This is a genomic window from Streptomyces sp. NRRL S-455 (assembly GCF_000717875.1).
Classification (GTDB): Bacteria; Actinomycetota; Actinomycetes; order Streptomycetales; family Streptomycetaceae; genus Streptomyces.
In genome coordinates, this window is record NZ_JOCT01000019.1 from 57,672 (window position 1) to 115,342 (window position 57,671).

Sequence of the window (57,671 nt, forward strand, 5' to 3'; positions counted from 1 at the left end):
CGCTGGTCATTCTGGCGATGGTCTCCGTGATCTACGGCTACCTACGGACCGTCAACCGGTGGGAGCCGAAGTCCGTGCCCGCACCGCGGGCGGAACCGCAACCGGAGATGGTCTAGCGACGGCCGGGTGAGCCCGCCCGTCGACCAGAGCGCGCGTATCGCCGCCGGGGATAGCGCGACGGAGGCGGGGTACCCGGCGCGCGGCGGGCGCTCACTCCGGCGTGCGGCCTGTTCCCGCCCCGCATGGTTGCGCTGCCCGCTCTTCGGACACGACGACCGCGCCGACTTTCATACCGCACCCGGCGCTCCACGCCCGCCGGCCCCAGGGGCCACTCACAGCGCCCTGCCCGGTGGGCAGGGCGCGTCGTTATCGCGCCTAATTTGCGAATGTGGGCAGGGCGAGGTGAGCGACGAGACGAGCGGCGGAAGAATACGGATACCTGGCGAGGTTCGCGTGGCAGGCACCGTGGACGAACCGCCCGGACACACTCAGTGGACCGACCCGCTCCCAGGCCAGGGCTCCCCAGTTGCGATCGCATCGTGCATCGCACCGTCTTCAGACCGGCACGCTCGCGCGCCGGAACGGAGGACTGACTCATGGCCACTCCGCTCACCGCCACCCGGCTCGTCGCCGCGCTGAAGGCCGAGGGCTGCGCCGTCCACGAGGTCGGCGGCTGGCGCACCAACAACCGTAACCACAAGGGCCCGTGGGGCCCCGTGCACGGTGTGATGATCCATCACACCGTCACCGGCCCCGGCACGGACGTCGTCGATCTCATCTACCACGGCCACAGCGCCCTGCCCGGTCCGCTCGCCACCGGCTGCATCACCAAGGACGGCGTCGTCCACCTGACCGGGAACGGCCGGGCCAACCACGCCGGCGGCGGCGACGGCGACGTGCTCGACGCGGTCATCGGCGAGTCGTACGGCACGTACCCGCCCCCCACGCACGAACACGACGGCTCGGCCGGCGCGGTCGACGGCAACGCCCGTTTCTACGGCTGGGAGTGCGAGAACAAGGGCGACGGCAGGGACCCGTGGCCGCAGGTCCAGTACGACGCCATCGTCAAGGCCACCGTCGCCGTCTGCCGCGCGCACGGCTGGGGCCACAAGAGCACCATCGGCCACCTGGAGTGGAGCGACTGGAAGCCCGATCCCCGTGGATTCGACATGGCCGGCTTCCGCCGTGACGTCGCCGACGCCCTGGCCCTCCCAGCGGGCCGGTGGAGAGGAGAGGACCCCATGCCCCAGTACGTCAACCTCGGTATCGCCCAGCCGTACCGGCTCGCGCCCGGTGCCTGGAACTCGATCGAGTTCACCTCCGAGTGGGCCGACGAGACCGGCGACCACGCCAGTGGCGGGAGCGTCTTCGCCCGTGGCCCGGCCCGGTTCAGCGGGAGCCTCGGCCTGCGCATCGACGGTCTGCCGGCGGGTGCGGTGGTCCAGGCGCGCATGTCCGAGTACCAGGGCGACCAGCACCGCGCGGAGCACCCGATCCACGAGATCATCGGGACCGGCGGCGGCACCTTCGCGGTCGTCCCCCTGACCAAGCGGCTCCCCTCGGGCCGGAGCATGCGCATCAGGCTGCTGAACCAGTCCGCCGTCCCGGTCACCGTGGCGAGCGCGGTGCTGACCGTGCTGGTCTGGAAGGAGACCTGAGCCGACGTCAGGTGATCAATCGGGCAGACCCGGGCCCGCGCACCGCACGTCCGCCGCGGGAACCGTGCCGCCCACCAGGTAGGCCGCCACGGTCTCGTCCACGCACGCGTTGCCACGGCTCGCGAACACGCCGTGCGAGTAGTCGTCGTCGAGGGTGACCAGGCGTGAGCCGGGCAGCAGACGCCGCAGGCCGCGGGCGCCCTCGACGGGTGTGACGGGGTCGTGCGCGGAGGCGACGAGCAGGACCGGTGGGGCGTCCGGGCTGCCGAGCGCGGTGCGGTGGGCGGGCCGGTGGTGCCAGTAGGCGCAGGTGTTCGCCTCCATGCCCGTCAGCACCGGCCGCGGGTCGAGGCGACGGGTGCGGCGGAGGTCCGTGACGATCTCGCGGGGGCGGGGGGGCCGGACCGTCGGCGCACTTGACGACGCGGTTGGCGGCCTCGTAGTTACGGGAGTCCGGGCTGTCGAAGGGGGTGGCCGGGCGCAGACCGTCCGGGTCGCCGTCGGCCAAGTGGCCGCGCAGGCCGTCGGCGAGGCCCGCCCAGCGTTCGGTGCGGCCCAGGGCGCGGTACACGGCGCGGTCGAACTCCGCCGGGCCGAAGCCCGCCACCGGCCGTGCGGCGAGCTCCCGCCGTACCCGGAGGTACGCGTCCCGTACCGCGGCCGGCGTCCCGCCCAGGCCGAAGCGCCGGGCACGGGCGGCCGTCCAGGCGAAGAAGACGTCGCGCTGGCGCAGCAGGGCCCGGCTCTGCAGCACGTCGAAGTCGTACCAGTCCCACGGGCCGACCACGCTGTCCAGCACCATCCGGCCGACGCGGTGCGGGAAACGGGCGGTGTAGGCCGCGCCGAGGTAACTGCCGTACGAGACACCGAGGAAGCTCGTCCGCGGTTCGCCGAGGGCCGCGCGGATCGCGTCCATGTCGTACGCCGTCTGCTCGGTGGACAGGTACGGCAGCAGACGGCCCGCGTGCCGGGCGCAGTCGCCGGCCATGGCGCGCAGGGAGGCCAGGTACACGCGCTCCGCCCGGGCACCCGTCGGTACCGGGTCGCTTCCCGGGCTGTCGAAGAGGCCGCCCATCGGACCGCAGTCGACGGGAGTGCTCTGTCCGACGCCGCGCGGGTCGAAGCCCACGACGTCGTACGCACGCCGCACGCTCTCGGGGAGTCTGGCGCGCTTGGTGACCGCGTAGGGGAGCCCCGAGCCACCCGGGCCGCCCGGGTTGACCAGGAGGAGGCCGCGCCGTTCGGGGGGTGTGCCCGAGGCGCGTATCCGTGAGACCGCCACCTCGATGCGCGGGCCCGAGGGCCGGTGCCAGTCGAGCGGCACGCTGATCCGCCCGCACTCGACACGCTCCGGCGCGGCCGGCCGGGGGACGGAACCGGGGCAGGTGGCGAAGCGGAGCCGGGAGGACGGCGGGGCCGCCGGGGCCGGAGTCGCGGGGAGCAGGGCGGCGGCGGCCGTCAGGGCGCAGAGCAGCGCGGTGCGGCGTAGGGGAGGGGGCAACAGGTTCTCCGGAAGATCTTTCGCTCAATCAGATGACAATGAAAATGATTATCGATAACGTCGTCGGCGGCAACACCCGGCGCCCTCGCCCCGAGGGATCGCCGGGCTGCCCGCACGCCCCGAACCCACCGCAAGAAAGGGGGAGTTGTGGCTCATCTGTTGGTGGTCGAGAGCTGGGTCGGCTCCATGAGCAGACTGCTGCCGCGGGCGATCCGGGAGAACGGACACGCGTTCACGTTCCTCACCCGCGACCTGCACCACTACCTGCGCTCCGCGCCCGAGGGGACGGCCCACCCCCTGCTCGGGGCCCGCAACGTCATCACCGCCGACACCAACGACGTCGAGGCACTGCTGTCCGAGGCCGAGCGGCTGCACGGGGTGCTCGGCTTCGACGGGGTCGTCACGTCCTGCGACTACTACCTGCCGGCGGTGGCGCGCATCGCGGACCGCCTCGGTCTGCCCGGCCCGGGGGCGGAAGCGGTCCAGAACGCCTGCCGCAAGGACGCCACCCGCCATGTCCTCGCCGACGCCGGGGTGCCGGGACCGCGCTTCGCCGTCCGCGAGGAGTGGGCCGAGATCGCGCGGGCCGCGCGGGAGATCGGCTACCCGCTCGTCGTCAAGCCCGTGGACCTGTGTGCCGGCATGTACGTCCGCCGGGTGGACGACGAAGCCCAGCTCGCCGACGCCTGCCGGGCCCTGGCCGGCTTCCCCGTCAACGCCCGCGGACAGCGACGCACCCCCGTGGTCCTGCTCGAGGAACTGCTGGACGGCCCGGAGGTGAGCGTCGAGACGGTCTCGTACGCGGGCGCGGTCCAGGTGGTCGGCGTGACCGACAAGAGCGTCGGCGGGGCGCCCGCCTTCGTCGAGACCGGCCACATGTTCCCCGCCGCCCTGACCCTCGCCGACACCGAGGCCGCCGAGCAGACCGCCCTGGCCGCGCTCAAGGCCCTCGGCCTGACCGAGGGGGTCGTGGCGCACACGGAGATCAAGCTGACCTCCGCCGGGCCGCGGGTCGTCGAGGTCAACCCCCGGCCCGCCGGGAACCGCATCACCGAGCTCATACGCCACGTCACCGGCATCGACCTCGCCGCCGCGTTCGTCGACGTCGCCCTGGGCCGCGCACCCGACCTGCGGCGCGTCGACACCGGGCTGCGCAGCGCCGCCGTCGGCTTCCTGGTGCCCGGAGCCTCGGGGACCCTTGAGGCGCTGGACGGCGGCGGGCTGCGGGAGCTGTCCGATGTGCTGGAGGTCCAACTCGCCGAGCCCGGAAGGGCGGTGCGGGCGGCGGGCAGCAACAACGAGTACCTGGGGCACGTGATGGCCGGCGACCCCGGCGGACTCGGGGCCCGCGAGCGGGTCGAGAGCCTGCTGGACGGGTTGCGGGCCGGGCTGGTGATCCGGTGAACGCGCTCATCCGCACGGCATCAGGCACCGCGGCCGAGGCGTGGACCACTCCCGCGGCCCTCGCCGCGCCGCCGACGTGCGGCTCGTACGACGACCTCGTGCGCCGCGTACGCGTGGGCGAACTCGGGCCGGACCCGGGCACGTTCCGCGTCGCCGTCGCCTTCACCACCCGGCAGGCCGTCCGGCACGACGGGCGCGGCACCGGCTACCGCAACGAGGTGCTCAGCCTGCGCCTCGCCGAGGCCGTCGGCTCCTGCGCGGTCGAGCCCGGGGCGCTGCCGGACAGCGCGGTCGAGGAATGCGTGGGCGCGGACGTGGCCCGACTGCTGGAGCACCCGCTGCCACCGGTACGCGTGGCGGCCCTGGACGCCTACCTGATGCACGTCCTGCCGCACACCCCGGCCCACGGAGCCGTGCCGGTACCGCTGCCCGCCGGTACGTCCCTCGAGAAGTCCCGCGCCCGGGCCACGGCCGTCGTCGGCCTGCTCGACCTGCCCCCGGGCACCACCGTGCTCGTCGTGGGCGTGGTCAACTCCCTTCTGGAGGAGCTCCGTTCACGCGATCTGCGCTACGTCCCCTGCGATCTCAAGGGAGGCGAGACCGAGTGGGGCGAGCCGGTCGTCGCCGACGCGCTCGCCGCGGCCGGCCGCTGTGACGCGCTGCTCGTCTCCGGCATGACCCTGGGCAACGGCACCTTCGAACCCCTGCGACGGCACGCCCTCACGCACGGCAAGCGGCTGGTGATGTTCGCCCAGACCGGAAGCGCCGTCCTGCCGCGCTTCCTCGGGCAGGGCGTCAGCGCGGTGTGCGCGGAGCCGTACCCGTTCTTCTGGCTCGACGGCGGGCCCGGCGTCGTCCACCGGTACGACGGCTCCGGTCCGGGAGGCGAGCGATGACCGCGACCGCGCTCCGGCCGGCCGCACGACGGGAACTGCTCTCCCTGGTCGGCCGTACCCCACTGGCCCGGATCACCGCGGACCTGCCCGGCCCGCACCCCGGCTTCTGGGCCAAGCTCGAAGGGCTCGCGGCCGGCGGGATGAAGGCCCGGGCCGCCGTGTCCATGCTGCTCGGCGCCCGCGAGCGCGGCGAACTGCTGCCCGGCGCCCCCGTGGTGGAGTCCACCTCCGGCACCCTCGGCATCGGCCTCGCCTTCGCCGGACAGGCCCTCGGCCACCCGATCGTGCTGGTCGGCGACAGCGAACTGGAACCGTCCATGCGGCAGTTGCTGCGCGCGCACGGAGTCAGGCTGGAGATCGTCGACCGGCCGGCCCAGCCCGGTGGCTGGCAGGCCGCCCGCCTCGCCCGGCTGCGGGAGCTGCTCGCCGAACTGCCTGGCGCCTACTGGCCCGACCAGTACAACAACCCCGACAACACCGCCGGTTACGCCTCCCTGGCCGCCGAACTCGCCGTCCAGCTCGACCACCTCGACATCCTGGTGTGCAGCGTCGGCACCGGCGGGCACAGTGCGGGCATCATCGGTCCGCTGCGGCGGCACTGGCCGGCCCTGCGGCTCATCGGCGTCGACGCCACCGGCTCCACCATCTTCGGCCAGCCCGCCCGGCCCCGCCTGATGCGCGGCCTGGGCAGCAGCATCCACCCGCGCAACGTCGCCTACGACGCCTTCGACGAGGTCCACTGGGTCGGCCCCGCGGAGGCCGTGGACAGCTGCCGCGCCCTGGCTCGCGGCGCCTTCGTCAGCGGCGGCTGGAGCACCGGAGCCGCCGCCCGGGTCGCCGCCTGGGCGTCCCGCGTCCATCCCGGAGCGGTCGTCGCCACCGTCTTCCCCGACGGCCCGCACCGCTACCTCGGCACGGTCTACGACGACGACTTCACCACCGCCCACGGCCTCGACCCGTCCACCGCGGCCTCCCGGCCCGTCGAGATACCGCACCCGCACGCGGCGGAAGCCGCCGGCTGGGCCCGCTGCACCCGGGTCGGCGACCCGCTCGCCGCCCCCGCCCCCCAGGAAGAGAGCTCGTGAAGTCCACCCTGCGCACCGTACGACTCGAACTCGCCGAGCCGCTGCGCATCTCCCGTTCCACCATGGCCGCACGCGACGCCGTGTGGCTGACCGTCGAACACGACGGGCTGCGCGGCCACGGCGAAGCCGTCACTAGCGTGTACCAGAAACTCGGCACCGAGACGCTGCTGCGGCTCCTCACCGCCGTCGACCTGGGCCGCTTCGCCGCTCCGGAGAGCGCCCTGGAGGCCCTGCGGGCGGAGGAGAAGCCCTTCGGCGACGTGCCGCCCGCGGTCACCGCCACCGTCGAGGCGGCGCTGCTCGACCTGACCGGCAAGCGCGCGGGCGTCCCCGTGCACCGTCTCCTCGGAGCCACCGTGCCGCCCGTCGCCGCCACCGCCCGCACCATCGGCATCACCGCCCTGAGCCGCGCGGCGGCCGAGGCCCGCCGGCTCGCCGCGAGCGGTTTTCAGGTCATCAAGGTCAAGGCGGGCGCCCCCGACCCCGAGGAGGACGTCGAGCGCGTCCGCGTCATCCGGGACGCCGCCCCCCGCGCCCGGCTCCTCCTCGACCCCAACGGCGCCTGGACCCCGGCTCAGGCGGACGCCCTGCTGCCGCGTTTCGCCGGCCTCGGCGTGGAAGCCGTCGAGCAGCCCGTCGCCCCCGGGGACCCGGAGGCGCTGGCCGCCCTCGCGGAGCGCGCACCGCTGCCCGTCATCGCCGACGAGGACGCCGTCGGGCTGGACGACGTCCGCCGCCTCGCCGGACGCGTCCACGGCGTCAACGTCAAGCTCGCCAAGTGCGGCGGAGTGCACGCCGCCCTGCGCATCGCCGAGTCCGTCGAGGGCAGCGGCACCGAGCTGATGCTCGGCTGCCTGACCGCCAGCAGCCTCGGACTCGCCCCCGCCGTCCACCTGGCCGACCGGGCCCGCTGGACCGACCTCGACGGGCACCTGCTGCTCGCCCACGACCCGTGGACCGGGATCGGCGGCACCGACGGCGTCGTACGGACGACCGGCCGTCCCGGCCTGGGTGTCGAGGAGGTGGTGGTCCGTGAGGACGTGGCATGAGATGCGGCGCTTCCCGCTCGCCGTGCGGCTGCTGCTGGTCAACCAGCTCGGGGTCAACACCGGCTTTTACCTGCTCATCCCCTACCTCGCCACCCACCTCACCGAGAACCTGGGCCTCTCGGCCGCGGTCGTCGGCATCGTGCTCGGCGTCCGCAACCTCAGCCAGCAGGGCCTGTTCATCATCGGCGGCTCCGCCTCCGACCGGCTCGGCGCGCGGGGCGTCATCATCGCCGGATGCGCCCTGCGCACCCTCGGCTTCGCGCTGTTCGCGCTCGGCGACGGACTGGCGGTGCTGCTCGCGGCCTCCGTGCTCAGCGGCGTGGCCGGGGCCCTGTTCAACCCGGCCGTGCGGGCGTACCTCGCCCAGGAGGCGGGGGAGAACAGGGCCGAGGCGTTCGCCCTGTTCAACGTGTTCGCCACGACCGGCGCGCTGCTCGGACCGCTGCTCGGCAGCGTTCTGCTCCTCGTCGACTTCCGTACGTCCGCGCTGACCGCCGCCGGGATCTTCGCGGTGCTCACCGTGGCGCAGGCCCTCGTCCTGCCCGCGCGGAAGGCCGCGCCGAGCGGCGGAGGCGTCCTCGGGGACTGGCGTGAGGTGCTCGGCAACCGGGCGTTCCTGGCCTTCGCGCTCGCCATGGTCGGCATGTTCACCCTGGAGAACCAGCTGTATCTGCTCCTGCCGACCGGGGCGAGGGAGGCCACCGGCTGGGACGGGGCGGCGGGCCTCGTCTTCCTCGTCGGTACGGTGGCCAACCTGACGCTGCAGCTGCGGATCACCAGGAGCCTCAAGACCCGTGGCAGCAGGGGGCGTTGGATCGCCGTCGGGCTCGTGGTGATGGGGCTGGCCTTCCTGCCGCCGGCCTTCGATCCGGGCGCGGTGCCCGTCCTGGCCGGTGCCCTGCTGCTCTACGTCGGCATCATGGTCGCCCAGCCGTTCGTGATGGAGCTGATCCCCGGCTTCGGCCGCCCCGAGCTGACCGGCACCTACTTCGGGATCTTCTACGTCGTCTCGGGTATCGCCGCGGCCCTCGGCAACACCGCCGTCGGCTGGGCCATGGACGCCGGGCAGCACGGCACCGCATGGCTGCCCTGGGTGTGCTGCGCCCTCTTCGGCCTTTCCTCCGCGCTCGGTGTGGCCTGGCTGCACCGGCTCGGCGCCCTGCCCGTGAGCCCCGCTCCCGACGCCACCGCCCCGGCGGGGGAGAGGAGCAAGGTGTGACCAGCGGCAACCTGCTCACCGACCACCCGGAGCTGTACGAGGCCCGCTTCCCCGACGCCGAGCGGCTGGCCGCGCGGTGGGCGGAGGACTGCCTGCGCCGCCACGGGGCCGGGCCGCGCGTGCTGGACATGGGCTGCGGCACCGGCCGCGACGCCGCCGCCCTGCACGCGGCCGGCCGGACCGTGACCGGCGCCGACCTGTCCGAGACGATGCTCGCCCACGCCCGCACCCACCACCCCGGCCCGCGGTACGCCCGCGCAGACCTGCACGCCTTCGATCTGGGCCGCGACGCCTTCGACGCGGTCGTCTGCCTGGACAGCTCCCTGCTGTACTGCCACACCAACGACCAGCTCGACGGCTTCCTCGCCTCCTGCCGCCACGCCCTCGCGCCGGGCGGTCTGCTGGTCGCCGAGATGCGCAACGGCGCGTACTTCCTGGGGCGTACGGATCTGCTCGACCGGCCCGCCGTGGACGAGTTCACCTGGCGGGGCACGGCCTACAGGTCCCGGACGACCCTCGCCGTGGACCGCACCGACCAGCTCCTGCGCCGTACCCGCGTCTGGACCACGGACGACGAAGCCCCGCCCGTCGAACAGCACTCCGCCTGGCGGCTGCTGTTTCCCCACGAGCTGCGGCACTTCCTCACCGGCCACGGCTTCGAGCCGCTCGAACTCCACGACGGCCCCGGCCCCCGCACCGAACCGCCCTGGCAGGAGGACCGGTTGCCCGGCCGGACGACCGACGGCGACCGGCTGCACCTCGTCGCGCGCCTCCCGCACACCCACTGACACCCGAAGGACCAGCCATGCACCACGAACTCCTTCCCGGCCTGCGCCGCCGGGGTTTCCTCACCGCCACCACCGGCGCTGCCGCCCTCGCCCTCGTCGGCTGCGGCACCGGCACCGACGACAAGGCGGACAGCGGCAGCGGAAAGCCGAAGCGCGGCGGACGGCTGCGCGCCGCCTTCGCCGGAGGCGGCGCGAGCGAGACCCTCGACCCGCACCTGGCCAACCTCTTCGCCGACGTCGCCCGCGCCAAGGCCCTCTACGACAAACTCGCCGACTACGACGCCGACCTCTCCGCCCGGCCCCGCCTCGCCGAGAAGTGGGAGCCGAACAAGACCCTCGACCGCTGGCGGGTCACCCTGCGCCGGGCCACCTTCCACGACGGCAGGCCGGTCACCGCGAAGGACGTCCTCCACAGCTACCGCCGCATCGCCGACCCGAAGCGGGCCTTCCGCGCCAAGGCGTCCCTGGAACCCATCGACCTCGACGCCAGCCGTGCCACCGGCGAACGGAGCATCGAGTTCGTCCTCAAGCGCCCCACGGCCGAATTCCCCAACGTCCTGGCGGCGTTCGGCGCGTACATCGTCCCCGAGGACGCGGCCGACTTCGACCGCAAGCCGATCGGCTCCGGCCCCTTCCGCCTCACCTCCTTCGCGCCCGGCCGCTCCGCCGTCTTCCGCCGCTACGAGGACTACTGGGACGGCGCCCCGCACCTCGACGAGCTCGAACTCGTCGTCGCCAACGAGGAGTCCGCCCGCGTCAACGCCCTCCTCGCCGGCCAGGTCGAGTACGCGCACGAACTCAACCCCACCACCGCCCGCGCCCACGAGGGCCGGGGCCAGATCGAGATCGTGCGGCTGCGGAACAGCGCCATGCAGGCGTTCTGCATGAAGACCGACCGGCCGCCCTTCGACGACAAACGGGTCCGCGAGGCGTTCTTCCTCATCGCCGACCGCCGCGAACTCGTCGACGGTGCCCTCTCCGGCGCGGGCGAGATCGGCAACGACCTGTTCGGCAAGGGCTACGAGTACTACGCCGACGGACTGCCCCAGCGCGAACAGGACCTCGACCGCGCCCGTGCCCTGCTGCGGCGGGCCGGCGCGGAGAAACTGAAGGTCACCCTGGACACCTCGGCCGTCGCCGCCGGCTTCACGGAGGCCGCGAGCATCTTCCGCGACCAAGCCGCCAAGGCCGGCGTCACGATCGACGTGAAGACGGGCAGCAAGGACTCGTACTGGAGCGACGTCCTCGACGGCGGCACCCTGTGCTGCTACCGCTCCGGCGCCATGCCCATCGAGGCCCACATCTCGCAGCGGCTGCTCACCGACTCCACCACCAACGCCACCCACTGGCGGCACAAGGACTTCGACGCCCTCTACCAGCAGGCGCAGTCCACCCGCGACAGGACCGAGCGGGCCGCCGTCTACGAGCGGATGCAGCGCCGCCTGCACACCGAGGGCGGCTTCCTGGTCTGGGGCTTCGCCGACTGGATCCTCGGAACGGCCCGCAACGTCAGGGGAGTCGAGACCAAGGCCCCCGCCAACACCCTCGACTGGGCACGCTTCGACAAGGTGTGGCTCACGTGAGACGGTTCGTCGTCCGGCGGCTGCTCCTCGGTCTCGCCCAGACCGTGGCCGTGGTCCTGCTGGTCTTCGCGCTCACCGAGGCGCTGCCGGGCGATGCCGCCGTGGCCCTCGCCGGTGACCAGCCCGACCCCGCGCGCATCGCGGCGATCCGCGAAACCCTGGGCCTGGACCGGCCGGCGTACGAACGCCTGGCGGAGTGGGCCGCGGGCCTGCCGCACGGCGACTTCGGCACCTCGCTCACCTCCGGCCGCCCGGTGGCCCGGTACATCACCGACGGCTTCGGCCCGAGCCTGCTGCTGGCCGCGCTCACCCTGGCCCTGCTCGTCCCGCTCGGCTTCGGACTCGGCGTGCTCGCCGCCCGCCACGAAGGGCGGCCGGTCGACCGGCTGGTCAGCGCCGTGACGCTCGCCGTGTACGCCGTCCCCGAGTTCGCCCTCGGGGTGCTGCTGGTGACGGTGTTCGCCCTGAAGCTGGCCTGGCTGCCGCCGACAGCGGTCGGCTACGGGACGGACCTGCTCTCCCACCCGGCCGTGCTGGTCCTGCCGGTGCTGCTCCTGCTGTCCCGACCGGTGTGCTCCCTGTCCCGGCTGGTCCGGGCCGGCATGGTCGAGGCGCTCGCCTCGCCCTACGCGGCCCACGCCCGCCGCTACGGCGTCCCCGGCGCCCGCGTCCGCTACGCCCACGCGCTGCCGGCCGCCCTCGCCCCGGCCGTCCAGCAACTCGCCCGGACCATCGACTGGCTGCTGTGCGGGGTCATCGTCGTGGAGGCGCTCTTCGTGATCCCCGGCCTCGGGACGGTCCTCCTCAACGCGGTCGCCGAGCGGGACGTGCCGGTGGTGCAGGGGCTGGCCGTGGTCTTCGGCGTGCTGACCGTCGTCCTCAACCTGGGCGCGGACGTGGTGGCGTACCGGCTGACGCCGAGGGCGGGGGTGGCGGCATGACACCCCCACTCGTGTCGGCGCGCCCTGCCGGCCGTCACCTGCTCGGCCTCGCCATGGTCGCCGTGCCCTTGGCCATCGCTCTCCTCGGACCGCTCCTCGCCGGCGCCCCGGGCCCCCGCGGTGCCTCCTTCACCCTCGGCGACGGCCACTGGCTCGGCACCGACTTCGTGGGCCGGGACGTCTGGCAGCAGGTGCTGCGCGGCGGTCGTACCGTCGTACTGACCGCGCTCGCCGCGACGGCCCTCGCCTACCTCGTGGCCCTGCCCGCCGGACTCGTCGGGGCGCTCACCCACCGGCGTCCGCTGGAGGAACTGCTGATGCGGCCCCTTGACGTGCTGCTGGCCGTACCGTCGCTGCTGCTGATCCTGCTGGTGGCGTCCGTGTTCCCGCCGGGTGCCACCGGCCTCGCGCTGCTGGTGGCGCTGGTGAACGTGCCCGACGCCGCCCGGATCGTACGGGCCGCGGCGGCCGAGGCGGCGGCCCGGCCCGCGGTGGAGGCGCTGCGCATGCAGGGCGAGTCGTGGTGGCGCGTCGCCGTCGGTTACGTCGGCCGCTCGGCGCTGCGCACCCTGGCCGCCGACGCAGGTGTCCGGCTGACCGGCGTGCTGTACCTGGTGTCGACGGCCGCGTTCCTGGGCGTGGGCGTCGCCCCGGACGCCGCCGACTGGGCGGTCATGATCGACCGCAACCGCACGGGCCTGTTCGTACAGCCCTGGGCCGTGGTGGTACCCGCGCTGCTGATCGTCGCCCTGACGACGGGCACGAACCTGCTCTTCGACGCCGCGTTGGAGAAGAGCCCGAGAAGGAAGGGACGGCGACTGTGAACGACGAGACGGACGCGACCCCGGAGCCCCTCGCCGAACTCCGTGACCTCCGAGTGGAGGTCAACGCGCACGCCATCGTCGACGGCGTCAGCCTCCGTGTACTCCCCGGCCACGTCACCGCCCTCGTCGGCACCTCCGGCAGCGGCAAGACCACCACCGGCCTCGCTCTGCTGGGCGAGTACCCGCGCGGGGCCCGGGTCACGGGCGGGATACGCAGGCCGCCCGGGACCGGCCCGGTCGGATACGTGCCGCAGCATCCCGCCGCCGTCCTCAACCCCGCCCGCCGCGTCAGCGCCCTGCTCACCGACCTCGCACGCCCTCAGGTTCGCCACCTGCCCCGCCGCGAACGCCGCGGGGCGGCCCGCGCACTGGTCCTACGGGCCCTGTCCGACGCCCAGCTCCCGGACGCCGAACCCCTGTTGCGCCGCTACCCGCACCAACTCTCCGGCGGCCAGCAGCAACGCGTCGTCCTCGCCCAGGCCCTGCTCCACGGCGCCCGCGTCATCGTCGCCGACGAACCCACCACCGGACAGGACGCGCTCACCAAGAGCCGTATCGTCGACCAGCTCGCGGCGGTCGCGGCGCGCGGCATCGCGATCGTCCTGCTCAGTCACGATCTCGACGTCGTCCGCGCCCTGGCCGACGAGGTCCTCGTCCTGCGCGCCGGCCGGGTCGTCGAGTCGGGCCCCGCCGGCCGGCTGTGGCTCGCCCCCCGCCACGAGTGGACCCGCCGGCTCCTCGACGCACAGCACACCACTCGCGCGTTTCACGATCACGATCAGGAACAGGAACAGGGAGAGGAAGCGGACCCCACCCGTACCGGCCGCCATCCCGCCCTGCGCGTACGCGACCTCACCGCCCGGCACCGTGACGGCACCCGGCGCGGCACCACCGTCCTGCGCACCCCGCACCTCGCCCTGCACCCCGGCGAGTGCCTGGCCGTGGTCGGCCGCTCCGGCAGCGGAAAGACCACCCTGGCCCGCTGTCTCGCCGGACTGCACCGGGACCACGACGGCGAGATCCTGCTGGACGGCACCCCGCTGCCCCGAAGCCTCCGGCAGCGCAGCCGGGCCCAGCTGGCTGCCGTGCAGTACGTCTTCCAGGACGCCAGAGCCGCCTTCGACGAGCACCGGCCGGTCCTCGCCCAAGTGGCCCGCACCGCCGTCCGGCTGCGGGGCACCGGCCAGGAGGCGGCCACCGGCGAGGCCCTCACCACCCTCGCGAGCCTCGGGCTCCCGGAGGAACTCGCCCACCGCCGCCCCGGCGAGCTCTCCGGCGGCGAACTCCAGCGCGCCGCCCTGGCCCGCGCCCTCCTCGCCCGCCCCCGGGTCCTGATCTGTGACGAGATCACCTCGGGCCTCGACACCGTCACCCGCCGGGGCATCCTCGACCTGCTCGCCGCACTGGTCCGCGACCGCGACGACCTCGCCGTCGTCCTCATCACCCACGACCTGGACAGCGCGGCCCTCGCTCACCGCGTCGCCGTACTGGACGCGGGCGAAATCGTCGAAGCGGGCCCGGCCCGGCGGATCCTGACCGAGCCGCGGCATCCCCTCACCATCGCCCTCCGGGAGACGAACGCCCGTCTGGACACGTATACGAGGGCATGAACCCAAGCGAGCCGCTCCCGTTACGAGTTGAACAAAGGCACGGCCCTGTGATTAAGGTGCGGGCGATGTTCTGCGCAGACGCCACTCCCTTTCCCTTAATCCGAGCAAGACGAGGCACGGCCGCTTCGAGTTGCTTCGGGAGGGCTCGTGAGTGACACCGTGAGCACGGCCCGCCCGGCGGCCGGAACAGCCCGGGAGCCCCGGAGTACGGAACCGGCCGGGGCGGTCCGCCCCGCCAGGCAGCGGGACGCGTTCTTCGACAACGCCAAGTACTTGGCGATCGTGCTGGTGGCCGTCGGACACGCCTGGGAGCCGCTGCGGCAGGGCAGCAGAGCCGTCACCGCCCTCTACATGCTCGTGTACGCCTTCCACATGCCGGCGTTCATCATCATCTCCGGCTACTTCTCGCGCACCTTCGACGGGAGTCCGGGGCGCCTCAAGCGCCTGGTCACCGGCGTCGTCGTCCCGTACGTGGTCTTCGAGACGGCCTACACCCTGTTCACCCGGTGGACCAGCCAGGCCCCCGGCCGCCCCGTCAGTCTGCTGGACCCCCTGTACCTGACCTGGTTCCTCGCGGCGCTGTTCGTCTGGCGGCTGACCACGCCGGTCTGGCGGCGGGTGCGGTGGCCGCTGCCGGTCGCCCTGGCCCTCGCGATGCTGGCGACGCTCTCGCCGGACATCGGGCACGACCTCGACCTCCAGCGCACCCTGCAGTTCCTGCCGTACTTCGTGTTCGGCCTGCTGCTGCGGCCGGAGCACTTCAGGCTGGTGCGCCGCCGCGAGGCGCGGATCCTGGCCGTTCCGGTGGCCGTGTGCGCCCTGGGGGTGGCGTACTGGGCGGTGCCGCGGATGAACTACGCCTGGTTCTTCCACGCCGACAGCGCCCGTGAACTGGGCGCCCCCCTCTGGTACGGGCCCGTGATGACGCTGGCCGCCTTCGGCTGCTCGGTCGTCCTGGTGGCCTGTTTCCTGGCCTGGGTGCCCGGGCGCCGGACGTGGTTCACCGTACTGGGCGCGGGCACGCTGTGCGGCTATCTGCTGCACGGCTTCCTCGCGCAGGCCGCCAAGTACTGGGGGTGGTACGAGCCGGCCTGGGTCCAGGGACCGGCCGGCCTGGTCGTCGTCACGGCCGTCGCGGCGGCGGTCATGACCGGGTTGTGCACGCCGTCCGTGCGGCGTCTGTTCCGCTGTGTGACGGAACCCGGGATGGAGTGGGCCTTCCGCCGCGCCGCGGGTGACCGGCGGGCCGCGGGGTGACCGCCGTGAGCGGACCCGTGGCAGCGGGCCGCACGACTACCGGCACGGCACCCGGAGGCGCCACTCACTCATGAACTGGGCGCACGGTCCACTGGCGCGACACCGTTCAGCGCCTGCGTCACCTGGTCGTGCGTCTCCTCGGACACCACGCGGGCCTCCTCCACGACGTCACCGCGTTCGCGCACGAGGCTCTCGTAGATCGGCAGTTCTTCATTTCGGGTCGAGTCGGGTTTCACAGGCTTGTCCTATCGCTTTACGGGAGGGGTCTGCGGGGCCCGTGTAAGTCTGCGTCATGCCGTTCTGCGGTGTTACCCACCCCCGTCGTGTCCATATTTCCGTCACGTGCTTCGCGAATTCCCCAACTTTGCGACCGTTCGGCAGGGGCGGGGAGCGGAAAAGGGCCCCGGGAACAGCGTCCCGGGGCCCTTCGCGCGGCTGTTGTCAGAGCGACGTCGTCTGGACGTTCAGGCTCCCGCTCCCGGCGCCACCCTCCGGCGACAGGGCCGCCTGAAGGTTCCCGCAGACCTCGCCGGCCAGCGGTCCGACCACGCCGGAGAGGCTGCCCGCGAGGCCCGCGGAGGCGCCGCCCGCCATGCCGCCGGACACGTTCTCCAGGTCGGCGTCGGAGAGCTCGGCCATGTCGACCTGAGGAGTGAGGTTCATGGGGGTGTTTCCCTTCGCGTGAATGTCTCGCCATGGCGGTGAGCGCAAGTATCGGCGGATTCCCGAAATCCGGTGTTCCGCCGGCGTCCGATCCGCCGTGCGCAGGATCAAAGCACCCCCGGCGGGAGACGGCCAACCGCTCGCCACCGGTTACCCGATGTCATTCGGCGACCGTCTTCACCATCATGACCACGGGGCACAGAAATGCGCCCACTCCTTCACACAGCCCGTCGCCGAGTCACACACGGGAGGTGTTGCGCCCCGTTTTCCGAAGCGGGCACATCGGCGCCAAGTTCCCATGCCGTGACCCGTACCCGGCGCCCGGGCACCAGTACGGCGGGGTCCCGGCACACCGTGTGCAGATGTGCTGGAGGTTGCGAACCCGCGCGTCCCGTCAGGCCGCAGCCGGCTGCGGCAGCCCGGCCGGCAGGAGTTCGACGTGGACCGGGGAGCATGCGGCATGGGCCGGAACCAGCCGGCCACGATCCGCGGCCGGACGACCGCCACCGCCGCCCTCCGCCACGTCCGGACCCCGGGCTGGCGACCCGTCAGCAAGGCTCAGTACACGTCCCGCACGTACCGCTTGTCCGCCGCGAGCTGCTTCACGTACGCGGCGGCCTCCGCCTCACCCAGCCCGCCGTGCGTCACCGCGATGTCCCGCAGCGCCCGGTCCACGTCCTTGGCCATGCGCGAGGCGTCACCGCACACGTAGAAGCGCGCACCGTCCCGCAGCCAGTGCCACAGCTCCGGCCCGTGCTCGCGCATCCGGTCCTGCACGTACACCTTGTTGCGCTGGTCCCGGGAGAAGGCGGTGTCCAGGCGGGTGAGCGTGCCCTCGTCGAGCAGAGCCGTCAGCTCGTCCTCGTAGTAGAAGTCCGTCGACCGGTGCTGCTCGCCGAAGAACAGCCAGTTGGGGCCCTGGTGCCCGAGGGCCTGCCGTTCCTGCAGGAAACCGACGAACGGCGCGACGCCGGTCCCGGGGCCGACCATGACCATCGGCGTCGACGCGTCGGCCGGGGGCCGGAAGTGCGGCGAATGCTGAACGAACACCGGCACCTCGGTGTCCGGCGCGGCATCGGCGAGGAACGGCGAGCACACCCCGCCGCGCGCCCGGCCGTGCAGGTTCTCGTACCGCACCACGGACACCGTCAGCGACACCCGCCGCGGGTCGACGAGTGGGCTGGACGATATGGAGTACAGCCGCGGCTGGAGCCTGCGCAGCACCCCGGCCCACTCCTCGGCGCTCGCCCGGACCGCGTACTCGGCGACGACGTCCACGGCCTGCCGCCCCCAGCTCCACTGCGCCAGACCGTCCTTGTTGTCGGGTCGCAGGAGCCTGCGCAACTCGTGGTCGTCCCCGGCCCGTTCGGCGACGAAGCGCAGCAGGTCGGGGGTGATCCTCGTGATGTCCAGGTGCCGGCGCAGCGCCTCGGCGAACGGCACCTCGCCCACACCGTCCACCTCGACGGCCGCCCCGGCGTCCAGCCCGGTCACCGCCAGCCACTCCTCGACGAGCGCGGGCGCGTTGACCGGCCGCACGCCGAGCGCGTCCCCGGCCTCGTACGTCAGGTCCGTCCCGCTCGTGTCGAAGGTGAACCGCCGGACCTCCTTGCCCGCGCCGGGCCGGCTGAGCAGCCGGTTGCCGACGAGCCGGGCGGTCGTGGCCGGGGGCTTCGGCCTGGGCTCGGGCGCCGGCTTCGGTTCCTCCGTGACGGTGCCGCCCAGCGCCGAGACCACCTGGTCGAGCCACGCCCCGGCGGAGGTGCCGTAGTCCGGCTCGCAGTCCGTACGCGGGGCCAGCCGCACCCCGCCCAGCTCGTCGAGCCGCGCGTCCAGCCGCCGCCCGTGCCCGCAGAAGTCGTCGTACGAGGAGTCTCCGAAGGCGAGCACGGCGTACCGCACCCCGTCCAGCCGCGGGGCCCGTTCGCCGGTGAGCGCGTCCCAGAAGCCGGTGCCGTTGTCGGGTGCGTCGCCGTCCCCGAAGGTGCTGGTGATGAAGAGCAGATCCGCCGTGCGGGCGAGTGTCCCGACGTCGGCCTCGTCCATGCCGACCAGGGTCGTGCGGTGTCCGGTCGAGGTCAGCCGCTCCGCGGTGGCGGCGGCGAACTCCTCGGCGTTCCCCGTCTGCGAGGCCCACAGCACGATCACCTCACGGCCGGCCGGCTCGCGCTCCCGCGGCGGCGCTGCGGTCGCCGTCCGCGAGTACATGCCCGCGAGGACGCCGTTGACCCACAGGGCGTGCTCGGGGGAGAAGGGCGCGTCGGGCGGGAGCACGGGCACGCCGGGGGCGCCCGAGCCGAGCCCGGCCAGGAAGCCGGTGAGGTACTGGCGTTCCTGGGAGGAGAGCACCGGCGGAGGGGAGGGCTCCAGACCGAACGGGTCGGCGCCGCCCGGCGTCACGGTCGTGGGCGTCAGCGCCGGGACGGGGTCCTCCCGCACGGGCGTCGCCACCTTCGCCAGCGACACCGCGCACACCTTGAACTCCGGCTGGAACGACAGCGGATCCACCGCGTCGCTCGTCACCGCGTTGATGCTCAGGTACTCACCGAACAGGTCGTTCCAGTGGAACGGCGCGAAGCAGCACCCCGGCCGCACGCGGTCCGTCACGACGGCCGGCAGCACGGCCCGCCCACGCCGCGAGGCGACCTCGACCAGATCGCCCTCCGCGACGCCGAGCGTGTCCGCGTCCCGCGGGTGGACCTCCACGAAGGGCCCGGAGTTCAGCTTGTTGAGCTTGGCGACCTTCCCGGTCTTGGTGAGCGTGTGCCACTGGTGCTGCACCCGCCCCGTGTTGAGCACGAACGGATAGTCGTCGTCGGGCATCTCGGCGGCGGGCAGGTGCGGCCGGGCGAAGAACACGGCACGACCGCCGGCCGTCGGGAAGCGCAACTCACCGTCCCCGACGTACCGGACGGGGTTGCGCGCCGGCCCGTCCTCCCGCGCGGCCGGCCATTGCACGGGCGTCTCACGCAGCCGCTCGTAGGACACCCCGCGCAGGTCCCACCCGGTCTTCGGGTTCCAGAACCGCCGGATCTCCTCGAAGACCTGCTCGGCGCTGTCGTACGAGAACCCCTTCTCGTACCCCATCGCGCACGCCACCTCTGCGATGATCCGCCAGTCGGCCATCGCCTCCCCGGGCGGGTCCGCGGCCTGCCGGGTCAGTGTGAGATTGCGCTCGCTGTTGACGAAGACGCCGTCCGCCTCGGTCCACATCGCGCCCGGCAGGACGACATCGGCGTACGCGTTCGTCTCGGTGTCCGTGAACACGTCCTGCGTGACGACGAACTCGGCGGCCTCCAGCCCCTCGATGACCGTACGGCGGTTGGCGACCGAGGCGACCGGGTTGGTGCAGATGACCCAGCAGGCCTTGATCTCCCCGTCGGCCATCCGCCGGAACAGGTCGACCGTGCCCTGCCCGGCGCCGTCCGCGCGCAGCGTCCCGGGCGGCAGCTCCCACAGCTCCTCGGTGAACGCCCGCTCCTCGGCGACCAGCACCGACCGCTGGCCCGGCAGCCCCGGCCCCATGTAGCCCATCTCGCGTCCGCCCATCGCGTTGGGCTGGCCGGTGAGGGAGAACGGCCCGGCGCCCGGACGGCAGATCGCTCCCGTCGCCAGATGCAGATTGACCAGGGCGTTGGTGTTCCAGGTGCCGTGCGTGGACTGGTTGAGCCCCATCGTCCAGCAGCTCATCCACCGCTTGCCCGCCGCGCCGATCAACCGGGCGGCCTCGCGCAGGTCGTCCTCGGCGAGCCCCGTGATCTCCGCGACCGCCGCCGGGGCGTAGTCGGCGAGGAACCCGGGCATCGCCTCCCAGCCCTCGGTGTGGGCCGCGACGAACTCCGGGTCGGTGTGCCCGTCCTCGTGCAGCAGGTGCAGCAGGCCGTTCAGCAAGGCGAGGTCGGTGCCCGGCCTGACCTGGAGGAACAAGTCGGCCTTGGCGGCGGTGGCGGTCCGGCGCGGATCGACGACGATCAGTTTGGCGCCGGCCTTGACCCGCTCCATCATCCGCAGGAAGAGGATCGGGTGACAGTCGGCCATGTTCGACCCGATGACGAGAAAGGCGTCCGCCCGGTCGAAGTCCTCGTACGACCCGGGCGGCCCGTCCGCGCCGAGCGACAGTTTGTAGCCGGTGCCGGCGCTCGCCATGCACAGCCGCGAGTTCGACTCGATCTGGTTCGTCCGCACGAACCCCTTGGCCAGTTTGTTCGCCAGGTACTGGGCTTCCAGGCTCATCTGCCCGGACACGTAGAAGGCGACCGCGTCCGGCCCGTGCGCGTCGACGATCCCGCGCAGGCGCCGGGCGGTCTCGGCGATCGCGTCACCCACCGGAGCGGGAACCGGCTCCTCGCCCCGGTCGTCCCGGACCAGCGCGGTGGTCAGCCGGCCGGGCGCGGCGAGCATCTGGGCCGTGGTCGCGCCCTTGGTGCACAGCCGGCCGGCGTTCGCCGGGTGCGCCTTGTCGCCGGACGCCTTCAGAACCGTGCGCCGCCCGTCCGGCCCCATCGCGACATCGAGGAGGAGGCCGCAGCCCACACCGCAGTACGAGCAGACGGTGCGCACCTGCCGCGTCTCCTGCTGAGGTCCGGGGGTCGTGGTCATGCCCTCAAGGGTACGAATCGCCCGTTACACCTCTGTCACATTGCTTGATCACCGGGAGTTACGCCCGTCACACAGGCGCCTTCCGGCCGTTGTGAGGTGTGTCGGGATCGCGGAGCGTGTCGCTGGTGGGCCGAACGGGTGACCGTACGCAACAATTGAACGATGCAGACAGCCAGTGCGAGCCAGGACGGAGCATGCCGGTGAACAGCCACGATGTCACCGACGAACAGTGGGAGGGGCTCGCCCAGGTCGTGCCGCTGCGGGGCCGGGACGCCTGGCCGTCCTCCGTCGGCCACCGCTCCATACCCGAGGCCGAGACCGAGACCCGACGCCGCTTCGTCGTCCTGCGCGTCAACGTCTTCGCCGACGCGCGTGACGTCGCCGAGAGGCTCATGGCGGGCGTGCCGGTGCTGCTCGACCTGACCGGCGCGGAGACGGACGTCGCCAAACGTGTCCTCGACTTCAGTACGGGCGTTGTCTTCGGCCTGGCCAGCGGCATGCACCGCGTCGACCGCAACGTGTTCCTGCTGACCCCGGCGGGGACCGAGGTGACGGGGCTGATGGAGGGGGTCGGCATTCCGGGCGTGTGAGTCCCCTGCCCGAAAGCGGGGTCGCCCGATCGTAGGAAGGCCCCGCAGGCGGAACGGTTCGTCCTGCCGGTGAAGGCCGGCGAAGTCCTACCGTGTCCCGATATGACTCAGCCCCCCGCTCCCGCCGCCTCCCTCGTGCAGCCCGGCCCTCCGGCGGCCGGCGCCGCGCACACCGGCCGCCCCCGCATCACCGAGCTGCGGCTGTCCGCCTTCGGCACCCACCGCCGCGCCGTACTGCCGCTGGGGCCGCTCACCCTGCTCGCCGGCCCCAGCGGCTGCGGCAAGTCCAGCGCGCTGCGGGCGTACGAGGCGCTCGCCCGGCTCGGCGGCGGCGCCGGGCTCGGCGAGGTGTTCCCGGACCCCGCCGCCTGCGTGCCGGAACGGGCCCGGCCCGACGCGCAGTTCCGGCGCGGCTTCCGGATCGGGTGCACGGCAGACGGCCCGGCCGGTCCCGTCCGGCTCGACGTCGCCGTGCAGGCGGAGCCCGAACTGCGCGTCGTGGGCGAGCGGTTGACCGCCGGCGCACTGGTCCTGCTGGAGACCGCCCTGCGCGACCCCGGGAAACGCGCCGTACAGGCCGCCTGGCACACGGCCGGGCCGACACCGGTGACCCGTGGCCCGCTGCCGGACGACCGGCTCGGCACCGCCCTGCTGCCGCTGCGCGTGGCCGGCAAGACACCCGGGCAGCGCAGGGTGCTGGCCGCCGCCGAGCAGATGGTGGTCGCCCTGCGCTCCGTCTTCGCCTGCGACCCCGATCCCGCCCCTATGCGCGGCCCCGTACCGGCCGGTCCCGGCCGGCTGCACGGCCACTGCGGCAACCTCGCCGACGTCCTGCGGCGCACCCGCGCCGAATGCGGCCGGCGGCACACGCAGTTCGTCGCGGCGGTACGCGCCGGCTGCGCCGGACCGGTCGCGGACGTGCTCGCCGGCCCGGTCGCCGACCTGCCCGCCGGACCGATGCCCGAAGAGGCCGGAGCGTCCCTCCGCGCGAGTCTGGACCGGGGCGACGGCACCACCACCGACCTGCGGCGGCTCGGCGACGGCGAACTGCGCTATCTCGCCCTCGCGCTGGTCCTGTTCACCGGCCCCGGCGTACTGGAGGTCGACCCGGCCGGCGAGGTTCCCGCCGCCCTCCAGACGCTCACGATCCTCGCCGACGGCTTCGACCGGTGCCTCGACGTACGGCAGCGGCACGAACTGCTGCGGCTGGCGGCCCGGATGTGCGAGCGGGGGCACATCCGCCTCGTCGGCGCGGTCAGCGACGCCTCGTGGGCCGACGGGGCGGAGGGAGTCACGGTGGTACACCTGAACCGTGACTGACGAACCCCTGGATGTGGCGAGACTGCAACGCCGGCTGGCCGAGTTCGCGTCCGCGCGGAACTGGCAGCCGTACCACACCCCCAAGAACCTGGTCGCCGCGCTCAGCGTCGAGGCGTCCGAACTGGTCGAGATCTTCCAGTGGTTGACGCCCGAGGAGTCGGCCCGGGTCATGACCGAACCGGACACCGCGCACCGCGTCACCGACGAGATCGCCGACGTGCTGGCGTACCTGCTCCAGCTGTGCGAGGTGCTCGGCGTCGACCCGCTGGCCGCGTTGGACGCGAAGATCGACCGGAACGAGCGGAGGTTCCCGATCTAGGAGCCACACAGTCCACTTGTACAGTGAGTAATCAAAACGCGGCCCGAATCCGAATCGTTGTCCGTTAATTTCCGTCTTCCTCTGGCTTTCCGTCTCAAGTCCCCTCACTCTGGGTAGTGAACAGGGGAGTTCGGGCGGACGGGCGCGCGGAGCGCGTCGGGACAGGACGGGGGCAGTGCATGGACGCGGTGCGGCTCATCGTGACGAGCAGGCGGTCCCTGGCCGCGGGCAGTGACGTGCCGGAGATCCTGGCCGAAGTGTGGCAGGCGCAGGCACTGGCGCAGGCCATAGGGAGTCGGCTGGCGGTCGCCGGTCCACCCGAACTGCGCGGTGAGGCACTGGGGTTGACCGAGCTGGCGGGCCGTGGCTGCGGCGTCCTCGACCCGCCCGAACTGGCCCCCGGTGAGCTGCGGGCGGGCCAGCTCACCGAGTTGGGCGACGCCCGCCACACCCTGATGTACCTCGGCGGCCTCCTCGGCGAGGTCGGCATAGCCCTGGTCGGCCTCGCCTGTGCCGCGGACGACGAGGGCACGTACTGGCAGTGCATGGAGGCCATCGACGCGGCGGACGAGTCCCGCGACCGCGTCCTGGAGATGCTCCGCAGACTCGCGGACCGGGAGCAGGTGCTGCCGGAGAGGGAAGCGGGGTAGGAGGAAGTCCGTCAGCGTCCGCCCGGCTCGCCCGTGACGGCTTGAGGGGCGGGCTGCCGGGTTCCCGGCACGGGTGGAGAAAACCGGCGGCCGCACCCGCTCCGGCTCGGGTTCAGACGACCGGTCCCTCCTCGGCCGGCCCCCGCCCGGCGTGGCCCGCCGCCTGAAGATCCGCGTCCAGCGCCGACAGGTCCGCGTTCAACGCCGCCATCAGCTCCTCCATCTGCTGCAACAGCCCTTTCGGCTGTCCGGTCCCGTCCTGCTGCGGCACGGTCTCTTCGGACATGACGGCCTCCTCGGCCCCTGGCCCCCGGGGAGGCCGACGCGGGTGACGCCCCGGCGGTCACCGGCCGGTGCGGAAGCCGGGGTCCAGCTCCGCCCGAGCCAACGATCATCACCGGGGCCGGTCACTGGCCCGGTCACGGGGCACACGCGGTATGGATGTAATTTCACCCGACCGGGGACCGTGCGGCACGGAGGGACCGGCCTCCTCGGCGCGCGGCCCGGAGTGCAGGATGGAAACATGGATCTCCGCATCTTCACCGAGCCCCAGCAGGGGGCGACCTACGACACTCTCCTCACCGTGGCCAAGGCCACGGAAGATCTCGGATTCGACGCGTTTTTCCGTTCCGACCATTACCTCCGCATGGGTTCCGTCGACGGCCTGCCGGGCCCCACCGACGCCTGGATCACGCTGGCCGGACTCGCCCGCGAGACCAAGCGCATCCGGCTCGGCACCCTGATGACCGCCGGTACCTTCCGGCTGCCCGGCGTGCTCGCCATCCAGGTCGCCCAGGTCGACCAGATGTCCGGCGGCCGGGTCGAGCTCGGCCTCGGTGCCGGCTGGTTCGAGGAGGAGCACAAGGCCTACGGCATCCCGTTCCCCAAGGAGAAGTTCGCCCGCCTCGAGGAGCAGCTGGAGATCGTCACCGGCCTGTGGGGGACGGACCTGGGCAAGACCTACGACTTCCACGGCACCTACTACGACCTCACCGACTCTCCCGCGCTGCCCAAGCCCGCGCAGGCGAAGATCCCCGTGCTCGTCGGCGGCCACGGCGCCACCCGTACTCCGCGGCTGGCCGCGAAGTACGCCGACGAGTTCAACATCCCCTTCGCCTCGATCGAGGACACCGAGCGCCAGTTCGGCCGGGTGCGCGCCGCCGCCGAGGAGGCCGGCCGCAGCGGTGACGACCTGATCTACTCCAACGCGCTGGTCGTCTGCGTCGGCCGGGACGACGCGGAGGTCGCCCGCCGGGCCGCCGCGATCGGCCGCGAGGCCGACGAGCTGAAGCTCAACGGCCTGGCCGGCTCCCCGGCCGAGGTCGTCGACAAGATCGGCCGGTACGCCGAGACCGGCGCGAGCCGGATCTACCTCCAGATCCTCGACCTGGACGACCTCGACCACCTGGAGCTGATCTCCTCGCAGGTGCAGTCGCAGCTGTCCTAGGGCGGTACGGCAGGGCGGTCGTCACGGCTTGCGGGCGACCGCCACGTAGAGGGGTATCTCCTCACCCCCGCGTCGGTCCTGGCCGGGCGCACCCGGTTCGGGGTGCCACCGAGCGGCCAGGACCAGTCCGGGGTCCACCGGTTCGAGCCCCGTGAAGAACTCCGCGAACTCCGCGCGGGTGCGCACCTGGGCCGCCGTTCCGCCCTTGCGGTACACCTCGACGACCCGCTCCCAGGTCTCCGGATCGAAGTCGCCCGTGGCGTGGGACAGCGTCAGGTAGCTGCCGGGCGCGAGCGGTTCGAGGAGTTCGCGCACGATCCGGCGGGGCTCGTCCTCGTCCGCCACCAGGTGCAGCAGAGCCACCAGGGACAGTGCGACCGGCCGGCTGAAGTCAAGGGTCTCCCGCGCCGCCGCGACGATCTTCCCCGGTTCCCGTACGTCGCCCGCGACGTAGGCCGTCCTCCCCTCGGCCGTGCTGTGCAGCAGCGCCTCGGCGTGCCGCAGGACGATCGGGTCGTTGTCCGCGTAGACCACCCGGGCGTGCGGGACGACGTCCTGCACGATCTGGTGCAGGTTCGGCTCGGTGGGAATGCCGGTTCCGATATCGAGGAACTGTTCGACGCCCCGCGCGGCCAGCAGCCGGGAGGCGCGATGCATGAACGAGCGGTTGGTCCGCGCCATGTCCCGGACGGCGGGGAAGAGGGAGATCACTTGGTCTGCCGCTTCCGCGTCGACCGGATAGTTGTCCTTCCCGCCGAGGAAGTAGTCGTACATGCGCGCCGAGTGGGGCTTGCCGGTGTCGAGGTGGTCAGTGCTCCGCCTGGCGTCTGTCACTTGAGGCTCCCGCATCTGTGCGTACAGGGGCGCCCGTCCCCGAATCCCGCTCGAACGCCCGGTCGACCGGGAGGCTAGCGAAAATTCTCGGGTGCTGCCGGTGCCGACTCGGTACGGTGGGCGTATCCGCAGTTCAGACCACTGATCGAGGTCGACCCACCGTGTTCCTGACCATCACCACCTCCGGCACTCCGGAGCGTCCAGCCACCGATCTCGGCTTCCTGCTGCACAAGCACCCCGAGAAGGCACAGGCGTTCTCCACCTCCTACGGCACGGCCCACGTCCTCTACCCCGAGGCGGACGCCGAGCGCTGCACGGCGGCGCTGCTGCTGGAGGTGGACGCGGTGGCGCTGGTCCGGCGCGGCAAGGGCAAGGGCCGGGGCGGCGCCCCGCACGCGGCACTCGCGCAGTACGTCAACGACCGCCCGTACGCGGCCTCCTCCCTCCTCGCCGTGGCGCTGAGCAGCGTCTTCTCCAGCGCGATGCGCGGCGTCTGCAACGCCCGGCCCGAACTGCCCGCCGCACCGCGGCCGTTGCGCATCGAGGTGCCCGCGCTGCCCGCACGTGGCGGCCCCGGCCTCGTACGACGGCTCTTCGAGCCGCTCGGCTGGACGGTCACCGCCGAACCCGTGCCGCTGGACACCGAGTTCCCCGAGTGGGGAGACTCCCGGTACGTCCGGCTCGAACTGGAGTCCACAGGCCGCACCCTCGCCGAGGCCCTGCGGCACCTCTACGTCCTCCTCCCGGTCCTGGACGACGCCAAGCACTACTGGGTGTCCTCCGAGGAGGTCGACAAGCTGCTGCGCGCCGGTGAGGGCTGGCTGGCCGGTCACCCGGAGCAGAAACTGATCACCAGCCGCTACCTCTCGCGCCGCTGGTCGCTGACCCGGCAGGCCACCGAGCGGCTGGAGCTGGTGCGGCTCGCGGAGACGGACGACAGCGAGATCGAGGAGATCGACAACGCGGTCGAGGCGGAGACCGAGGCCGAGGAGCGGCCGACCCCACTGGCCGTACAGCGCCGGGAGGCGATCACCGCCGCACTCAAGGCGTCCGGGGCCGCCCGGGTGCTCGATCTCGGCTGCGGCCAGGGCCAGTTGGTGCAGGCCCTGCTCAAGGATCCGGCGTTCAGCGAGATCGTGGGGCTGGACGTCTCGATGCGTGCGCTCACCATCGCCTCCCGGCGGCTGAAGCTGGACCGCATGGGGGAGCGGCAGGCCTCGCGCGTCAAGCTCCTCCAGGGCTCGCTCGCGTACACCGACCGCCGGATCAAGGGGTACGACGCCGCCGTGCTCAGCGAGGTCATCGAGCACCTCGACCTGCCCAGGCTGCCCGCCCTGGAGTACGCCGTGTTCGGCTCTGCCCGGCCGCGCACGGTCCTCGTGACGACCCCGAACGTCGAGTACAACGTGCGCTGGGAGAGCCTCCCGGCCGGTCACGTCCGGCACGGCGACCACCGCTTCGAGTGGACCCGCGCGGAGTTCCGGTCCTGGGCCGACGCGGTCGCCGAACGGCACGGCTACGGCGTGGAGTTCGTACCCGTCGGCCCCGACGACCCGGAGGTGGGGCCACCCACCCAGATGGCCGTGTTCACCCTGACCACCCCGAAGGAGGCGAAGGCGGCATGACCGTGGTACCGAACGTGAACGACGCACGGAACGGGCGCGTGCTGCCCGTCACCGACCTCTCCCTGGTGGTGCTCGTCGGCGCCTCCGGCTCCGGCAAGTCCACCTTCGCCCGCCGGCACTTCAAGCCGACCGAGATCATCTCGTCCGACTTCTGCCGCGGCCTCGTCTCGGACGACGAGAACGACCAGAGCGCCACCAAGGACGCCTTCGACGTCCTGCACTACATCGCCGGCAAGCGCCTCGCCGCGGGCCGTCGCACCGTCGTGGACGCGACCAGCGTGCAGCCCGACGCACGGCGGCAGTTGGTCGACCTGGCCAAGCGCTACGACGTACTCCCCATAGCCATCGTGCTCGACGTGCCCGAGGCGGTGTGCGCCGAGCGCAACGCGGCCCGCAGCGACCGCGCGGACATGCCCCGCCGGGTCATCCAGCGCCACACCCGCGAACTCCGCCGTTCCCTCAGGCACCTGGAGCGCGAGGGCTTCCGCAAGGTGCACGTCCTGCGGGGCGTCGAGGACGTCGAGAACGCCACGGTCGTCACCGAGAAGCGCTTCAACGACCTGACCCACCTCACCGGCCCCTTCGACATCATCGGCGACATCCACGGCTGCTCCGCCGAACTGGAGTCGCTGCTCGGCAAGCTGGGCTACACCGACGGGGTCCACCCGGAGGGCCGCACGGCCGTCTTCGTCGGCGACCTGGTCGACCGCGGCCCCGACAGCCCGGGCGTGCTGCGCCGCGTCATGACGATGGTGAAGTCGGGCAACGCGCTGTGCGTGCCCGGCAACCACGAGAACAAGTACGGCCGCTACCTCAAGGGCCGCAAGGTCCAGCACACCCACGGCCTCGCCGAGACCGTCGAGCAGATGGCGGGCCAGAGCGAGGAGTTCGTCTCCGAGGTACGGGAGTTCATCGACGGCCTCGTCAGCCACTACGTCCTCGACGGCGGCCGGCTGGTCGTCTGTCACGCCGGTCTGCCCGAGAGGTACCACGGCCGCACCTCCGGCCGGGTCCGCAGCCACGCCCTGTACGGCGACACCACCGGGGAGACCGACGAGTTCGGCCTGCCGGTGCGCTACCCGTGGGCGGAGGAGTACCGCGGCCGGGCGGCGGTGGTCTACGGGCACACCCCGGTCCCGGAGGCCACCTGGCTGAACAACACCATCTGCCTCGACACCGGCGCGGTGTTCGGCGGCAAGCTCACCGCGCTGCGCTGGCCGGAGCGTGAGCTGGTCGACGTCCCGGCGGAGCGGGTCTGGTACGAGCCGGCCAAGCCGCTGCGCGCCGAAGCGCCCGGCGGACACGACGGCCGCCCGCTCGACCTGGCGGACGTGCACGGCCGCCGGGTCGTGGAGACCCGGCACCAGGGCCGGATCTCGATCCGCGAGGAGAACGCGGCGGCGGCCCTGGAGGTCATGAGCCGCTTCGCGGTGGACCCCCGGCTGCTGCCGTACCTCCCGCCGACGATGGCCCCGACGGCCACGAGTCACATCGACGGCTACCTGGAGCACCCTGCCGAGGCCTTCGCGCAGTACGAGGCGGACGGTGTCGCCCGGGTCGTGTGCGAGGAGAAGCACATGGGCTCGCGTGCGGTGGTCCTGGTGTGCCGGGACGCGGAGACGGCCCGCAAGCGCTTCGGGGATGGGGGCACCTCCCGCTCGAGCGCAGCCGAGAGTGGGGGAGGCCCCACCGGGTCCCTCTACACCCGCACCGGACGCCCGTTCCTCGACGACGACGCCCTCAGCGAGCAGATACTCGACCGGGTGCGCACGGCGATCGGCGAGGCCGGTCTGTGGGACGACCTCGAGACGGACTGGCTGCTGCTGGACGCGGAGTTGATGCCGTGGTCGCTGAAGGCGTCCGGGCTGCTGCGGTCGCAGTACGCCGCCGTCGGTGCCGCGTCCGGCGCGGTGTTCCCGGGCGCGCTGGCCGCGCTGCGGGGCGCGGCGGCGCGGGGCGTCGACGTGACCGGCCTGCTGTCCCGCACCAGCGAACGGTCCGCCGACGCCGCCGCGTTCACGGACGCCTACCGCCGCTACTGCTGGACCACCGACGGCCTGGACGGCGTCCGCCTGGCCCCCTTCCAGATCCTCGCCGTCCAGGGCCGCAGCCTGGCCGCCCTGCCGCACGACGAGCAGCTCACCCTGCTCGACCGGCTCGTCGAACACGACGGCAGCGGCCTGCTCCAGACCACCCGGCGGCTCTACGTGGACACCGCCGACCCGGAGTCCGTCCAGGCCGGTGTCGACTGGTGGCTGGAGATGACCGGCCGCGGCGGCGAGGGCATGGTGGTGAAGCCGGTCGGGGCGCTGGTCCGCGACAGCCAGGGCCGTCTGGTGCAGCCCGGCATCAAGTGCCGCGGCCGCGAGTACCTGCGGATCATCTACGGCCCGGAGTACACGCGCCCGGAGAACCTGGCCCGTCTGCGTTCGCGGTTCCTGAACCACAAGCGGTCGCTGGCGATCCGCGAGTACGCCCTGGGCCTGGAGGCCCTGGACCGGCTGGCCGAGGGCGAGCCGCTGTGGCGGGTGCACGAGGCGGTGTTCGGGGTGCTGGCGCTGGAGTCGGAGCCGGTGGACCCGCGGCTGTAGCGATTCGGCCGAGTGTTCCAACCTGGTGTCACTCGGCCGGACTTCACTCCTCCTGACCTCACTTGTCCCTGGTTAACCGTCAGGTGCCGTGCTAACTTCGCAGGTCGGTCAGGCAGGCATACCGGCTCATGGGGGAAAGTCGGTGGAGACAGGTGTGAAGTTCGGCGGCTCCGACGTCGGTTCCGGGGCCGAGCGGGGTCTGTTACTGCTGTCCAGGCTGACCGACGCACTCTGCGAGCTGAGCTGCATGGAGGACCCGCCGGGCCGGGTGCAGTTCGCCGCGGTGCTCGGGGAGCAGCTCGGCCGGGACGTCGACGTGCGGGGCGTTCGACTGCGCGAGGACGCGGTGACGCTGGTGCGCACCGCGCTGAACGTGGCAGGCGGGGAACACGTACTGGTCGGGGTGGTCCGCATCCTCGAGGGCACCCTGGCTGGTGACGAACTGGACCGGCTGATCGCCCCCGCCCCTCCCGCCGTGCCCGAGCTGCCCGGCCCGCTGAACCGGAAGGACGAATACAGCGCGCGTGCCGTCCTCACCAGGGGCGAGATTCCCGCGGTCCAGCTGCGGGACGACCTCGTGGAGGAGCTCAACAGCCTCTACCTCCCCACCGGGCTCTCTCCCGACCAGCTCTTCGCGCACGTCCTGGAGTGGAACGTGCAGCCGGACGGACTGCCGCCCGCCGTTCTCCTCCTCGACCAGGCCGCCCGGCTGGCCGTCACCCCCGCGCACCGCGCCGCCCTGTCCGGCTGGGTCGACGACTGGGCCCGCAGGGAGGGACTGGCCGAGGAGCTGGCTCGGCGCCGGGAGGCACGGGTCGAGAAGGTCTTCGATCCCGACATTCCGCGCTGTCTGATCGTCGCTGTCGAGCCGACCCGGGACGGCTCCGGCGAAGTCGTCGTACGGCCCTGGCTCAACACGGTGCCCGGCCACTGGGACCCCCAGCCCTGTGAACCGGCCATGACCACCCTGGACGCGCTCGGCACGGCCGTGGAACAGGCACTGAGGCAGGGCGCCCGCCTCTGGTCGGCGTCCCGCGAGCCGGAACCGAGCGGACGGCGGCAGCCACCGCCGTACATCGAGTTCGTGCTCCCGTACGACCTCCTCAACCACGACGTGGCGGGACTGACGTACCGGATCGGCGACGGTCTGCCTTTGCCGCTCGGCCTCAAGTACGGGGTGCACTTACGCAGTCTGGAGCGGATGCGCAGCGACGACGCCCTGGTGCGGCACCAGTGGCGGGAACGCTGGCACGCCCTGCGCCGGTACGGGGCCACGGTGCACGGCTGGCGTGGGACGGACCGCAGCAGGCTCGACGCCTGGCAGGCGGCGCTCGCCGGGGACAGCGGACACACGGCCGTGGTGCTGGACGCTCCGGACGACGTCGCCGCCATGGCGGCGCTCAAGGCGGCCATAGCGGAAGGCATAGGGCTGGCGATCTGGGACCGAAGAGGCGTCTTCCTGGAGGAGCGCCGGGAGGTCGTGACCGCGGTGTTCGCCGCCGTGCCCACGCCCGCGCAGATCCCCACGGCCATCCACCGCCTGCGGCAGAACGCCGAACTGCACACCGAGGGACCGGGCCGGTTCCTCGGCCGGCACATCGGCTTCTTCTGGGACGATCCCACTCGGCTTGTCGACATCCAGACCACCGACCCAGGCGACCCCGCCAGCGAGGAGGCACCGGCATGAGCGCGCAGGAGCAGACGGCCCTGAACGGCTGGCACGTGTTCCACGGCACCGGCCGGGAACCGGCCGTGCCGCCCCGGCTGCCGGCCCCGCCGCCCTGGCGGCGCTTCCGCGGCGGCCCGGCCCAGCCCCCGCCCCCGGACGACCCGGACGGCGCGCTGCGCCGCCTGGGCCCCGGCGAGGTCACGCCGCGGCTGTCCGCCGACGAGACGGACACCGTGAACGCCGCGCTACTGCTGCGCAGGCCGCTGCTGATCACCGGCCCGCCCGGGGTCGGCAAGTCCACCCTCGCCTACGTGATCTCCCGGGAACTGGGACTCGGCCGGGTGCTCGAATGGAACATCGTCAGCCGTACCACCTTGCGGGACGGCCTGTACGAGCACGATGCCATGGGGCGGGCCCAGGCCATCGCCGCCTGGCAGGCCGGGCTGCGGAGCTCGGCGCCCGCGCGCATCGAGGAAACACCCGAAGGTGCGACATCCGGCGCGGACGACAAGACCGCGGTCACATTACAAGCGCGTCAACTCCCGCCGCCTCTTGGTGACTTCATCGCTCTCGGCCCCCTCGGTACGGCTCTGCTGCCCTACGATCGTCCCCGTGTGCTCCTCGTCGACGAACTCGACAAGAGCGACATCGACCTGCCGAACGACCTGTTGCACGTCCTGGAGAACGGAAGCTATGACGTCCCGGAGCTGGTCCGCGACGCCGCCGAGGAGGCGCGTGTCCACACCAGTGATCCCGGGGGCCAGGCCGTGGTGCGCGGCGGACGCGTCGAATGCCGGGAGTTCCCGGTCGTGGTGATCACCAGCAACGGAGAGCGCCAGTTCCCCGCGGCCTTCCGGCGGCGCTGCCTGCCGCTGGAGATGCGCACGCCCACCCGCGAGCAGCTGCTGGCCCTGGTGGAGGGGCACCTGGGGGCCCGGCCGCGGGGCACCGAGGACCTGGTGGACCTGTTCGTGCAGCGGGTCCAGTCCGGCGGCACCCACTCACTGGACCAGCTACTCAACGCGGTCCAGATGACTACCGCGGGTGGTTTCCAGGCGGATGGTGACGGGCGTAAGCTCGTGGAAATGCTGCTCCGCGACCTCGCGAAGGGCCGCTGAATGAACGGCTTTCCCAGGGAGCGCGCATCCGGGCCCGGCGACGGGGACCCCGTATCGGGGACGTCGCCTCCGTCGGCGTTCCCGGAGTCCGTCGAACGCGCGAGTGAGCACGGAGCGGCGCTCACGGCTGCCCTGGGACAGGACTCCCGGCCACACCCGGGCCCCGGCGCCGAGGAGTCCTTCACGCCGCACTGGCAGGAGGTCGCGGACGCCGTCTGGCTCGCCGCGCACCGGTCCCGGTACGGCGACCCGGTCCCCGCGGGCCAGGCCCCGGCGCCGGCTCACGACACCACGGCGGCAAGCACCCGGGAGCCGGCGGATGCGCGGTCCCCGGCCGCGTCGTGCGACCCCGTCGAAGCGTCCGCCACCGACCCCGTAACCACCCCTCAGCCGCCCGAAGGCGACACCGGCATCCCCGACGTGCCTGCCCCGCCGCGGGACCGCCCCGGTCCACGGCCGTCGGCGCCCGTGCCGGCCCGGCTGTTACCCGACCCGGAGGGCACCGTCACGCTGCACGTCGGGCGGCCGCTGCTGGCCCCGGACGACCGTCCGCAGCACGCCCCGGGCCGGGCCACGGCCCTGCTCGCCCGCGCCCTGCACCGACTGGCCCGGCGCGTCCCCTCCCGCGACACCCTGGAGTTGGACGAGGAGATCACCGCCGAACAAGGGGTGGTGGACGGCCTGTGGCTGCCCTTCCTGCGGCCCGCCCGTGCCTCGGCCTTCGACCTGGTGCTGCTCGTCGACAACGCCCCCACCATGCGGATCTGGGAGGACACCACCGCGCGCCTCGCCCAGGCCGCCGAGCACAGCGGTTCCTTCCGGAGCGTGCGCACGGTCGGGGTACAGGTACCGCGCACCGGCGCCGCAACCCTGCGCTGGAGCTCCGCGGGCGCCGCCGCTGACCCCGCCGAACTCCTCGACGGGCGGGGCGGACGGGTCTTCCTCGTCGTCACCGACGGACTCGCGCACGGCTGGGCCGCCCCCGCCGCCGACGAACTGCTGGGCCGCCTGGCCCACGCCGGTCCCACGGCCCTCGTGCACCTGCTGCCCCCGCACCTGCGCCACCGCACCTCGCTCTACCCGTACCCCGCGGTCCTGGAGGCCGGTGGATTCGGCGCCACCAACGACGGCCTCGGACACTGGGCGCCGCCCGGCGGACCCGACCCCCTGCGGCCGTTGCCCGAGGCGGGCGACGACTCCGTGCCCGTCCCCGTGTTGTCGCTGAAGCCCGGCTCCCTCGCCGTCTGGGCCGACCTCGTCACCGGCGAACGCGGGGTACGCCGTTCCCTGCCCGTCGTCCTGGCCGGCGCCCTCGCCAAGGGGGCGCCCGCGCCCGGCCTGCGCGCCCCACGCTTCCCGCGCGCCGCCACCACCGCCGTCCGCCGCTTCTTCACCCTCGCCACCCCGGCCGCGCGCCGACTCGCCACCCAACTGGCCGCCGTTCCCTTCGACTTCGACCTCGTGGAACAGCTGCGACGGCGCACCATGCCGGAGACCGGTCCCGACCACCTCGCCGAGATCCTGATGGGTGGGCTGATCGACTGGGACCGTGGCGGCGAGGGGCGTCCCGAGTTCGCCGACGGAGTCCGTGAGGCACTGCTCGCCACCACGACCCGCAGCCAGCTCGCCCGCACCGTCAGTGTGGTGGGCGAGCTGCCCGCCGCCGGCGAGCGGGGTGTCGCGCTGCGGGCCGCCTTGCACGACCCGGTGGGCGCCGCGTTGCCCGACCCGTCGGAGCACGGCTGGGTGCGCAGCGAACTCGCCGTGATGCGCGCCCTCTCGGGGGCGTACTCGGACCGGGCCAGGCGCATCGAGCCACAACTCTCCACGCTGGTGCCGGCCGCTGCGGCCGAACGGGTGGACCCCGGTTTGCCCCCAGGTACACCCACTGAGGTGAACCACGCGGGCGACGGGGGATCACCCGGCGGCTCTGACGGGAGTGATCCCATATCGGGCATTCCTTACCGTGATGGAGAAAATGTGCAGAGCCTGGTAACCGACGCGAACCAACCCGAAGCCCCGGAGGCTGAGCCGCTCATGGAGAGCACCACGACCACTTCGCCCGCCCTTCTGGTGAACGTTCCGCTCAGGAACACCTCGTTCGTCGGCCGGCAGGCGCTGCTGAGGGCCGTGGAGGAGCAGCTTGACGCCCAGGACACGGCGGCGGTGCTGCCGCACGCGCTGCACGGACTGGGCGGCGTCGGCAAGTCGCAGCTCGCGCTGGAGTACATCTACACCCACCAGCACGACTACAAAGTGATCTGCTGGATCCCCGCCGAGCGGGAGAGCCTCATCCTCGCCGCGCTGGCCACCCTCGCGGGCCAGCTGGGCGTCGCCCCGACCGGACAGGACAGCCACGGCGCTCCCGCCGCCAACACGGCCGTGCCCGCGGTGCTGGAAGCGCTGCGCACAGGAGCGCCGTACGACGACTGGCTGCTCATCTTCGACAACGCCGAGGACGTCGAGGCGGTGCGCAAGTACTTCCCCGCCAACGGGCCGGGGAAGGTCATCGTCACCTCCCGGAACCGGGCCTGGGAGCGGGTGGCCACCCCCCTGCCGGTCAACGTGTTCGAGCGGGAGGAGTCCATCGAGCTGCTCCAGAAACGCTCGCCCGACCTGTCCACGGAGGACGCCGACCGGCTCGCCGAGGCCCTGGGGGACCTGCCGCTCGCTGTGGAGCAGGCGGGTGCCTGGCGAGCCGTCACCGGCATGCTCGTCGACGAGTACCTCGATCTGCTCGCCCAGCGCAGCCCCGAGATCCTCGAACTGGACCCGGCCCCCGACTACCCGGTCTCCGTCGCCGCGGCCTGGGACCTCTCGCTGGAGCGCATCCGGGAGAACAACCCCGGCGCCCGGCAACTCCTCGACATCTGCGCCAGCATGGCTCCCGAGCCGATCCCGCGTTCGATGCTGCGCGGCAGCCGGGGCGTCAGCATCACCCCCCAGATCGACCCGCTGCTGCGCGAGCCGATCCGGCTGAACCGCGCCGTGCGCGACCTGAGCCAGTTCTCCCTGGTCAAGGTGGATCCACGGTCCGACACGCTGCAGATGCACCGCCTGCTGCAGACCGTGCTCCTGGCCAAGCTGAGTTCCGAGGAACGGGAGCGGATGCGCGGTGCCGCGCACCAGCTGCTCTCGGCGGCCAAACCGGGCGCCTACTCCTCGTCGCTGGAGTGGCCCGCCTACCAGGCGCTGTTGCCGCACGTGCTCGCCTCGCAGGCGGTCACCAGCTCCGACGACTGGGTACGGGACCTGGTCTCCGACACCGTGTGGTTCCTGTACTACTGGGGAGACCACGCGGGCGCCGCGGACTACGCCCGGCAGGCGTGGAACGCCTGGCTCGCCACGTCGGGCGAGGACGACCTCCGCGTCATCCGTATGACCAAGAGCCTCTCGTTCCTGTTGCGGCAGGTCGGGCAGGTCCCCGAGTCGATCCCCCTCAGCGAGAAGGCGCTGGAGGCCTCGCGCCGCCAGGACCTCGAACCCGAGGAACTGATCGACTCCCTGTGCAAGACGGCCGACGCCCGCCGCTACCAGGGCCGGTTCCAGGAAGCGCGGGACCTCAGCCAGGAGGCCACCGAGCTGGCCCGGTCCCAGTTCGGCACGGACGATCCCGTCACGCTGAGCGCCGTCCACAGCTGGGTCGTCGACCTGAGACTCTGCGGGCAGTTCCGGGAAGCCCTGCCACTGGACCAGGAGAACGCCCGGCTGCGCGACCTGATGTTCGGCCCCGCCAACTTCTTCACCCTCAACACCCTCAACGGCCTGTCCATCGACATGCGCGAGAGTGGCGACTACCCCGGCGCGCGCGACTTCCAGGAGGACGTGTACCGCAGGGCGCACACCGCGCTCGGTGAGGAGCATCCGCTCACCCTGCGCATCGCCCGCAACCTCGCGGTGTGCCGGCGCCGGGACGGGGCGATCTCCGAGGGCGCCAAGCTGGCCGAAGAGACGCTGCGGCGCTTCGTCAACCGCTACGGGCCCGACCACTTCGACTCGCTGTCGACGGCGACCAACGTGTCCGTCGACCAGCGCCTGGCCGGGGACCTCGACAGCTCCCGGCGGCTGGCCGAGGAGACGGTGCGGCGCTACGGACAGCGCCTCGGTGGCGAACACGCGTACACCCTGCTGACCAAGGCCAACCTGGCCGCCACCCTCCGTGCCCTCGGGGACTTCGACAAAGCGCAGGAGCAGGAGGACGACGCGGCCCGTCTGCTGGGCGAGGTGCTGGGCCCGAACCACGTCACCACGCTGACCGTCGCCATCGGCCGGGCCAACACGGCGTACGGGCGCCTGGACTTCGACAGGGCGCGCGAGATCGACGAGGCCAATCTGCCGCTGCTGGCCGACATCGCCGGAGAGGAACACCCGCTCACCCTGTCGTGCACCGCCAACCTCGCCCTCGATCTGCGGGGCCTCGGCCGGGGCGCGGAGGCGGACGAACTGCAGCGCAAGGCCGTTGACCGCCTCGCGCGCGTGGTCCGCCCCGACCACCCCTGGCTCGATGCGGCCCGCCACCGCCGGCGCATCGAGTGCGACATCGCTCCTATGCCGCTGTAGGAAGCGGCGCCGGGTCACCCGGGTCGGGCGCGGCCACGCAGGCAGCGCCCGGCCACGCGGGCAGTGCCCCCGGCCGGGGACACCCGAGGTCAGCTCACGTCTGCCGCGGGGGCCGCAGGTGTGCCGTCCGGAGGCTGGTGGAGCGGCGGCGTGACCGGTTCCCGGACAGCGGACCCGCGCCGGTCCCGTTCGGCCGGCCGGCGGACCAGCAGCAGCAACGGCTGAGTGAGGAGCGTCGTGGCGAGGGCCATGAAGACCAGGACCGTGTAGAGGGGTCTGCTCAGCAGGCCCGCCTGGAAGCCCGCGTTGAGAGCGATCAGCTCGGTGAGACCACGTGTGCTCATCAGGACACCCACGGTCCGCGCGTCATGCCGGTCCAGACCGCCGAGCCGGCCGGCCACCGTGCCGCTGCCGGTCTTGGTGATGACCGCCAGCGCCGTCACCACCACCAGCGTGATCCAGCCCGTGGCATCCATGCTGTTCAGCGCCACGGACTGCCCCGAAACCACGAAGAAGAACGGCAGCAGCAGCGAGCCGACGTCATGAAGGGGCCGCAGCAGATCCGGGTCGAGCGTCCCGTCCTTCTCCCGCGGCGCCACGACCCCGGCCAGCAACGCACCGAAGATCACATGCAGCCCGAGGGAGTGCGTCACCCAGGCCGAGCCGAGGGCGAAACCGATGAGCAGCGCCAGCCGCAGCGAGGGTTCCATCCGCGTGCCCCACAGCAGCCCGCGCAGTACCGGCCGGGCCGCGAGCGCCATCACGGTGATGAAGCCGACCGCGAGCGCCACCCGCCACGGCCAGCCGAGCGCCGTCTCGCCGCCCCCCTCCATCAGCGCCCCGGCCAGCACCGTCCAGCCGATCACGTCCAGCAGCCCGGCGGCGGACAGGGCCACCACACCCGGTGCCGAACTGGACAGGCCGTTCTCCCGCACGATGGCCGCCAGCACGGGCACCGCCGTTATCGACAGGGCGACCCCGGCGAACACCACCGTGCCCGGGCTGAGGTCCCGCGGCATGCCCAGGTCACGCAGCTGATCCCGGAACAGCAGCGCGCAGCCGCTGCCCACCGCCATCGGCACGACGAACGTGGCCGCCGCCACCGTCACCGAGGCGCGCGCCCGGTGGCCCAGGATCTTCAGGTCCAGCTCGTAGCCCACCGCGAACAGGAACACCACCAGCGCGAACTGCGCGAACGCGGTCAGCGCCGGGGAGATCCCCGCCGGGAACAGCGTCTCGTACGACCCCGGAGCCACGCTTCCCAGCAACGAGGGGCCGAGCGCGATACCCGCCGTCAGCTGTCCCACGATGTACGGCTGTTTCAGCCGCCGGGCCAGCCAGCCGCCCGCGTGCGCGGCCACCAGGATCAGGGCCGAGGCACCCACGACATGCATGATCAACGCATCAGGGCTCACCATATCCCCCTGTTGTCCGGTTTTCCGGTTGTCCGGCCGGCCCTTCAGCCGCAGGTGGGTCCCGCACCTTGGCGCGAGCTCAACCTACCCAGGATACTGATAAGTTGACGGCGCATCGGGAGTCGTACACACGCTGCACCAGTGTCACGGGGGGCACATTGACGGCGGTCGTCTTCATCCATGGGACCGGGGTGCGTGAGCCCGGTTTCTCCGCGCTCGCCGGGCGTGTCGCGGCCGGTCTGAACGCTCTGCGCGGGGGACTGCGCGTCGCGCCGTACTACTGGGGCGGCGCGCACGGCGCCACGCTGGCCGCCGGCGGGGCGAGTCTCCCCCCGGCTGCGGGCACATCCCGCGGCCCGGCCGAGACCCCGGCCGATCAGGGCGACGACGACACGGCCGCCGCCTGGGCCGCCCTCTACGCCGACCCGTATGCCGAACTCGCCCTCGCCGCCGCCGGGTCGGGGCCTCCGACCGAGCGTCCGCCGGGTTCCGTGCCGCAGGAGCAGAAACTCCAGGCACAGCTCGCCGCGCTCGCCGCCCAAGGGGACGCTCCCGCCGCCGAGCTCGGTCCCGGTCTGTCCCGCGCCGCCACCGACCTGGCCGCCCACCCACTGCTCGGGCCCGCCGCCCAGGCCCTCGACCCGGACGCCCTCGCGGCCCTCGCCGCCCGCTCCCTGACCGCCCGGATCATCGCCGACGCCCTCGACGCCGACGCCCCGATGGTCCCGGTCGGCGACGTCCGGGACGCCGTCACCGACCGGCTCGCCGGGGCACTCGGCGTCCCGCCCCGAGGCACGGAACGCGGACTGCGCTCCCTGTTGCTGCGGGCCGCGGGCTCGGCCGCCTCCCGTGCCGCCGTACGCCGTCGGCGCGCCCTCACCGAGGCCGCCCACCCCGCCGCCGGGGACGTCCTGCGCTACCTCAGCCGCGGTGAGGCGGTACGCGCGGGGCTGCGCGAGCTGCTCGCCGGCCTGGAGCCCCCCGTCGCGATCGTCGCCCACAGTCTCGGCGGCATCATCGCCCTGGACACGCTGATCCTCACCCCGCTGCCCCAGGTCCGGCTCCTGGTCACCGCCGGCTCGCAGGGGCCCTTCCTGTACGAGTCGGGCTCCCTGCCCTCTCTGGAACACCCCGCCGCGCTGCCGCCGCACGTCCCCGACTGGCTCAACCTGTACGATCCCCGCGATCTGCTCGGCTACCTGGGCGCGGGCCTCTTCCCGGGACGCGTCACCGACATCGCCGTGGACAGCCGCCAGCCGTTCCCCGCGGCGCACAGTGCCTACTGGACCAACCCGGCGGTGTACCGCCACATCGTGGACCGCCTCCCGTGACCGGCCCGGACCCGTCCGTCCCGCCGCGACGTGTGGACCCCGCCCGTGTACACGCGCTCATCGTCGGCATCGAGGCATTCGACGCCGGCTCCGGCTGGGATCTGCCCGGTCCCGCCCGGGACGCGGTCCGGTTCCACCGGCTGCTGCGGGAAGCGGGGGTTCCTGAAGACCAGCTCCGCCTCCATCTGTCCCCGTTGCCGCCCTACGTCCCCGAAGTCCCGTACCGGCCCGCCGACCAGGCCACGCTGCGTCGTGTCCTCGTCCGTGAACTGCCGGCGGCCCAGGGTGACGTCCTGTGGGTGTGGTGGGGCGGGCACGGCGTCCTGGACCGTTCAGGTCATCTGCGGCTGTTCTGCGCCGACGCCACCACCGGCGACAAGGTGGGCATCGACCTGGACTCCGCGCTCGACCGGTACGCCGGGGACGCGGTGCCGGGATTCGCCGAGCAGCTGTGGATCGTGGACGCGTGCGAGACCTTCGAGGAGGCCCTCGGCTTCCGGGACCAACTGCCGCCCGAGGCGCTGCCGGTGGGGCGGCGCGACCTCGTCCACCGGCAGACCGTGCTGCGCGCCGCGGGCCGCGGCCGGGCCGCCGCCAACGACCCCGTGGGCGCCACCGGGCTCTTCTCCGACATCCTGCTCGGTCTGCTGGGTGAGCGCGCCACCGCCCTGCCCGCGCCGCCCGATGCGCAGGAGCTGTTTCCGGCCGTACAGGCACGTATCGCGGCTCTCAGGGAAGCGGGACGTACTCTGCAGTATCCCGAGATCCGGCTGCAGACCCCGGGGCGCACCGAGAACCTGCCGTCGACGGGCCGGACCGCCGGGGAACGTCCGGCCTCGCCGATGCAGCGGGCGGTGCAGGCGCTGCTCGCCTATCCGCTGATGGGCGACCCCACCGAACGGCAGGCGGTGATCAGCTTGCTGGACCCGCGTGTCACGGCCATGCTGCCCCGTCACCCCAGGGCTCGTACGGACGCCACCGGCATCCTCAACGGGCTCCGCCGGCACCATCCCCGGGCGCTGTGGGAGCTGTTCGACGCCGTGGTGTCCATGGACGACGATCCGGAGCGCAAACGTGAACTCGCCGATGCGCTGCACGAGTTGGAACCAAGGATGTGACGCCCGCGCGATCCGGAATGATCGAGTGGCGTGATCGTACGGTTTTCGACTCGGGCTGAAATGGCCATGATGGAAAAGGACACGGGGCATCGCGTCCACCGTGCGAGAAGGGGGAGCATCTTGGACCAGCCGTCCGCTCTGCACCATGCCGAGGCCGCTGCCGGTGATCTGGTCGCCGCTGGGCGCACCGACGTCTGGGAGTCGGATCTGGCGGACGTCGCGGCGCTGCCCTTGACCGCCGTGGACGGTCTCCCGCCGCTGCACCGCAACGCCCGCCTTCTGGAAGAGGTTCTGCGCGCACGCAGCAGGGTCAGGGGTGGAGGCGAGGGCGTCGCCGCCGGCGCCCGGGCCGAATAGCCGCCACCCGTCCTGACGGCAGAGCCCGACCGGGCAAGGTGCCCGTCGGGGTTCCCGCATGCCCGCGCACCCAACCGGAGGTCCCCGCTCATGACCAGCGAGCCGCGCCCCGCCCCGTTCCGCATGCCCGACCGGCTCTTCGCGGAACTGGCCGCCGGAGCGGGCTCGGCGGAGGCCGTCGCCTTCCTCGAACGGGGGGAGCGGGCGCGACGCCTGCTCCTCCTGCGGACGCTGCTGGACCGCCTGGCCGCGCTGCCCACGCCCCTGACTCCGGCCGCCGAGGCCTGGGACGTCCTCAAGTCGGCCTCGGAGCGGGCCCCCGAGGCGGTCGAGCGACTGCTGCTCGCCCCGGCGACCGGCGGCTGGATCGCCCATATGCTGCGCCGGGTGCACGGCTCCGCGAGCGGGCCGCCGCTGTGGGCGGAGGCCGGACACCTGTGTGCCCTGGCGGTCACGGCGTCCCTGCACGCCGGCACGGAGACGGCCCTCCGGGTCCCTCTCACCGACGGCGGCCTGCACCTGCCGGGCCTGGGCCTGGCCCGGATACCGGACGCGGAAGACGGACTGACGGTCGGCCGGGCCAGAACGAGCCGGGGCGAACTGACCGTCACCGGCCCCGGCAGGAACGGAACCGCGGTATTCGTGACCTGCCGGCCGGCCACGGCCCCGCTGGGAGGGCGGGAACCGGCACCGGGCGCCGGGACGGCGCGGAAAACGCCGTGCGACGAGGCCCCCGGGGACACCGCTGTCCACTGGTTCCCCCTCCGCACGCTCACCCATACCGCCGCCAACAGCCCCGTCGCCATCCCCCTGGACGATCTCGACCCTTACCGCGACCTCGACGATCCGCTGCCTCCCGCCAGACTCGACGCCGAGGAGGCGGCGGAGTGGCAGCGGGTGTTCGACGAGGCCGTCGGGGTCCTCACCGGGCCGGGTGCGGCCGCCGACGGGCCCGGGCGGCTGGACCCGGCCCTGATCCGCTCGGTTGTGCCCTGGGGCAGGACCTCCGTGACGCCGCCCGCGCCGCCGACCGTGGGGTTGTCGGCGTCCGGCGGGGACTCCTACGGCGCCATGGTGATCTCCCGCCCCGCCGGCGGTGCGGCCCTCGCCGAAACCCTGGTTCACGAGTTCCAGCACAGCAAGCTCGGAGCGCTCCTCCACCTCTTCCCGCTCCTCGACGACGACGGCGAGGAGCGCTACTACGCGCCCTGGCGTGCCGACCCGCGGCACCTCACGGGTCTGCTGCACGGCGCGTACGCGTTCACCGGCGTCACCGGCTTCTGGCGGGACCGCATGGCCGAACCGCACCAACCCGACGCCGCCGCATACCACTTCGCGCTGCGCCGGCTGCAGACCCGGCTGGTCGTGCGTACCCTGCTGGCCAGTGGCCGGCTCACCGCCGCCGGGCGCAGACTCGTCACCGGCCTCGCGGCGACCGTCGACGCCTGGCTGCGCGAACCCGTCGACCCGGCCGCGCTCGCCCGGGCCCGTACGGCCGCCGCCCTGCACCGCACGGAATGGCGCCTGCGCAACGTCGTACCGGAAGCGTCCCCGTCCGCCTCCCCGCGCCTCCGTCCGGACCGGCCGATCTGGCCGGACCTGCGCACGCACGCCTTCGCCACCCGGCCCGCCGTCCCGCGTACCCCCGATGAGCACCTCGCCGCCGGGAACCCTTCCGCGGCATTGGACGGTTACGCCGAGAGCCTCGCCCGCGATCCGGCCGACCCGCACGTCCTGGCCGGCTGGATCGTCGCCCGCGCCGCCGTCGACCGGGGGCACGCCCCCCGGCGGTTGCTCGCCCGGCCCGAACTGCTCCAGCCGCTGCCCAGCGGATGACCCGGAAGCGGGCCGTTGTCGTCAGACAGACGCGAACAAGGGTGCGCGGAAACGCGCGAGCAGCGCGTCAACGGGCGCTCCGGTGGTCAGGATGGAGGCATGGCATACCACGTCCACTCCGAGGCCGGGCGGCTGCGCCGCGTCATCCTGCACCGGCCCGATCTCGAGCTCAAAAGGCTCACCCCGAGCAACAAGACCTCGCTGCTCTTCGACGACGTGCTGTGGGTGCGCAGGGCCCGCGCCGAGCACGACGGGTTCGCCGACGTGCTGCGCGACCGGGGCGTCACCGTCCACCTCTTCGGTGACCTGCTGGCCGAGACCCTGGAGGTCCCGGTGGCCAGAAGCCTCGTCCTGGACCGGGTCTTCGACGAGAAGGAGTACGGCCCGCTCGCCACCGACCACCTCAGAGCCGCCTTCGAGAACCTGCCCGGGCAGGAGCTCGCCGAGGTGCTGGTCGGCGGCATGACCAAGCGCGAGTTCCTCGACGTGCACCCGGAGCCGACCTCCGTGCGCTTCCACGTCATGGAACTGGACGACTTCCTGCTGGATCCGCTGCCCAACCACCTCTTCACGCGTGACACCTCCGCCTGGATCTACGACGGGGTGTCCATCAACGCCATGCGCTGGCCGGCCCGGCAGCGCGAGACCGTGCACTTCGAGGCGATCTACCGGCATCACCCGCTGTTCCGGGACGAGGCCTTCCACGTCTGGTCCGAGGGGCAGGCCGACTACCCGTCCACCATCGAGGGCGGGGACGTCCTGGTCATCGGCAACGGGGCGGTGCTCATCGGCATGAGCGAGCGCACCACGCCCCAGGCCGTGGAGATGCTCGCGCACAAGCTGTTCGCCGCCGGGTCCGCCGAGACGATCGTGGCGCTCGACATGCCCAAGCGGCGTGCCTTCATGCATCTCGACACCGTGATGACGATGGTCGACGGGGACACCTTCACCCAGTACGCGGGCCTCGGCATGCTCCGCTCGTACACCATCGAACCGGGTGTCGGTGAGAAGGAGCTGAAGGTCACCGACCACCCGCCGGAGCACATGCACCGAGCGATCGCCGCCGCGCTCGGGCTGAACGAGATCCGGGTGCTGACCGCCACCCAGGACGTGCACGCGGCCGAACGCGAGCAGTGGGACGACGGCTGCAACGTCCTCGCCGTCGAGCCCGGCGTGGTGGTCGCCTACGAACGGAACGCCACGACCAACACCCACCTGCGCAAACAGGGAATCGAGGTGATAGAGATCCCGGGGAGCGAGCTGGGGCGGGGGAGGGGCGGCCCGCGGTGCATGAGCTGCCCGGTCGAACGGGAGCCCGTGTAGGCCCCGTGCGCTCCCGGACAGGGTCTGTATAGGCATGCTGAGCTTCGTATAGTATTCCAGAGTCGTTGTTTCCCGTCCGCATCCCCTGGAGCGCCCCCATGGCGACAGTCCCGACCGCCCTCGCCGGCCGCCACTTCCTCAAGGAGGTGGACTTCACCGAGGAGGAGTTCCGCGGTCTCCTCGAGCTGGCCGCCGAGCTGAAGGCCGCCAAGAAGGCCGGGACCGAGACCCAGTACCTGCGGGGCCGGAACATCGCGCTGATCTTCGAGAAGACCTCGACCCGCACCCGCTGCGCGTTCGAGGTGGCGGCGGCCGACCAGGGCGCCTCGACGACGTACCTCGACCCGTCCGGCTCGCAGATCGGTCACAAGGAGTCCGTCAAGGACACCGCGCGGGTGCTGGGCCGGATGTACGACGGGATCGAGTACCGGGGCGACAGCCAGCGGAAGGTGGAGGAGCTGGCGGCCCACGCCGGTGTCCCCGTCTACAACGGGCTCACCGACGACTGGCACCCCACCCAGATGCTCGCCGACGTGCTGACCATGACCGAGCACTGCGCCAAGCCGCTGAACCGGATCGCCTTCGCCTACCTGGGTGACGCCCGCTTCAACATGGGCAACTCCTACCTGGTCACCGGCGCCCTGCTCGGCATGGACGTGCGTCTCGTCGCCCCGAAGGCGTACTGGCCGGCCGAGGAGGTCGTCGACCGGGCCCGCGCGCTCGCCGAGAGCAGCGGCGCCCGCGTCACGCTCACCGAGACCCTGGACGAAGGCGTCCGCGGCGCCGACTTCGTCGCCACGGACGTCTGGGTCTCCATGGGGGAGCCGAAGGAGGTCTGGGGCGAGCGGATCACCGCCCTCGCCCCGTACGCGGTGACCATGGACGTCCTGCGCGCCACCGGCAACCCGGACGTGAAGTTCCTGCACTGCCTGCCCGCCTTCCACGACCTCGGCACCAAGGTCGGCCAGGAGATCCACGAGGCCCACGGCCTGGAGTACCTGGAGGTGTCGGACGAGGTCTTCGAGTCGGCGCACTCCGTCGTCTTCGACGAGGCGGAGAACCGCCTGCACACCATCAAGGCGGTCCTGGTCGCGACGCTCGGCTGAACGCGGTCGTCCTCAGGCCGGAGACCGCCGCTGAGCCGGCACCACGGGCAGTCGGAACCACACCGCCTTGCCGGACTCGGTGGACCGGTGCCCGCACGAGGAGCTCAGGGCGCGGATCAGCAGCAGACCGCGCCCGTGCTCCTGCCACGGGTCGGGCATCTCGACGGCCGGACACGTGAGGTCGCCGGGCGGTGCCGGGTCGGTGTCGTGCACCTCGACCTGGCAGCCCGACGGCATCAGCTCCACCACGAGCTCTATCGGGGTCTCGCCGGAGGTGTGCTCCACGGCATTGGCCACCAGCTCCGCCGTGAGCAGCTCCGCGGTGTCGCGGTCGGCTCCGTGCTCATGCTCGGCCAGCGCCGTACGGACCAGGGCACGGGCCACGGGCACCGCCGCGACGGTGTGCGGCAGCGCGACGCGCCAGGAGGCGGGGGCTGAGGGCAGTTCGTACAAGGCGGGTCCGTTCATGGAGCAGGACATCCTGCTTTCAACCTTAGGAATGGTACGGCGCCGCTTTTCGGAGGCGACCGAGGGGCACCGCAGGAGGGGCTGTCGGCCCCCTTGCCGCACGGCTTACCCAGGTGAGCGCGGTGCCGCGCACAGCTGCCCCCACCGTTACGCCGGTGTGGATGATCTGTGACGGATGTAACCGGCCCGGAGTGCGCCCGGGCCCCTTGTGGATTCCCTACCCGAACGGTCTATCGCGCACTCATGACGACAGTCACGGATGAGTGATAACTTCGTGGGGTAGAGCTCAGTGAGGCAGTGCCCGCCCGAGGAGGCCGCCCGTCATGAGTCCCTTCACCGGCTCAGCCGCCCGCACCCCGGGCTGGGAGCACCTGCGCGTCGACGTCACCGACGGCGTCGCCACCGTCACCCTGGCCCGTCCCGCCAAGCTCAACGCGCTCACCTTCGGCGCCTACGCCGACCTGCGCGACCTGCTCGCCGAGCTGTCCCGGGAGCGGTCCGTACGGGCCCTGGTGCTGGCCGGTGAGGGGCGCGGCTTCTGCTCCGGCGGCGACGTCGACGAGATCATCGGCGCCACTCTGGGCATGGACACCGCCCAGCTCCTGGACTTCAACCGGATGACCGGGCAGGTGGTCCGCGCGATCCGGGAGTGCCCCTTCCCGGTGATCGCCGCCCTGCACGGCGTGGCGGCGGGCGCCGGAGCGGTGCTCGCGCTGGCCGCCGACTTCCGCGTGGCGGACCCCACGGCCCGCTTCGCCTTCCTCTTCACCCGGGTCGGCCTCTCCGGCGGCGACATGGGCGCGGCCTACCTCCTGCCCAGGGTCGTCGGCCTGGGCCACGCGACCCGCCTGCTCATGCTGGGCGACCCGGTCCGCGCCCCCGAGGCGGAGCGCATCGGCCTGATCAGCGAACTGACGGAGGACGGGCAGGCCGACGAGACGGCCCAGCACCTGGCCCGCCGCCTGGCCGACGGCCCGGCCCTGGCCTACGCCCAGACCAAGGCGCTGCTGACGGCGGAGCTGGACATGCCCCTTGCGACCGCGATCGAACTGGATGCCTCCACCCAGGCCCTCCTGATGACTGGAGAGGACTACGCAGAGTTCCACGCGGCATTCACGGAGAAGCGCCCTCCCAAATGGAGCGGACGGTGACCGCAACCCCTTCAGGGGCGCGGGGCCGTGTCGATCTGCGGCTTCGCCGCGGGGCGCGACAAGCCCCCACGCACCCGCAGCCACCCCACGACGCAAGCCACCCCCTACGCGTCGCGATCATCGGCGGCGGCCCAGGAGGGCTCTACGCCGCCGCCCTCCTCAAACGCCTCGACCCCACCCGCGACATCACCGTCTGGGAACGCAACGCCCCCGACGACACCTTCGGCTTCGGCGTCGTCCTCTCCGACGAGACCCTCGGCGGCATAGAACACGCCGACCCCCAGGTCTACGAGGCCCTCCAGAGGGACTTCATCCGCTGGGACGACATCGACATCGTCCACCGCGACACCCGCCACACCTCCGGAGGACACGGCTTCGCCGCACTCGGCAGAAAACGCCTCCTGGAAATCCTCCACACCCGCTGCCGGGAACTCGGCGTGGACCTCCGCTTCCGCACCGAGGCCCCGGAGGACCTCCCGCGGACCCACGACCTGGTCATCGCCGCCGACGGAGTCCACAGCACCACCCGCGAGACCTACGCCGACGCCTTCCGCCCGCACCTCACATCCCACCGCTGCCGCTACATCTGGCTCGCCGCGGACTTCCCCTTCGACTCCTTCCGCTTCGAGATCGCCGAGACCGAACACGGCGTGATGCAACTCCACGGCTACCCCTACGCGCCCCACGCCTCCACCGTGATCATCGAGATGCGCGAAGAGGTCTGGCACGCGGCCGGCTTCGACGAGCTCGACGAAGCCGAGTCGATCGAACGCTGCGCCAAGATCTTCGCGGAAGCACTCCGCGGCCACCCCCTGAGGTCGAACAACTCGACGTGGACGACCTTCCGCACGGTCGTCAACGAGCGCTGGTCGCACGGCAACGTCGTCCTCCTCGGCGACGCCGCCCACACCGCCCACTTCTCCATCGGCTCCGGCACCAAGCTCGCCGTCGAGGACGCACTGGCTCTGGCCGCCTGCCTGGAGGAGCAGGAGACACTGGACGAGGCCCTGACCGCCTACGAGGCGGAGCGGCGGCCCGTCGTCGCCTCCACGCAGCGCGCGGCCCGGGCCAGCCTGGAGTGGTTCGAGAACCTCGCCCTGTACCTGGACCAGCCGCCCCGCCAGTTCGCCTTCAACCTGCTCACCCGCAGCCGCCGCGTCACCCACGGCAACCTCCGGCTGCGCGACCCGCGCTTCACCGAGGCCGTGGAACGCGAGTTCGGCTGCCCGCCCGGCACGCCCCCGATGTTCACCCCGTTCCGGCTGCGCGGCCTGACCCTGCGCAACCGGGTCGTCGTCTCGCCCATGGACATGTACTCGGCGGTCGACGGAGTCCCCGGCGACTTCCACCTCGTCCATCTGGGCGCGCGGGCGCTGGGCGGGGCCGGGCTGGTGATGACCGAGATGGTGTGCGTCAGCGCGGAGGGCCGGATCACGCCCGGCTGCGCCGGCCTCTACACCGGCCGGCAGACCGAGGCGTGGCGGCGCGTCACCGACTTCGTGCACGCGCAGGCGCCCGGAGCCGCGATCGGCGTACAGCTCGGCCACAGCGGCCGCAAGGGCTCCACGAAGCTGATGTGGGAGGGCATGGACGAGCCGCTCCCGGACGGCAACTGGCCGCTCGTGGCCGCGTCCGCGCTCCCGTACAAGCGGTTCAGCCAGACCCCGCGGGAGCTGTCCCGCGCCGGGCTCACCGACATCCGTGAGCAGTTCGCCTCCGCTGCCTCCCGCGCCGCCCGGGCCGGCTTCGACCTGCTCGAACTGCACTGCGCTCACGGCTACCTGCTCTCCGGCTTCCTCTCCCCGCTCACCAACCGGCGCACCGACGCCTACGGGGGCTCCCCGGAGAAGCGGCTGCGCTTCCCGCTGGAGGTCTTCGACGCCGTACGGAACGTGTGGCCCGGGGAGCGCCCCATGACGGTCCGGATCTCCGCCACCGACTGGGCGGCGGGCGGCGTCACCGCCGAGGACGCCGTCGAGATCGCCCGGGCCTTCGCCGTGCATGGCGCCGACGCGATCGACGTGTCGACGGGGCAGGTCGTGGCGGAGGAGCGGCCGGAGTTCGGGCGGTCGTACCAGACGCCGTTCGCCGACCGGATCCGTCACGAGACCGGGGTCCCGGTGATCGCGGTCGGCGCGATCTCCTCCTGGGACGACGTCAACTCCCTGATCCTGGCAGGCCGTACCGACCTGTGTGCCCTGGCCCGCCCGCACCTGTACGACCCGCACTGGACGCTGCACGCGGCGGCCGAACAGGGCTACTCGGGCCAGGGCGCCGTCTGGCCGGCTCCCTACCGCGCGGGCAGCCGCCGCCCGCAGACGGGCCGTACGGACGCGCCCAAGCCGCGGCTCACCCTGGGGAGCTGAGCACACGGGCGGGGCGGCTCATTCGGCCGAGCCGGCCAGCCCCACGAAGTCGGCGCCCGCGTCCCGCAGCCGCTCGTGCAGGCCCCGGAACACCGCCGACGAGCGTGCCCCCGGCCAGTCGGCGGGGAGCAGTCGGGACGGCAGACCGGGGTCGGTGTAGGGGAGGTGGCGCCAGGAGTCCAGGGCGAGCAGATAGTCGCGGTAGGCCTCCTCGGGCGGGGTGTCCTCTCGCTTCTCCCAGTCCCGCAGCACGCGCTCGTGCCGGTCGAGGAACGCCTCGTGCTCCTTGGCGATGGCGGCCAGGTCCCACCAGCGGGCGACCGCGTCCGCGGTCGGCGCGAAGCCGAGGTGCTCGCCGCGGAAGAAGTCGACGTACGCGTCGAGCCGCAGCCGCTGGAGGGTGTGCCGGGTCTCCTCGTAGAGCCGGGCGGGCGCGATCCACACGCCCGGGGCGGCCGTGCCGAAACCGAGACCGGCCAGCCGGGAACGCAGCACGTGCCGCTTCTGCCGCTCGGACTCCGGCACGGAGAACACGGCGAGCACCCAGCCCTCGTCCTCGGGCGGGGCCGTGGCGTAGATGCGCCGGTCGCCGTCGTCGAGCAGCTCCCGGGCGTCCGGGGACAGCTCGTACCCGGCCGCGCCCTGCGAGGTACGGGCGGGCACGAGCAGTCCGCGTCTCTTCAGCCGCGACACCGAGGAGCGTACGGACGGGGAGTCCACCCCGACCGCGGCGAGCAGCCGGATCAGTTCGGCGACGGGCACGGGGCCCGGCACGAAGCGGCCGTACGCGCCGTAGAGCGTGACGATGAGAGACCGTGGTGCATGCTGGTCGGACACGTTGATCATCTTAGGTCTTACGGATCACTCCCGGTCGTTTTCGGTGCCGTCGGCCGGGATCCCCCCGGCGCGCAGCCGGAACCGCTGGAGTTTGCCGGTGGCGGTTCGCGGCAGCGCGTCCAGGAAGACGATCTCGCGCGGGCACTTGTACGGCGCCAGCTCCTCCTTCACGAAGGCGCTCAGCGCCGCGGCGTCCCGCTCGGCGCCCTCCTTGAGGACGGTGAAGGCCACCGCGACCTGCCCGCGAGCCTCGTCGGGCCGCCCCACGACCGCCGCCTCCACCACGTCCGGGTGCCGCAGCAGCGCGTCCTCGACCTCGGGCCCGGCGATGTTGTACCCGGCGGAGATGATCATGTCGTCGGCGCGGGCGACGTACCGGAACCAGCCGTCGGGTTCGCGGACGTAGGTGTCGCCCGTGATGTTCCAGCCGCCGCGCACGTACTCCCGTTGCCGCGGGTCGGCGAGGTACCGGCAGCCGACCGGCCCGCGCACGGCGAGCAGGCCCGGCTCCCCGTCGGGTACCGGCTCGCCGTGCTCGTCCTGCACCCGCGCCTGCCAGCCCGGCACGGGAACGCCCGTCGTCCCGGGCCTGATCCGCTCGTCGGCCGCGGAGATGAAGATGTGCAGCAGCTCGGTGGCCCCGATGCCGTTGATGACGCGCAGGCCCGTGCGCTCCCGCCAGGCCTGCCAGGTGGCCGCCGGGAGGTTCTCCCCGGCGGAGACGCAGCGGCGCAGGGACGACACGTCGTGCCCGTCGAGTTCGTCGAGCATCGCGCGGTACGCCGTCGGCGCGGTGAAGAGCACGGAGACCCGGTGCCGTGCGATGGCGGGCAGCAGGTGCCTGGGTCCGGCCTGTTCCAGGAGCAGGGCACTCGCGCCGGCCCGCAGCGGGAAGACCACCAGGCCGCCAAGCCCGAAGGTGAAGCCCAGCGGGGGACTGCCCGTGAACACGTCGTCGGTGCGCGGCTTCAGCACATGCCGGGAGAAGGTGTCGGCGATCGCCAGGACGTCCCGGTGGAAGTGCATACAGCCCTTGGGGCGGCCGGTGGTGCCGGAGGTGAAGGCGATCAGCGCCACGTCGTCGGCCGCCGTGTCGACGGCCGCGTACGCGGTCCCGGCTGCCGGGCGTTTCAGCAGGTCGTCCGGTGCGTCGCCGCCGTAGGTCGTGATCCGCAGGTCCGGGATCCCGGCCTTGACGAGGTCGTCGACGACGCGGACGTCGCACAGGGCGTGCCGGACCCGGGCGATCTCGCACATCGTGCTCAGCTCGTGGGGTCGCTGCTGGGCCAGCACGGTGACCGCCACCGCTCCCGCCTTGAGCACCGCCAGCCAGCAGGCCGCGAGCCAGGGGGTGGTGGGGCCGCGCAGCAGCACCCGGTTGCCGGGGACGACGCCGAGCTCGCCGGTGAGCAGATGCGCGATGCGGTCGACCCGGGCGCGCAGATCGGCGTACGTCCACGGCTCACCGGCCTCGGTGCGGAACACCGGGCGGTCGTCGGGCGGGCCGGTCAGCAGCTCGGCTGCGCAGTTGAGCCGTTCGGGGTAGTGCAGCTCCGGCAGGTCGAAGCGGAGCTCGGGCCATTGGTCCGGGGGTGGCAGATGGTCACGGGCGAAGGTGTCGACGTGAGCCGTACCCCGTGGATTCATACGATTCGCCCCCTTGGCGTGGTGGGCTCGCTCCTGGAGCGTATCGTGTTGGTGACGACAGTCAACGGTCCGCGATAGCCTCGGAGTGGCCCGGCCGGGGGCGGGGTGGCGGAGAAGGGACCGGCGATGACCGCATTCTCGCTCGAACCGGCACAACTCGCCTGGTGCGCCGAACTGCGCACCCTGGCCGCGGAACGGCTCCGCCCGCTGGCCGACAAGGGTGAGCCGGGCCGTGTGAACCGCGCCCTGGTCGCCGAACTCGGCAGCCTCGGACTGCTCGGACGGCTGTTCACCTCCGGCGCCCTCGACCTGTGCCTGATGCGCGAGTCCCTCGCCCACGGCTGTACGGAGGCCGAGACGGCCCTCGCCCTGCAGGGGCTCGGCGCGCACCCCGTGCACGCCCACGGCACCGACTCCCAACGCGCCCGCTGGCTGCCCCGGGTGGCCGACGGTACGGCGGTCGCGGCCTTCGCGCTGAGCGAGCCGGGCGCCGGATCGGACGCGGCGGCGCTGGCGCTGCGGGCGGAGCGGGACGGCCCCGCCCGCTGGCGGCTCACCGGGCGGAAGTGCTGGATCTCCAACGCCCCCGAGGCCGACTTCTACACCGTCTTCGCCCGGACCGCCCCCGGCGCGGGGGCCCGCGGCGTCACCGCCTTCCTCGTGCCCGCCGACCGCCCCGGCCTGACCGGAACCGGCCTCGACATGCTCTCCCCGCACCCCATCGGCGCGCTCGACTTCGACGCCGTACCGGTGACGGCCGACGACGTGCTCGGCGAGGTGGACCGGGGCTTCCGGGTCGCCATGGGCACCCTCAACCTGTTCCGCCCGAGCGTCGGCGCCTTCGCGGTCGGCATGGCCCGGGCGGCCCTCGACGCGACCCTCGGCCACACCGCCGGCCGGGACGCCTTCGGCGGCAAGCTGAGGGACCTTCAGGCGGTCGCTCACGCGGTGGCCGAGATGGCCCTGCGCACCGAGGCGGCCCGTCTGATGGTCTACTCGGCGGCGACCGCGTACGACGCGGGCGCCCCCGACGTGCCGCAGCGCGCCGCCATGGCGAAACTGCTCGCCACCGAGACCGCGCAGTACGTCGTCGACACGGCCGTCCAGCTGCACGGCGCCCGCGCGCTGCAACGCGGCCATCTGCTCGAACACCTCTACCGCGAGGTCCGCGCCCCGCGCATCTACGAGGGCGCCAGCGAGGTGCAACGCGGCATCATCGCCAAGGAGATGTACGCGGCCCACCAGGAGGCCCGGTGACCAGCGAGCGCGTCAACCCGCCCGGTCTGTCCCCGCCGGCCGGCTTCTCCCACGCCGTCGTGGCCACCGGCTCCCGCGTGGTGTTCCTGGCGGGCCAGACCGCGCTCGACGCCGACGGCAAAGTGGTCGGACAGACCCTGCCCGAGCAGTTCGAGAAGGCGCTGACGAACCTGCTGACCGCCCTCACGGCGGCCGGCGGCACACCGTCCGACCTGGCCCGCGTCACGGTCTACGCCACGGACGTCGCCGCGTACCGCACCCACGCCGCCGAACTGGGCCGCCTGTGGCGGAAACTGGCGGGCCGCGACTATCCCGCCATGGCGGTCGTCGAGGTCGTCCGGCTGTGGGACGTGGAAGCGCTGGTGGAACTGGACGGGTTCGCGGTGCTGCCGTGAAGCGATCCCCGGGTCAGGCCGCGGCGGCCGGCCGCCGCGCCGTCACCCGGTGCGGCCCCACCACGCGTCCGTCCCGGGGCGCAGGGGGTGGTGGGCACACATGGCGCACCTCCACGTCGACAGGGCCGTCCGGATGGTTCGAATGACTCGTACGGACAGACCATGCTCCCGTCCCGAACTCACCGGAATCGCGGGCCGGGAAGCGTGACACGCCCCGGACGTCCCCAGGGCGGTTCCACGACGGTCGGTTCGGGCTCGCCACCGAAGGAGTGACGTGTGCTTGCGCCGCCCAGGCAGCCCGGTACGAGTGGAAGGTGACATTTCACTACTTTCGGGAGGATCTCCCCGTGCGCGTACGTCCCCTCCTCGGCGCGGCGACCGGTGCCGCGCTGCTCCTGCTGACCGGTGCCGCCGCGGCACACTCGGCCACCGAGTCCGCCCCGGAAGAGACCGTGACGGTCGACGAGGTCGGCCGGATCGCCGCCGACGGCACCATCACCCTCTCCGGCACCTACAGCTGCCTGAACGCCACCGGCCCGGTCTATGTCGCCTCCTCCCTGAGTCAGGGCACCTCGACGACCGGCCAGGGCATCGGCGGCACCCAGGCCGTGTGCGACGGCAAGGAGCACACCTGGCGGAACACGGGCCGTCCCACGTCCCGTGCGGTCGTGCCCGGCGCGGCCCACGTCCAGGCCACGGTGGTCGAACTGCACCCGGTCCGCTCCGTGCCCCTGCCGGTGATCCACGCGGTGCGGGATCAGGACGTCACCCTGATCCGGAGCTGAGTGCGACTCCGTTCCGACCGCGGCCGTACGCCGACGCGGCGGTCTCCGGCTGGGCGTCGCGGTGGCGGGTGACCGCCGGCATGGTCACCTGCCACCACCCGCACGTACCGGAGGCCGTCCGTGCTCCGGTGGCCCGGGGCGTCTCCCCGCTTGGCGGGTTTACCGGACTCCCACGACCACGTAGCTGTCGCCGTACTGCCAGACCGGCCCCGCCTTGCTGAACCCCGCCTGGCGCAGGAGGCCCAGATGGGCGGAGAGGGGCAGATCTGCGGGGCGTCCGGTGTCCAGGAAGGGCACGCGGCGGCGGCGCTCGGTGAGGAGGTCGGCCAGCTCCGGCTCGTCGGCGACGGCGGCCCACCAGGACCCCCAGTCCTCCTGGGCGAACACCCGCTGCCGTTCGGACCGGCACCGCCCGACATGGGCGGCGATCCCGGCCGGGCCCGTGGCGTCCTGGGGGAGATGGTCGCCGTTGACGAGGACCCCGCCGGGTCGCAGCAGCGTGGCGAGCTGCCGATAGGTGCGCAGCAGGGTGTCGCGGTCGAGGTAGTGCAGGGCCGTCGTGGACACGGCCGCGTCCAGGGGCCGGTCCAGGCCCAGGGTCCAGGTCCAGCCGGGTGTGCCGATCTCCGCGTCGACGTAGCGGGCCGCGTCCGCGTGGTGGGTCCGGCCCAGCTCCAGCAGGAGCGGGTCCCGGTCCACGGCCACCACCTCCGCGTCCGGCAACCGCCGGACCAGCCGGGCCGCCAGGGAGCCGGGCCCGCAGCCCAGGTCGACCACGAGGGGCCGTGACGTGCGCCCCGCCGTGACGTGCTCGACGACATCGGCGATCACCGTGAACCGCTCCTCGCGGTCCACGGCGTACCGCTGCTGCTGGAGCTCCCAGCGCTCCACCCATCGCTCCGCCGTCGCCAGACTCAGCCCCATCCGGTCGCGCCACCTCGTCGTCTCGCACCTGACTCCTGAGGGCCCGAGCCTACAGGTGGAAACGGTTCTCATTACGCTTAGTCGGGGTTGTCAGGGAAGTGAAGCAAGAACCGACAGCAGCCGGTCGATCTCCTCGACGGTGTTGTACACATGCAGACTCACCCGCACCGAACCGGTCTTCTCGCCCGCGTCGCCCTGGCAGTGGTGGTCCGAGCGGACCATGAAGCCGTGGCTGAAGAGGATGAAGCCGAGATCCCCCGAGTCGATGGCGTGGTGCCGCAGGGTCACGATGCTCCGGCGCCGCTGCACGGTCGAGTCGGCGGCCAGGCTGAGCGGGCAGCCGAGGACCTCGTAGGCGTCCAGACGGCGCAGACCGTCCGTGAGCCGGGCCGCCAGAGCGGCCGTCCAGCGCTCGACGCGCTCCACCCCGGCGGCGTCCAGCCAGTCCAGGGCCGCCTCCAGGGAGGCGATGCCCACGGTGTTCGGGGTCCCGGCCCACCCGCCGGGCGCGAAGGCCGGGCCCCGCTCCTGCCGGGCCCACACCGCCCCGGTACCGGGCAGGGCCAGGGCCTTGTGCCCGGAGAAGACGACGAAGTCGACGTCCAGCTCGGCCACGGACACCGGCAGATGCCCGACGCTCTGCGCCGCGTCCAGGCAGATGACCGCGTCCGGGCCGACCGCCCCGCGGATGCGGTGCACGTTCATGTCACCGCCGTAGACGTGATGCACATGGGTCGTGGCGACGAACCGGGTACGCGGACCGGCCCGTTCGGCCAGCGCACGGTGGTCGTAGTCCCCGGAACCGCTCTGGTACGGCATCGGCACCACCCGGACGTGCACGCCCTCGCGGGCGAGCAGCCGCTGAACCTCCAGCCAGGGCACGATGTTGGCCTGGTGGTCGGCGACCGGGACGACGATCTCGTCGCCGTCCCGCAGGAACCCCGGCAGCCAGTCGCGGGCGATCGCGCGCAGCCCCTCGGTGGTGCCGCCGGTGAAGTGCACGGTGGAGCGCTCGGGCCGGCGGTCCCCGAGGAACCGGGCGACGCGCTCGCGGGTCCGCTCGACCAGCTCCGTGGTCCGGTTGGCCCAGGTGTAGGTGCCGCGCGCGGAGTTGGCGTTGCTGGTGGTGAGATACGACTGCACGGCGTCCAGCACGGCCTGCGGCTTCTGTGCCGTGGCCGCGCTGTCCAGATACGCCAGCTCCGGGTGCCCGGTGACGATGGGGAACTGGGCGCGCAGCGCCTGCTGCCACTGGTGCGGATCGTCGAGCGTGGCCGGTCCGGTCATGGCGCTCAGTCCCGCACCAGCGGGGCGCCCGCGTCCCGCCAGGCGATGATGCCGCCGGTCAGGCTGCGCGCGTCCGGGTGACCCATGCGGGTCAGCAGTGCCGCGTACCGGGCGGACTGCTGGCCCACCGGGCAGGCCAGCAGCACGGGCTGGCGTCGGCTGAACGGCAGCCCGCCGTGGAGGAGTTCGGCGAACAGCTCGTCGACGATGTTGACCGACCCGTCGATGTGCAGCGCCGCGTACGCGTAGGGGCTGCGCAGGTCGACCA

47 protein-coding genes and 1 pseudogene (2 of these 48 cut by a window edge) are annotated in these 57,671 nt (G+C 72.8%); 34 read left to right on the plus strand and 14 right to left on the minus strand.

Going from position 1 to position 57,671, the window contains the following annotated elements:
* Both IE97_RS0124170 and IE97_RS0124175 read left to right on the plus strand, forming a co-directional pair.
* Positions 1-116: the end of a DUF5933 domain-containing protein gene (locus tag IE97_RS0124170; protein ID WP_037835825.1), read on the plus strand. The gene continues 1,213 nt to the left of window position 1, outside the view; the window shows 116 of its 1,329 coding nt (coding positions 1,214-1,329); its start codon lies off the left edge, out of view; its stop codon occupies positions 114-116.
* 480 nt (positions 117-596) lie between these two features.
* Positions 597-1,658, plus strand: coding sequence for an N-acetylmuramoyl-L-alanine amidase (locus IE97_RS0124175; RefSeq protein WP_030244328.1), 1,062 nt, complete (start codon positions 597-599; stop codon positions 1,656-1,658).
* Positions 1,659-1,673: 15 nt separating this feature from the next.
* Here the strand turns inward: IE97_RS0124175 and IE97_RS43135 are convergent, their stop codons facing one another.
* Both IE97_RS43135 and IE97_RS43140 read right to left on the minus strand, forming a co-directional pair.
* Positions 1,674-1,982 (minus strand): alpha/beta hydrolase, encoded by a 309-nt coding sequence (locus IE97_RS43135; protein WP_234331853.1) that lies wholly within the window; start codon positions 1,980-1,982, stop codon positions 1,674-1,676.
* Positions 1,983-2,445: 463 nt separating this feature from the next.
* A pseudogene (locus tag IE97_RS43140) lies at positions 2,446-2,982 on the minus strand (alpha/beta fold hydrolase); the annotation flags it as partial.
* Between the two features lie 324 nt (positions 2,983-3,306).
* Here IE97_RS43140 and IE97_RS0124185 point away from each other — a divergent pair.
* The 11 genes from IE97_RS0124185 (at position 3,307) to IE97_RS0124235 (ending at position 15,815) form a co-directional block, all read left to right on the plus strand.
* Positions 3,307-4,563, plus strand: a complete 1,257-nt coding sequence (locus IE97_RS0124185) for an ATP-grasp domain-containing protein (protein WP_030244330.1) — start codon at positions 3,307-3,309, stop codon at positions 4,561-4,563.
* Positions 4,564-4,571: 8 nt separating this feature from the next.
* A complete protein-coding gene (locus tag IE97_RS0124190) occupies positions 4,572-5,459 on the plus strand; it encodes a Rossmann-like domain-containing protein (protein ID WP_030244333.1) in 888 nt (295 codons plus the stop codon).
* Positions 5,456-6,544, plus strand: coding sequence for a PLP-dependent cysteine synthase family protein (locus tag IE97_RS0124195; protein WP_030244336.1), 1,089 nt, complete (start codon positions 5,456-5,458; stop codon positions 6,542-6,544). The genes IE97_RS0124190 and IE97_RS0124195 overlap by 4 nt, the downstream gene beginning before the upstream one ends.
* Complete coding sequence (locus IE97_RS0124200) at positions 6,541-7,593, plus strand: dipeptide epimerase (protein ID WP_030244338.1); 1,053 nt, start codon at positions 6,541-6,543, stop codon at positions 7,591-7,593. The genes IE97_RS0124195 and IE97_RS0124200 overlap by 4 nt, the downstream gene beginning before the upstream one ends.
* Positions 7,577-8,812: an MFS transporter gene (locus tag IE97_RS0124205; protein WP_030244341.1), complete on the plus strand. Its 1,236-nt coding sequence runs from the start codon at positions 7,577-7,579 to the stop codon at positions 8,810-8,812. Before IE97_RS0124200 ends, IE97_RS0124205 begins: the two co-directional genes overlap by 17 nt.
* A complete protein-coding gene (locus IE97_RS0124210) occupies positions 8,809-9,600 on the plus strand; it encodes a class I SAM-dependent DNA methyltransferase (protein ID WP_030244344.1) in 792 nt (263 codons plus the stop codon). The genes IE97_RS0124205 and IE97_RS0124210 overlap by 4 nt, the downstream gene beginning before the upstream one ends.
* A gap of 17 nt (positions 9,601-9,617) precedes the next feature.
* Positions 9,618-11,183 (plus strand): ABC transporter substrate-binding protein, encoded by a 1,566-nt coding sequence (locus IE97_RS0124215; protein ID WP_030244347.1) that lies wholly within the window; start codon positions 9,618-9,620, stop codon positions 11,181-11,183.
* Positions 11,180-12,124: an ABC transporter permease gene (locus tag IE97_RS0124220; protein ID WP_420706135.1), complete on the plus strand. Its 945-nt coding sequence runs from the start codon at positions 11,180-11,182 to the stop codon at positions 12,122-12,124. Before IE97_RS0124215 ends, IE97_RS0124220 begins: the two co-directional genes overlap by 4 nt.
* The gene (locus tag IE97_RS0124225; protein ID WP_030244355.1) at positions 12,121-12,948 is read left to right on the plus strand and encodes an ABC transporter permease; all 828 of its coding nucleotides are present in this window, start codon (positions 12,121-12,123) and stop codon (positions 12,946-12,948) included. The genes IE97_RS0124220 and IE97_RS0124225 overlap by 4 nt, the downstream gene beginning before the upstream one ends.
* The gene (locus IE97_RS0124230; protein ID WP_037844702.1) at positions 12,945-14,558 is read left to right on the plus strand and encodes an ABC transporter ATP-binding protein; all 1,614 of its coding nucleotides are present in this window, start codon (positions 12,945-12,947) and stop codon (positions 14,556-14,558) included. The genes IE97_RS0124225 and IE97_RS0124230 overlap by 4 nt, the downstream gene beginning before the upstream one ends.
* A 147-nt stretch (positions 14,559-14,705) precedes the next feature.
* Entirely contained in the window at positions 14,706-15,815 is a 1,110-nt protein-coding gene (locus IE97_RS0124235) for an acyltransferase family protein (protein WP_037844705.1), read from the plus strand.
* A gap of 68 nt (positions 15,816-15,883) precedes the next feature.
* Here IE97_RS0124235 and IE97_RS42585 read toward each other — a convergent pair whose 3' ends face one another.
* The 3 genes from IE97_RS42585 to IE97_RS0124250 form a co-directional block, all read right to left on the minus strand.
* Positions 15,884-16,051 carry a hypothetical protein gene (locus IE97_RS42585; RefSeq protein WP_199807007.1) on the minus strand — a complete coding sequence of 56 codons (168 nt, stop codon included), beginning with the start codon at positions 16,049-16,051 and terminating at the stop codon, positions 15,884-15,886.
* Between the two features lie 205 nt (positions 16,052-16,256).
* The gene (locus tag IE97_RS0124245; protein ID WP_030244364.1) at positions 16,257-16,478 is read right to left on the minus strand and encodes a hypothetical protein; all 222 of its coding nucleotides are present in this window, start codon (positions 16,476-16,478) and stop codon (positions 16,257-16,259) included.
* 558 nt (positions 16,479-17,036) lie between these two features.
* Positions 17,037-21,077, minus strand: a complete 4,041-nt coding sequence (locus IE97_RS0124250; RefSeq protein ID WP_030244366.1) for a bifunctional nitrate reductase/sulfite reductase flavoprotein subunit alpha — start codon at positions 21,075-21,077, stop codon at positions 17,037-17,039.
* Between the two features lie 194 nt (positions 21,078-21,271).
* Here IE97_RS0124250 and IE97_RS0124255 point away from each other — a divergent pair, with 194 nt between their 5' ends.
* The 4 genes from IE97_RS0124255 (at position 21,272) to IE97_RS0124270 (ending at position 23,956) form a co-directional block, all read left to right on the plus strand.
* Positions 21,272-21,667 (plus strand): cell division protein SepF, encoded by a 396-nt coding sequence (locus IE97_RS0124255; protein ID WP_030244370.1) that lies wholly within the window; start codon positions 21,272-21,274, stop codon positions 21,665-21,667.
* A 102-nt stretch (positions 21,668-21,769) separates the two neighbouring features.
* Positions 21,770-22,987: an ATP-binding protein gene (locus IE97_RS0124260; RefSeq protein WP_030244373.1), complete on the plus strand. Its 1,218-nt coding sequence runs from the start codon at positions 21,770-21,772 to the stop codon at positions 22,985-22,987.
* A complete protein-coding gene (locus tag IE97_RS0124265) occupies positions 22,980-23,306 on the plus strand; it encodes a nucleotide pyrophosphohydrolase (RefSeq protein WP_030244377.1) in 327 nt (108 codons plus the stop codon). Before IE97_RS0124260 ends, IE97_RS0124265 begins: the two co-directional genes overlap by 8 nt.
* Before the next feature lie 179 nt (positions 23,307-23,485).
* Entirely contained in the window at positions 23,486-23,956 is a 471-nt protein-coding gene (locus tag IE97_RS0124270; RefSeq protein WP_030244381.1) for a DUF6099 family protein, read from the plus strand.
* Between the two features lie 112 nt (positions 23,957-24,068).
* On the opposite strand, the gene IE97_RS42590 is transcribed toward IE97_RS0124270, so the two are convergent.
* Positions 24,069-24,242, minus strand: a complete 174-nt coding sequence (locus IE97_RS42590) for a hypothetical protein (RefSeq protein ID WP_199807008.1) — start codon at positions 24,240-24,242, stop codon at positions 24,069-24,071.
* A 237-nt stretch (positions 24,243-24,479) separates the two neighbouring features.
* On the opposite strand from IE97_RS42590, the gene IE97_RS0124280 reads away from it, so the two are divergent.
* The gene (locus IE97_RS0124280; protein WP_030244383.1) at positions 24,480-25,403 is read left to right on the plus strand and encodes an LLM class F420-dependent oxidoreductase; all 924 of its coding nucleotides are present in this window, start codon (positions 24,480-24,482) and stop codon (positions 25,401-25,403) included.
* 21 nt (positions 25,404-25,424) lie between these two features.
* Here IE97_RS0124280 and IE97_RS0124285 read toward each other — a convergent pair whose 3' ends face one another.
* On the minus strand, positions 25,425-26,237 hold the full coding sequence (locus tag IE97_RS0124285) for an SAM-dependent methyltransferase (protein WP_030244385.1): 813 nt from the start codon (positions 26,235-26,237) through the stop codon (positions 25,425-25,427).
* 161 nt (positions 26,238-26,398) lie between these two features.
* Here IE97_RS0124285 and IE97_RS0124290 point away from each other — a divergent pair, with 161 nt between their 5' ends.
* From IE97_RS0124290 to fxsT, 5 genes are all read left to right on the plus strand, one after another.
* Positions 26,399-27,862, plus strand: a complete 1,464-nt coding sequence (locus IE97_RS0124290; RefSeq protein ID WP_030244388.1) for a 3' terminal RNA ribose 2'-O-methyltransferase Hen1 — start codon at positions 26,399-26,401, stop codon at positions 27,860-27,862.
* Entirely contained in the window at positions 27,859-30,453 is a 2,595-nt protein-coding gene (locus tag IE97_RS0124295) for a polynucleotide kinase-phosphatase (RefSeq protein WP_030244390.1), read from the plus strand. Before IE97_RS0124290 ends, IE97_RS0124295 begins: the two co-directional genes overlap by 4 nt.
* A 142-nt stretch (positions 30,454-30,595) precedes the next feature.
* Entirely contained in the window at positions 30,596-32,140 is a 1,545-nt protein-coding gene (locus tag IE97_RS0124300; protein WP_030244394.1) for an effector-associated domain 2-containing protein, read from the plus strand.
* On the plus strand, positions 32,137-33,240 hold the full coding sequence (locus IE97_RS0124305; RefSeq protein WP_030244396.1) for an AAA family ATPase: 1,104 nt from the start codon (positions 32,137-32,139) through the stop codon (positions 33,238-33,240). The genes IE97_RS0124300 and IE97_RS0124305 overlap by 4 nt, the downstream gene beginning before the upstream one ends.
* Positions 33,241-37,800: an FxSxx-COOH system tetratricopeptide repeat protein gene (fxsT, locus tag IE97_RS0124310; protein WP_030244400.1), complete on the plus strand. Its 4,560-nt coding sequence runs from the start codon at positions 33,241-33,243 to the stop codon at positions 37,798-37,800.
* A gap of 89 nt (positions 37,801-37,889) precedes the next feature.
* Here fxsT and IE97_RS0124315 read toward each other — a convergent pair whose 3' ends face one another.
* Positions 37,890-39,194 carry a cation:proton antiporter gene (locus tag IE97_RS0124315; protein WP_234310484.1) on the minus strand — a complete coding sequence of 435 codons (1,305 nt, stop codon included), beginning with the start codon at positions 39,192-39,194 and terminating at the stop codon, positions 37,890-37,892.
* A 212-nt stretch (positions 39,195-39,406) separates the two neighbouring features.
* On the opposite strand from IE97_RS0124315, the gene IE97_RS0124320 reads away from it, so the two are divergent.
* From IE97_RS0124320 to argF, 6 genes are all read left to right on the plus strand, one after another.
* Positions 39,407-40,546 (plus strand): hypothetical protein, encoded by a 1,140-nt coding sequence (locus tag IE97_RS0124320; protein WP_324605862.1) that lies wholly within the window; start codon positions 39,407-39,409, stop codon positions 40,544-40,546.
* Positions 40,543-41,664 carry an effector-associated domain 2-containing protein gene (locus IE97_RS0124325; protein ID WP_030244405.1) on the plus strand — a complete coding sequence of 374 codons (1,122 nt, stop codon included), beginning with the start codon at positions 40,543-40,545 and terminating at the stop codon, positions 41,662-41,664. The genes IE97_RS0124320 and IE97_RS0124325 overlap by 4 nt, the downstream gene beginning before the upstream one ends.
* A gap of 120 nt (positions 41,665-41,784) precedes the next feature.
* On the plus strand, positions 41,785-42,021 hold the full coding sequence (locus IE97_RS0124330; RefSeq protein WP_030244408.1) for a hypothetical protein: 237 nt from the start codon (positions 41,785-41,787) through the stop codon (positions 42,019-42,021).
* A gap of 90 nt (positions 42,022-42,111) precedes the next feature.
* The gene (locus tag IE97_RS0124335) at positions 42,112-43,857 is read left to right on the plus strand and encodes an HEXXH motif domain-containing protein (protein WP_030244410.1); all 1,746 of its coding nucleotides are present in this window, start codon (positions 42,112-42,114) and stop codon (positions 43,855-43,857) included.
* Positions 43,858-43,956: 99 nt separating this feature from the next.
* Positions 43,957-45,180, plus strand: a complete 1,224-nt coding sequence (locus IE97_RS0124340; RefSeq protein ID WP_030244413.1) for an arginine deiminase — start codon at positions 43,957-43,959, stop codon at positions 45,178-45,180.
* Positions 45,181-45,278: 98 nt separating this feature from the next.
* Positions 45,279-46,286 carry an ornithine carbamoyltransferase gene (gene argF, locus IE97_RS0124345; RefSeq protein WP_030244416.1) on the plus strand — a complete coding sequence of 336 codons (1,008 nt, stop codon included), beginning with the start codon at positions 45,279-45,281 and terminating at the stop codon, positions 46,284-46,286.
* Between the two features lie 12 nt (positions 46,287-46,298).
* Here the strand turns inward: argF and IE97_RS0124350 are convergent, their stop codons facing one another.
* Positions 46,299-46,754 carry an ATP-binding protein gene (locus IE97_RS0124350; RefSeq protein WP_234310485.1) on the minus strand — a complete coding sequence of 152 codons (456 nt, stop codon included), beginning with the start codon at positions 46,752-46,754 and terminating at the stop codon, positions 46,299-46,301.
* 323 nt (positions 46,755-47,077) lie between these two features.
* Between IE97_RS0124350 and IE97_RS0124355 the strand changes: the two genes are divergently transcribed.
* Together IE97_RS0124355 and IE97_RS0124360 are read left to right on the plus strand one after the other, a co-directional pair.
* A complete protein-coding gene (locus tag IE97_RS0124355; protein WP_030244422.1) occupies positions 47,078-47,905 on the plus strand; it encodes an enoyl-CoA hydratase family protein in 828 nt (275 codons plus the stop codon).
* Positions 47,890-50,271 carry a bifunctional salicylyl-CoA 5-hydroxylase/oxidoreductase gene (locus IE97_RS0124360; RefSeq protein WP_030244426.1) on the plus strand — a complete coding sequence of 794 codons (2,382 nt, stop codon included), beginning with the start codon at positions 47,890-47,892 and terminating at the stop codon, positions 50,269-50,271. The genes IE97_RS0124355 and IE97_RS0124360 overlap by 16 nt, the downstream gene beginning before the upstream one ends.
* 18 nt (positions 50,272-50,289) lie before the next feature.
* Here the strand turns inward: IE97_RS0124360 and IE97_RS0124365 are convergent, their stop codons facing one another.
* Complete coding sequence (locus IE97_RS0124365) at positions 50,290-51,117, minus strand: PaaX family transcriptional regulator C-terminal domain-containing protein (protein ID WP_030244430.1); 828 nt, start codon at positions 51,115-51,117, stop codon at positions 50,290-50,292.
* Between the two features lie 15 nt (positions 51,118-51,132).
* Entirely contained in the window at positions 51,133-52,755 is a 1,623-nt protein-coding gene (locus tag IE97_RS0124370; protein ID WP_030244432.1) for an AMP-binding protein, read from the minus strand.
* Between the two features lie 126 nt (positions 52,756-52,881).
* Here IE97_RS0124370 and IE97_RS0124375 point away from each other — a divergent pair, with 126 nt between their 5' ends.
* The 3 genes from IE97_RS0124375 (at position 52,882) to IE97_RS0124385 (ending at position 55,192) form a co-directional block, all read left to right on the plus strand.
* The gene (locus IE97_RS0124375) at positions 52,882-54,012 is read left to right on the plus strand and encodes an acyl-CoA dehydrogenase family protein (RefSeq protein WP_030244434.1); all 1,131 of its coding nucleotides are present in this window, start codon (positions 52,882-52,884) and stop codon (positions 54,010-54,012) included.
* Positions 54,009-54,407 (plus strand): RidA family protein, encoded by a 399-nt coding sequence (locus IE97_RS0124380; RefSeq protein ID WP_030244437.1) that lies wholly within the window; start codon positions 54,009-54,011, stop codon positions 54,405-54,407. Before IE97_RS0124375 ends, IE97_RS0124380 begins: the two co-directional genes overlap by 4 nt.
* Before the next feature lie 347 nt (positions 54,408-54,754).
* A complete protein-coding gene (locus tag IE97_RS0124385; protein ID WP_030244440.1) occupies positions 54,755-55,192 on the plus strand; it encodes a DUF6299 family protein in 438 nt (145 codons plus the stop codon).
* 159 nt (positions 55,193-55,351) lie between these two features.
* On the opposite strand, the gene IE97_RS0124390 is transcribed toward IE97_RS0124385, so the two are convergent.
* The 3 genes from IE97_RS0124390 to IE97_RS0124400 all read right to left on the minus strand — a co-directional run.
* Positions 55,352-56,116 (minus strand): class I SAM-dependent methyltransferase, encoded by a 765-nt coding sequence (locus tag IE97_RS0124390; protein WP_030244442.1) that lies wholly within the window; start codon positions 56,114-56,116, stop codon positions 55,352-55,354.
* Between the two features lie 90 nt (positions 56,117-56,206).
* Positions 56,207-57,403, minus strand: coding sequence for an aminotransferase class V-fold PLP-dependent enzyme (locus IE97_RS0124395; protein WP_030244444.1), 1,197 nt, complete (start codon positions 57,401-57,403; stop codon positions 56,207-56,209).
* Between the two features lie 5 nt (positions 57,404-57,408).
* A protein-coding gene (locus tag IE97_RS0124400) for a pyridoxal-phosphate dependent enzyme (RefSeq protein WP_030244446.1) crosses the window boundary here: on the minus strand, positions 57,409-57,671 show its end. Its footprint extends 1,078 nt past the window's final position; 263 of the gene's 1,341 nt are visible here — the last part of the coding sequence; its start codon lies beyond the right edge, outside the window; its stop codon occupies positions 57,409-57,411.

Excerpts from the sequence above, each read along its gene's own strand:
- IE97_RS0124175 (WP_030244328.1), top strand. The coding sequence starts at position 597 with ATGGCCACTCCGCTCACCGCCACCCGGCTCGTCGCCGCGCTGAAGGCC.
- IE97_RS43135 (WP_234331853.1), bottom strand. The coding sequence starts at position 1,982 with ATGGAGGCGAACACCTGCGCCTACTGGCACCACCGGCCCGCCCACCGC.
- IE97_RS0124195 (WP_030244336.1), top strand. The coding sequence starts at position 5,456 with ATGACCGCGACCGCGCTCCGGCCGGCCGCACGACGGGAACTGCTCTCC.
- IE97_RS0124215 (WP_030244347.1), top strand. The coding sequence starts at position 9,618 with ATGCACCACGAACTCCTTCCCGGCCTGCGCCGCCGGGGTTTCCTCACC.
- IE97_RS0124225 (WP_030244355.1), top strand. The coding sequence starts at position 12,121 with ATGACACCCCCACTCGTGTCGGCGCGCCCTGCCGGCCGTCACCTGCTC.
- IE97_RS0124245 (WP_030244364.1), bottom strand. The coding sequence starts at position 16,478 with ATGAACCTCACTCCTCAGGTCGACATGGCCGAGCTCTCCGACGCCGAC.
- IE97_RS0124250 (WP_030244366.1), bottom strand. The coding sequence starts at position 21,077 with ATGACCACGACCCCCGGACCTCAGCAGGAGACGCGGCAGGTGCGCACC.
- IE97_RS0124255 (WP_030244370.1), top strand. The coding sequence starts at position 21,272 with ATGCCGGTGAACAGCCACGATGTCACCGACGAACAGTGGGAGGGGCTC.
- IE97_RS0124260 (WP_030244373.1), top strand. The coding sequence starts at position 21,770 with ATGACTCAGCCCCCCGCTCCCGCCGCCTCCCTCGTGCAGCCCGGCCCT.
- IE97_RS0124270 (WP_030244381.1), top strand. The coding sequence starts at position 23,486 with ATGGACGCGGTGCGGCTCATCGTGACGAGCAGGCGGTCCCTGGCCGCG.
- IE97_RS42590 (WP_199807008.1), bottom strand. The coding sequence starts at position 24,242 with ATGTCCGAAGAGACCGTGCCGCAGCAGGACGGGACCGGACAGCCGAAA.
- IE97_RS0124280 (WP_030244383.1), top strand. The coding sequence starts at position 24,480 with ATGGATCTCCGCATCTTCACCGAGCCCCAGCAGGGGGCGACCTACGAC.
- IE97_RS0124295 (WP_030244390.1), top strand. The coding sequence starts at position 27,859 with ATGACCGTGGTACCGAACGTGAACGACGCACGGAACGGGCGCGTGCTG.
- IE97_RS0124305 (WP_030244396.1), top strand. The coding sequence starts at position 32,137 with ATGAGCGCGCAGGAGCAGACGGCCCTGAACGGCTGGCACGTGTTCCAC.
- fxsT (WP_030244400.1), top strand. The coding sequence starts at position 33,241 with ATGAACGGCTTTCCCAGGGAGCGCGCATCCGGGCCCGGCGACGGGGAC.
- IE97_RS0124315 (WP_234310484.1), bottom strand. The coding sequence starts at position 39,194 with ATGCATGTCGTGGGTGCCTCGGCCCTGATCCTGGTGGCCGCGCACGCG.
- IE97_RS0124335 (WP_030244410.1), top strand. The coding sequence starts at position 42,112 with ATGACCAGCGAGCCGCGCCCCGCCCCGTTCCGCATGCCCGACCGGCTC.
- IE97_RS0124340 (WP_030244413.1), top strand. The coding sequence starts at position 43,957 with ATGGCATACCACGTCCACTCCGAGGCCGGGCGGCTGCGCCGCGTCATC.
- argF (WP_030244416.1), top strand. The coding sequence starts at position 45,279 with ATGGCGACAGTCCCGACCGCCCTCGCCGGCCGCCACTTCCTCAAGGAG.
- IE97_RS0124350 (WP_234310485.1), bottom strand. The coding sequence starts at position 46,754 with ATGAACGGACCCGCCTTGTACGAACTGCCCTCAGCCCCCGCCTCCTGG.
- IE97_RS0124355 (WP_030244422.1), top strand. The coding sequence starts at position 47,078 with ATGAGTCCCTTCACCGGCTCAGCCGCCCGCACCCCGGGCTGGGAGCAC.
- IE97_RS0124360 (WP_030244426.1), top strand. The coding sequence starts at position 47,890 with ATGGAGCGGACGGTGACCGCAACCCCTTCAGGGGCGCGGGGCCGTGTC.
- IE97_RS0124365 (WP_030244430.1), bottom strand. The coding sequence starts at position 51,117 with ATGATCAACGTGTCCGACCAGCATGCACCACGGTCTCTCATCGTCACG.
- IE97_RS0124370 (WP_030244432.1), bottom strand. The coding sequence starts at position 52,755 with ATGAATCCACGGGGTACGGCTCACGTCGACACCTTCGCCCGTGACCAT.
- IE97_RS0124375 (WP_030244434.1), top strand. The coding sequence starts at position 52,882 with ATGACCGCATTCTCGCTCGAACCGGCACAACTCGCCTGGTGCGCCGAA.
- IE97_RS0124390 (WP_030244442.1), bottom strand. The coding sequence starts at position 56,116 with ATGGGGCTGAGTCTGGCGACGGCGGAGCGATGGGTGGAGCGCTGGGAG.
- IE97_RS0124395 (WP_030244444.1), bottom strand. The coding sequence starts at position 57,403 with ATGACCGGACCGGCCACGCTCGACGATCCGCACCAGTGGCAGCAGGCG.